The sequence below is a fragment of the Wohlfahrtiimonas populi genome, from assembly GCF_002006795.1.
GTDB lineage: Bacteria > Pseudomonadota > Gammaproteobacteria > Cardiobacteriales > Wohlfahrtiimonadaceae > Wohlfahrtiimonas > Wohlfahrtiimonas populi.
The window spans coordinates 230,686-288,356 of sequence record NZ_MVDN01000002.1; the positions used below are offsets into that span (position 1 = coordinate 230,686).

General features: G+C 36.9%; 54 protein-coding genes, 1 tRNA gene and 1 pseudogene (2 of these 56 only partly in view). 18 read left to right on the plus strand and 38 right to left on the minus strand.

Features of this window, described 5'->3' with window-relative positions; genetic code table 11:
- Positions 1–64, minus strand: the start of a protein-coding gene (locus tag BZK16_RS04035) for an MFS transporter (protein WP_077927612.1). 1,256 nt of this gene lie to the left of the window's left edge; only the first 64 of its 1,320 coding nucleotides appear in the window; the start codon lies at positions 62–64; its stop codon lies off the left edge, out of view.
- A 129-nt stretch (positions 65–193) separates the two neighbouring features.
- Between BZK16_RS04035 and BZK16_RS04040 the strand changes: the two genes are divergently transcribed.
- Positions 194–1,141, plus strand: a complete 948-nt coding sequence (locus BZK16_RS04040) for a LysR family transcriptional regulator (protein ID WP_077927613.1) — start codon at positions 194–196, stop codon at positions 1,139–1,141.
- Here the strand turns inward: BZK16_RS04040 and BZK16_RS14460 are convergent.
- Positions 1,138–1,293 carry a hypothetical protein gene (locus BZK16_RS14460; protein WP_198932432.1) on the minus strand — a complete coding sequence of 52 codons (156 nt, stop codon included), beginning with the start codon at positions 1,291–1,293 and terminating at the stop codon, positions 1,138–1,140. The genes BZK16_RS04040 and BZK16_RS14460 overlap by 4 nt on opposite strands.
- Before the next feature lie 476 nt (positions 1,294–1,769).
- On the opposite strand from BZK16_RS14460, the gene BZK16_RS04045 reads away from it, so the two are divergent.
- The 3 genes from BZK16_RS04045 (at position 1,770) to BZK16_RS04055 (ending at position 3,810) form a co-directional block, all read left to right on the plus strand.
- Positions 1,770–2,120, plus strand: coding sequence for a DUF485 domain-containing protein (locus tag BZK16_RS04045; RefSeq protein WP_077927614.1), 351 nt, complete (start codon positions 1,770–1,772; stop codon positions 2,118–2,120).
- Positions 2,117–3,655 (plus strand): solute symporter family protein, encoded by a 1,539-nt coding sequence (locus tag BZK16_RS04050; RefSeq protein WP_077927615.1) that lies wholly within the window; start codon positions 2,117–2,119, stop codon positions 3,653–3,655. Before BZK16_RS04045 ends, BZK16_RS04050 begins: the two co-directional genes overlap by 4 nt.
- A gap of 80 nt (positions 3,656–3,735) precedes the next feature.
- Positions 3,736–3,810: transfer RNA gene (locus tag BZK16_RS04055), tRNA-Gln, on the plus strand.
- 114 nt (positions 3,811–3,924) lie between these two features.
- On the opposite strand, the gene BZK16_RS04060 is transcribed toward BZK16_RS04055, so the two are convergent.
- From BZK16_RS04060 to BZK16_RS04070, 3 genes are all read right to left on the minus strand, one after another.
- Positions 3,925–5,208, minus strand: a complete 1,284-nt coding sequence (locus BZK16_RS04060; protein WP_077927616.1) for an arsenic transporter — start codon at positions 5,206–5,208, stop codon at positions 3,925–3,927.
- 177 nt (positions 5,209–5,385) lie between these two features.
- Positions 5,386–5,697 (minus strand): ArsR/SmtB family transcription factor, encoded by a 312-nt coding sequence (locus BZK16_RS04065; RefSeq protein WP_077927617.1) that lies wholly within the window; start codon positions 5,695–5,697, stop codon positions 5,386–5,388.
- Positions 5,698–5,762: 65 nt separating this feature from the next.
- Positions 5,763–6,647, minus strand: coding sequence for a LysR family transcriptional regulator (locus tag BZK16_RS04070; protein ID WP_077927618.1), 885 nt, complete (start codon positions 6,645–6,647; stop codon positions 5,763–5,765).
- Between the two features lie 150 nt (positions 6,648–6,797).
- On the opposite strand from BZK16_RS04070, the gene BZK16_RS04075 reads away from it, so the two are divergent.
- The gene (locus BZK16_RS04075; RefSeq protein ID WP_408645560.1) at positions 6,798–7,637 is read left to right on the plus strand and encodes an MBL fold metallo-hydrolase; all 840 of its coding nucleotides are present in this window, start codon (positions 6,798–6,800) and stop codon (positions 7,635–7,637) included.
- 75 nt (positions 7,638–7,712) lie between these two features.
- Here the strand turns inward: BZK16_RS04075 and BZK16_RS04080 are convergent, their stop codons facing one another.
- The 12 genes from BZK16_RS04080 to BZK16_RS04135 form a co-directional block, all read right to left on the minus strand.
- The gene (locus tag BZK16_RS04080; protein ID WP_233145185.1) at positions 7,713–8,597 is read right to left on the minus strand and encodes an efflux RND transporter periplasmic adaptor subunit; all 885 of its coding nucleotides are present in this window, start codon (positions 8,595–8,597) and stop codon (positions 7,713–7,715) included.
- Between the two features lie 14 nt (positions 8,598–8,611).
- Entirely contained in the window at positions 8,612–8,815 is a 204-nt protein-coding gene (locus BZK16_RS04085; protein ID WP_077927620.1) for a DUF1656 domain-containing protein, read from the minus strand.
- Positions 8,787–10,802 carry an FUSC family protein gene (locus tag BZK16_RS04090; protein ID WP_077927621.1) on the minus strand — a complete coding sequence of 672 codons (2,016 nt, stop codon included), beginning with the start codon at positions 10,800–10,802 and terminating at the stop codon, positions 8,787–8,789. Before BZK16_RS04090 ends, BZK16_RS04085 begins: the two co-directional genes overlap by 29 nt.
- A gap of 129 nt (positions 10,803–10,931) precedes the next feature.
- Positions 10,932–11,513, minus strand: a complete 582-nt coding sequence (locus tag BZK16_RS04095; protein ID WP_077927622.1) for a 2OG-Fe(II) oxygenase — start codon at positions 11,511–11,513, stop codon at positions 10,932–10,934.
- A gap of 131 nt (positions 11,514–11,644) precedes the next feature.
- Positions 11,645–12,703 carry a dipeptide epimerase gene (locus tag BZK16_RS04100; RefSeq protein ID WP_077927623.1) on the minus strand — a complete coding sequence of 353 codons (1,059 nt, stop codon included), beginning with the start codon at positions 12,701–12,703 and terminating at the stop codon, positions 11,645–11,647.
- 9 nt (positions 12,704–12,712) lie between these two features.
- Positions 12,713–13,873 carry a DUF819 family protein gene (locus BZK16_RS04105; protein ID WP_077927624.1) on the minus strand — a complete coding sequence of 387 codons (1,161 nt, stop codon included), beginning with the start codon at positions 13,871–13,873 and terminating at the stop codon, positions 12,713–12,715.
- A 132-nt stretch (positions 13,874–14,005) separates the two neighbouring features.
- Complete coding sequence (locus tag BZK16_RS04110) at positions 14,006–14,332, minus strand: DUF3870 domain-containing protein (RefSeq protein ID WP_077927686.1); 327 nt, start codon at positions 14,330–14,332, stop codon at positions 14,006–14,008.
- Positions 14,333–14,538: 206 nt separating this feature from the next.
- The gene (locus BZK16_RS04115; protein ID WP_077927625.1) at positions 14,539–15,288 is read right to left on the minus strand and encodes a phosphate ABC transporter ATP-binding protein; all 750 of its coding nucleotides are present in this window, start codon (positions 15,286–15,288) and stop codon (positions 14,539–14,541) included.
- Between the two features lie 14 nt (positions 15,289–15,302).
- The gene (locus BZK16_RS04120; RefSeq protein ID WP_077927626.1) at positions 15,303–16,196 is read right to left on the minus strand and encodes a PstA family ABC transporter permease; all 894 of its coding nucleotides are present in this window, start codon (positions 16,194–16,196) and stop codon (positions 15,303–15,305) included.
- Entirely contained in the window at positions 16,193–17,050 is an 858-nt protein-coding gene (locus BZK16_RS04125) for a PstC family ABC transporter permease (protein WP_077927627.1), read from the minus strand. The genes BZK16_RS04120 and BZK16_RS04125 overlap by 4 nt, the downstream gene beginning before the upstream one ends.
- Before the next feature lie 6 nt (positions 17,051–17,056).
- A complete protein-coding gene (locus BZK16_RS04130; RefSeq protein WP_077927628.1) occupies positions 17,057–17,878 on the minus strand; it encodes a phosphate ABC transporter substrate-binding protein in 822 nt (273 codons plus the stop codon).
- Positions 17,879–17,969: 91 nt separating this feature from the next.
- Complete coding sequence (locus BZK16_RS04135) at positions 17,970–18,713, minus strand: hypothetical protein (protein ID WP_077927629.1); 744 nt, start codon at positions 18,711–18,713, stop codon at positions 17,970–17,972.
- A gap of 158 nt (positions 18,714–18,871) precedes the next feature.
- On the opposite strand from BZK16_RS04135, the gene BZK16_RS04140 reads away from it, so the two are divergent.
- Positions 18,872–19,642 (plus strand): transporter substrate-binding domain-containing protein, encoded by a 771-nt coding sequence (locus BZK16_RS04140; protein ID WP_077927630.1) that lies wholly within the window; start codon positions 18,872–18,874, stop codon positions 19,640–19,642.
- Between the two features lie 84 nt (positions 19,643–19,726).
- Here BZK16_RS04140 and BZK16_RS04145 read toward each other — a convergent pair whose 3' ends face one another.
- From BZK16_RS04145 to BZK16_RS04185, 9 genes are all read right to left on the minus strand, one after another.
- Positions 19,727–20,368, minus strand: a complete 642-nt coding sequence (locus BZK16_RS04145; protein ID WP_077927631.1) for a carbonic anhydrase family protein — start codon at positions 20,366–20,368, stop codon at positions 19,727–19,729.
- A 124-nt stretch (positions 20,369–20,492) separates the two neighbouring features.
- On the minus strand, positions 20,493–20,711 hold the full coding sequence (locus tag BZK16_RS04150) for a DUF6500 family protein (protein WP_077927632.1): 219 nt from the start codon (positions 20,709–20,711) through the stop codon (positions 20,493–20,495).
- Complete coding sequence (locus BZK16_RS04155) at positions 20,711–23,794, minus strand: type I restriction endonuclease subunit R, EcoR124 family (protein ID WP_077927633.1); 3,084 nt, start codon at positions 23,792–23,794, stop codon at positions 20,711–20,713. The genes BZK16_RS04150 and BZK16_RS04155 overlap by 1 nt, the downstream gene beginning before the upstream one ends.
- A 16-nt stretch (positions 23,795–23,810) precedes the next feature.
- The gene (locus BZK16_RS04160) at positions 23,811–24,272 is read right to left on the minus strand and encodes a hypothetical protein (RefSeq protein WP_143691135.1); all 462 of its coding nucleotides are present in this window, start codon (positions 24,270–24,272) and stop codon (positions 23,811–23,813) included.
- Positions 24,273–24,541: 269 nt separating this feature from the next.
- The gene (locus tag BZK16_RS04165; protein ID WP_077927635.1) at positions 24,542–25,462 is read right to left on the minus strand and encodes a DUF5655 domain-containing protein; all 921 of its coding nucleotides are present in this window, start codon (positions 25,460–25,462) and stop codon (positions 24,542–24,544) included.
- 10 nt (positions 25,463–25,472) lie between these two features.
- Positions 25,473–26,723 (minus strand): restriction endonuclease subunit S, encoded by a 1,251-nt coding sequence (locus BZK16_RS04170; protein ID WP_233145186.1) that lies wholly within the window; start codon positions 26,721–26,723, stop codon positions 25,473–25,475.
- Positions 26,716–28,323, minus strand: a complete 1,608-nt coding sequence (locus tag BZK16_RS04175) for a type I restriction-modification system subunit M (protein WP_077927637.1) — start codon at positions 28,321–28,323, stop codon at positions 26,716–26,718. The genes BZK16_RS04170 and BZK16_RS04175 overlap by 8 nt, the downstream gene beginning before the upstream one ends.
- Before the next feature lie 123 nt (positions 28,324–28,446).
- On the minus strand, positions 28,447–29,979 hold the full coding sequence (locus tag BZK16_RS04180) for a pyridoxal phosphate-dependent decarboxylase family protein (protein WP_077927638.1): 1,533 nt from the start codon (positions 29,977–29,979) through the stop codon (positions 28,447–28,449).
- A 2-nt stretch (positions 29,980–29,981) separates the two neighbouring features.
- Positions 29,982–31,355, minus strand: a complete 1,374-nt coding sequence (locus BZK16_RS04185) for a diaminobutyrate--2-oxoglutarate transaminase (RefSeq protein ID WP_077927639.1) — start codon at positions 31,353–31,355, stop codon at positions 29,982–29,984.
- Positions 31,356–31,877: 522 nt separating this feature from the next.
- Here BZK16_RS04185 and BZK16_RS04190 point away from each other — a divergent pair.
- The 3 genes from BZK16_RS04190 to BZK16_RS04200 all read left to right on the plus strand — a co-directional run bounded on the left by BZK16_RS04190 (position 31,878) and on the right by BZK16_RS04200 (position 34,574).
- Positions 31,878–32,855: a DUF1852 domain-containing protein gene (locus BZK16_RS04190; protein WP_077927640.1), complete on the plus strand. Its 978-nt coding sequence runs from the start codon at positions 31,878–31,880 to the stop codon at positions 32,853–32,855.
- Between the two features lie 127 nt (positions 32,856–32,982).
- Positions 32,983–34,008: a methionine synthase gene (locus tag BZK16_RS04195; RefSeq protein ID WP_077927641.1), complete on the plus strand. Its 1,026-nt coding sequence runs from the start codon at positions 32,983–32,985 to the stop codon at positions 34,006–34,008.
- A 62-nt stretch (positions 34,009–34,070) separates the two neighbouring features.
- Entirely contained in the window at positions 34,071–34,574 is a 504-nt protein-coding gene (locus tag BZK16_RS04200; RefSeq protein ID WP_077927642.1) for a flavin reductase, read from the plus strand.
- A 96-nt stretch (positions 34,575–34,670) separates the two neighbouring features.
- Here BZK16_RS04200 and BZK16_RS04205 read toward each other — a convergent pair whose 3' ends face one another.
- On the minus strand, positions 34,671–36,098 hold the full coding sequence (locus BZK16_RS04205; RefSeq protein ID WP_077927643.1) for an amidase: 1,428 nt from the start codon (positions 36,096–36,098) through the stop codon (positions 34,671–34,673).
- A 21-nt stretch (positions 36,099–36,119) separates the two neighbouring features.
- On the minus strand, positions 36,120–37,397 hold the full coding sequence (locus BZK16_RS04210) for an MFS transporter (protein ID WP_077927644.1): 1,278 nt from the start codon (positions 37,395–37,397) through the stop codon (positions 36,120–36,122).
- Positions 37,398–37,490: 93 nt separating this feature from the next.
- Between BZK16_RS04210 and BZK16_RS04215 the strand changes: the two genes are divergently transcribed.
- On the plus strand, positions 37,491–38,405 hold the full coding sequence (locus BZK16_RS04215) for an Lrp/AsnC family transcriptional regulator (protein ID WP_077927645.1): 915 nt from the start codon (positions 37,491–37,493) through the stop codon (positions 38,403–38,405).
- Positions 38,406–38,680: 275 nt separating this feature from the next.
- On the opposite strand, the gene BZK16_RS04220 is transcribed toward BZK16_RS04215, so the two are convergent.
- The 5 genes from BZK16_RS04220 to BZK16_RS04240 all read right to left on the minus strand — a co-directional run bounded on the left by BZK16_RS04220 (position 38,681) and on the right by BZK16_RS04240 (position 43,909).
- Positions 38,681–39,439, minus strand: a complete 759-nt coding sequence (locus BZK16_RS04220; RefSeq protein ID WP_077927646.1) for a HEAT repeat domain-containing protein — start codon at positions 39,437–39,439, stop codon at positions 38,681–38,683.
- Between the two features lie 97 nt (positions 39,440–39,536).
- A complete protein-coding gene (gene gltS / locus BZK16_RS04225; protein WP_077927647.1) occupies positions 39,537–40,745 on the minus strand; it encodes a sodium/glutamate symporter in 1,209 nt (402 codons plus the stop codon).
- Complete coding sequence (gene hutG / locus BZK16_RS04230) at positions 40,742–41,692, minus strand: formimidoylglutamase (RefSeq protein ID WP_077927648.1); 951 nt, start codon at positions 41,690–41,692, stop codon at positions 40,742–40,744. Before hutG ends, gltS begins: the two co-directional genes overlap by 4 nt.
- A gap of 20 nt (positions 41,693–41,712) precedes the next feature.
- Positions 41,713–42,438: an IclR family transcriptional regulator gene (locus tag BZK16_RS04235; RefSeq protein ID WP_233145187.1), complete on the minus strand. Its 726-nt coding sequence runs from the start codon at positions 42,436–42,438 to the stop codon at positions 41,713–41,715.
- 217 nt (positions 42,439–42,655) lie between these two features.
- On the minus strand, positions 42,656–43,909 hold the full coding sequence (locus BZK16_RS04240) for a tetratricopeptide repeat protein (protein WP_158076803.1): 1,254 nt from the start codon (positions 43,907–43,909) through the stop codon (positions 42,656–42,658).
- Positions 43,910–44,296: 387 nt separating this feature from the next.
- Between BZK16_RS04240 and BZK16_RS04245 the strand changes: the two genes are divergently transcribed.
- The 7 genes and pseudogenes from BZK16_RS04245 (at position 44,297) to BZK16_RS04280 (ending at position 52,169) form a co-directional block, all read left to right on the plus strand.
- Entirely contained in the window at positions 44,297–45,427 is a 1,131-nt protein-coding gene (locus BZK16_RS04245) for an FRG domain-containing protein (RefSeq protein ID WP_077927650.1), read from the plus strand.
- A gap of 191 nt (positions 45,428–45,618) precedes the next feature.
- Positions 45,619–46,014 (plus strand): hypothetical protein, encoded by a 396-nt coding sequence (locus BZK16_RS04250; protein ID WP_077927651.1) that lies wholly within the window; start codon positions 45,619–45,621, stop codon positions 46,012–46,014.
- A gap of 15 nt (positions 46,015–46,029) precedes the next feature.
- Positions 46,030–46,878 (plus strand): AraC family transcriptional regulator, encoded by an 849-nt coding sequence (locus BZK16_RS04255; protein ID WP_077927652.1) that lies wholly within the window; start codon positions 46,030–46,032, stop codon positions 46,876–46,878.
- Positions 46,865–47,803, plus strand: coding sequence for an ABC transporter permease (locus BZK16_RS04260; protein ID WP_332881363.1), 939 nt, complete (start codon positions 46,865–46,867; stop codon positions 47,801–47,803). Before BZK16_RS04255 ends, BZK16_RS04260 begins: the two co-directional genes overlap by 14 nt.
- Complete coding sequence (locus tag BZK16_RS04265; protein WP_077927653.1) at positions 47,800–48,735, plus strand: iron chelate uptake ABC transporter family permease subunit; 936 nt, start codon at positions 47,800–47,802, stop codon at positions 48,733–48,735. The genes BZK16_RS04260 and BZK16_RS04265 overlap by 4 nt, the downstream gene beginning before the upstream one ends.
- Positions 48,736–48,959: 224 nt before the next feature.
- A pseudogene (locus tag BZK16_RS14960) lies at positions 48,960–49,975 on the plus strand (siderophore ABC transporter substrate-binding protein); the annotation flags it as partial.
- A 19-nt stretch (positions 49,976–49,994) separates the two neighbouring features.
- Complete coding sequence (locus tag BZK16_RS04280) at positions 49,995–52,169, plus strand: TonB-dependent receptor (protein ID WP_233145188.1); 2,175 nt, start codon at positions 49,995–49,997, stop codon at positions 52,167–52,169.
- 60 nt (positions 52,170–52,229) lie between these two features.
- On the opposite strand, the gene BZK16_RS04285 is transcribed toward BZK16_RS04280, so the two are convergent.
- Together BZK16_RS04285 and BZK16_RS14550 are read right to left on the minus strand one after the other, a co-directional pair.
- Positions 52,230–52,499 carry a hypothetical protein gene (locus tag BZK16_RS04285; protein ID WP_077927657.1) on the minus strand — a complete coding sequence of 90 codons (270 nt, stop codon included), beginning with the start codon at positions 52,497–52,499 and terminating at the stop codon, positions 52,230–52,232.
- Between the two features lie 183 nt (positions 52,500–52,682).
- Positions 52,683–52,862, minus strand: coding sequence for a Fic family protein (locus tag BZK16_RS14550; protein ID WP_269845020.1), 180 nt, complete (start codon positions 52,860–52,862; stop codon positions 52,683–52,685).
- Between the two features lie 457 nt (positions 52,863–53,319).
- Between BZK16_RS14550 and BZK16_RS04295 the strand changes: the two genes are divergently transcribed.
- Positions 53,320–53,970, plus strand: a complete 651-nt coding sequence (locus BZK16_RS04295; RefSeq protein ID WP_077927658.1) for a GIY-YIG nuclease family protein — start codon at positions 53,320–53,322, stop codon at positions 53,968–53,970.
- A gap of 317 nt (positions 53,971–54,287) precedes the next feature.
- On the opposite strand, the gene BZK16_RS04300 is transcribed toward BZK16_RS04295, so the two are convergent.
- The 3 genes from BZK16_RS04300 to BZK16_RS04310 all read right to left on the minus strand — a co-directional run.
- Positions 54,288–55,736: a basic amino acid/polyamine antiporter gene (locus tag BZK16_RS04300; RefSeq protein ID WP_077927659.1), complete on the minus strand. Its 1,449-nt coding sequence runs from the start codon at positions 55,734–55,736 to the stop codon at positions 54,288–54,290.
- Between the two features lie 82 nt (positions 55,737–55,818).
- The gene (locus tag BZK16_RS04305; RefSeq protein ID WP_077927660.1) at positions 55,819–57,321 is read right to left on the minus strand and encodes a basic amino acid/polyamine antiporter; all 1,503 of its coding nucleotides are present in this window, start codon (positions 57,319–57,321) and stop codon (positions 55,819–55,821) included.
- A 154-nt stretch (positions 57,322–57,475) separates the two neighbouring features.
- Positions 57,476–57,671, minus strand: the final stretch of a protein-coding gene (locus BZK16_RS04310) for a phosphatidylserine decarboxylase family protein (protein ID WP_077927661.1). Its footprint extends 1,166 nt past the window's final position; the window shows 196 of its 1,362 coding nt (coding positions 1,167–1,362); the start codon falls outside the window, past its right edge; the stop codon is at positions 57,476–57,478.

The following is a 57,671-nucleotide window of genomic DNA, read 5'->3' on the forward strand; positions in this document are numbered from 1 at the left end:
TTCTGTAGGTATTTTGTATATCTACTGTTTGGATCTGATCATTTCTAGCAGATACCGTTGTCATAAGCTCCTCCTAGATGCACCATTGCATCTTAAATGTAGTTTTCACGTAGTATATGCGTGAAAATTCTTGCCCTACAATGATATTTTTTGTAGATTAGTGATGACTTAAAAGCATCATTAAGGAGCATCAATGAGTACTCAATTATCTCTTTTAAATAACAATACTGGCTTAAATGAGAAACGAATTCGATATTTTTACGCCATTATGCAAGTGGGCTCCATGCGACAAGCAGCCGATCAATTGGATGTTGAACAATCCGTCATCAGTCGCCAAATTCAGCAATTAGAAATAGATCTTGGTGTAAGCCTATTTGAGCGAAAAGCCAACCGTTTAGTACCCACAGAAGCTGCCTGGCTAATGATGACGCATGTCAAAGAACGTTTCGCACAAGAGGAAGCACTAATCTATGCGTTATCTGAACTCAATGAAGCGCGCCGTGGTCGTGTGCATTTAGTTTCAGGCGAAGGCTTCGTGCCTTACTTAGTCAACAATGTTCTCACTAAATTCTATGCTCAACGCCCCAATGTTGATTTTGCTTTAATTCTCCTGAGCATGAATGAACTAGTGCGCCACATTGTGGAAGATAAAGCTCACATCGGTTTAGCTTACATCGCTAACTTACCACCAGAAATTGAAGTATTGGCAGAAAAGCATGAACCTGTTTGCGTGATTTGCGCTAAAGATCACCCTTTAGCCAATTTGCCACAACCCATTTCTTTAAGAGAAACTCTGCCTTATTCTGTCGCCATTATGCCTTCAGGCTACGGTTTTAGACAAATGGTAGATGCTGCCGAACTGCATGAAAAAATTAAATTCAAACGTGGCTTAATCACTAACTCAGTTCGTGCATTAAAACATTTCGCTGCAAGTGGTTTGGGGATCAGCTTCATGCGTCAAGATGATGCATTATCAGAGGAAATGGCAGATAAACTCGTAGCGCTCAGAACAACCTGCCCTATTTTAGAATCTGCTAAAGCTCAGCTCATTATTCATAAAGGAAGATTACTGCCTGCAGCTGCTTTAGAACTTATCGATGTATTGATTAATTCAAAAATATTTCAAAAAACTGAGGATTAGCCACCAAATCCAGCCCAAAGCCCCAACATTCTCGTCAGTTTTGCCAATATATACATAGATAATCCGCCACCTAAACATAAACCAATCAGCCATAACCATTGGCTTTTTTTGGATTGATTTTCTTGTGTTCTGTTTTCTTTTGCTTCACTCATGTAAATTTCACCATCTATTTCACATTACTCATAAATTATAAGTGATCTCACTTTTCAAATATAGACATAATTATTTATGTTGTTAAATTGTAGTTAAAAACAATTATTAAAGTTAGTAAAAATCACATTTACATGTTAAATATCTATGCATATACATTTAAATATCAAATTTAATATATAAAACATATTTTTAAAATATATCACAATTAATTTGATAAATTTTAACCAATTGAATTTAAATTATTTTTATACAATTCAATCACTTATTTTAAAAATAATTTGACAATTTCTTGGATTCATCGATACTACAAATTAGCTCCAATTTAAATAAAGCATTACAAATGCATTATTTATACAAATCACTATAAATCCAAGATGATTGGTGCTAAATAGATCAAAAACCAAAGGAATCCGGCTTTTTATTCAAAATAAACGGCCTAAGCATAATATTGATAAAAATTAATAGGAGGACATCTATGTCACATCACATAGATCAGAATTTACATGCGTATAGCAATGATCATTTGATCATCATTGAACAAATGCCCGCTTTTAATAAAGTCGTGCGAGAGAAGCATTTATTCCTTTTTTCCATCACAGCAAGCTTCTTATTCATTTATATTCTCTTGCCTATTTTAGCCTTTCAGCCCATTTTGCAAAAACCTCTGATTGGTGCAATTACAGGTGTTTGGTTCTATTCTGCAGGCCTCTTTTTAATGACCATTATTCTTTGCACGCTTTATATTCGCCAAGCTGCTAAATTTGACAAAAAAATTGCTGATGTGATTGCAGAATATCAACAAATGAAGTTGGAGGAAGCACCATGAGTTTTATTTCAGTAAGTTTCTTCTTAGCAATCGTTGGCTTAACTCTATTTGTGACATACATCGCAGCAAAACGCATGACATCTGCTAAAGATTTCTACACAGCTGGTGGCGGTTTAACAGGCTGGCAAAATGGCTTTGCCATCGCAGGCGATTATCTCTCTGCTGCCGCATTTTTAGGCGTTTCTGGTGCAATTGCTTTGACAGGATTTGATGGTTTCTTCTTCTCCGTTGGCTATGTTGTAGCAAACCTTGTATTGCTCTATGTGATCGCTGAACCTATGAGAAATCTTGGCAAATATACATTGGCAGATATGCTGATCTCACGTTTCAATGAAAAACGTGTGCGTGGCACAGCAGCAACTGGCACAATCATCATTGTGATTTTATATATGATTGCGCAATTAGTCGGCGCTGGTGCTTTGATCAAATTATTGTTTGGCATCGATTATTGGATAGCAGTATTGATTGTCGGCATTATGATGACAACGTATGTTTTGTTTGGTGGGATGACGGCAACTTCATGGGTTCAGATCATTAAAGCAGCACTTTTACTCTTTGGTACAGGTTTATTAGCAGGTTTGGTGTTCAGTAAATTTGGCTATTCCATCACACACATGTTCAATACAATTGCCCAAGATGATGGCGAAAAATTCTTAATCCCTGGCATAAAATATTCAAGCTCCATTGATTCAGTTTCCATGATGATGGCTTTAGTTTTAGGCACATCGGGTTTACCACATATTTTGATGCGATTCTTTACGGTAAAAGATGCTAAAACTGCACGCTCATCCATTTCATGGGCAACATGGATCACCACAATTTTCTTCTCCTTAACAATTTTCTTAGGCTTTGGTGCATTACAATTTGTCGGCATTGAAAATATTTTGGCTGAAAGTAAAGCCGGCAATACAGCGGCACCATTATTGGCAAAATATTTGGGTGGTGAAGTATTAATGTCATTCATCAGCGCTGTTGCGTTCGCAACAATCTTAGCTGTTGTTTCAGGCTTAGTATTAACAGGCGCATCTGCTATTTCCCATGATATTTATGGGCAAATCATTAAAGATGGCAAATTAAGCTCAGGGCAAGAAGTTGCAGCTGCTCGCTTAGGTTCCATTGGCATTGCAATTTTATCTATCATTTTGGCACTCTTTGCACAGAACTTAAATGTATCCTTTTTAGTATCATTTGCCTTCTGTATTGGCGCTTCTGCCAACTTGCCTGTAATTCTCTACACCATTTATTGGAAGAACTTTAACTCAACAGGTGCTGTTGCATCCATTGCAACGGGCGTGATTTCTTGCTTAATTTTTGGTGCAATGGGGCCAAATCTTTGGTCAGAAACTGGCAATGCTATTTTTGTTGGCAAACCTTTAGTTGACTTAGCTGTACCTGCCATCATCACAATTCCTTTAGGATTTTTAGCAGGTTACGTCGGATCAATGATCGGTGCGAAGAAACATAATACGGCTGAATCTGCTATTCTCTATCAAACGATACGAGTGAAAGCGAACACAGGATTAATGCTTGGCTAAAAATTAAACACATTAATGCTTGACGAACTCATTAATGTTGCCTATAATTCTCAGCTCTTACAGTCACTGACTTAAGTAATTGGGCTATAGCCAAGCGGTAAGGCAGCGGGTTTTGATCCCGCCATTCCTAGGTTCGATCCCTAGTAGCCCAGCCAAATTAAAAGCGATTAACATTGATTTGTTAATCGCTTTTTTCATATCTGTGATTTAAATATATCTAGGCATCACTTATTTGGAGTAATGCCAGTGATTTTTCTTAAATATCACAATTAAAATGACATTCTTATCGCTAAAGCAGCCAATGTGATCAATAAAATTGGCGTTGTGAGCACAATGCCCACTTTGAAATAATATCCCCACGTAATTTTTAAATTCTTCTGTGATAACACATGCAGCCATAACAACGTTGCTAAACTACCAATCGGTGTAATTTTTGGCCCTAAATCACTGCCAATCACATTCGCATAAACCATTGCCTCTTGCGTTACACCTGTTGCCGTACTTGCATCAATGGATAATACGCCTACTAAAACCGTTGGCATATTATTCATAATGGAGGATAAAAATGCCGCCAAAGCACCTGTGCCAAATGTTGCCGCCCAAATACCTTGATCCGCAAAGGCATTCAGTAAGCTTGTAATATAATCTGTTAACCCAGCATTGCGTAAGCCAAAGACTACTAAATACATGCCCAATGAGAAAATAACAATCTGCCACGGTGCACCGATCACAACTTTCTTTAAATCAACAACTTTTCCACGATGAGCAATCACCATTAAAATCAATGCGCCAATCCCTGCAATTAAACTTACTGGAATATTTAAAACATCCGATGCGAAAAAACCAATCAGTAAAAATAACAAAATAAGCCAACCTGCCATGAATGTCTTTTTATCTGCGATTGCACTCTTAGGCTGTGGCAAATCAGCTGGCAAATAATTCAATTGAATGTCTTTCCTAAAATAGAGATACAACACAGTCAATGTCGCTAAAATCGATACAATATTCACAGGCACCATAATGGATGCATAACGACCAAAGCTGATATCAAAATAATCAGCAGATACAATGTTCACTAAGTTTGAAACAATCAATGGCAAGCTTGCAGTATCTGCAATGGATCCTGCTGCCATCACAAATGCTAAGGTTGTTGCCCTGCTCGCACCTAATGATAAAAGCATCGCCATCACAATCGGCGTCATAATCAATGCGGCACCATCATTAGCGAAGAATGCCGCAACCAAAGCACCCAACAAAATCAAATAGACAAATAGTCTTTGGCTACTGCCATTACCAAATCGTGCAATATACAGTGCAGACCATTTAAAAAAACCTGCTTCATCTAAAATTAAACTGATGATAATAACCGCAATAAACGTCAAAGTTGCATTCCAAATGATTCCCCAAACGACAGGAATATCCTGTAACTGAATCACACCACAAATCAATGCAACAATTGCTCCCATTGAAGCACTCCAACCAATGCCTAAGCCTTTTGGTTGCCATATCACCAAGATCAGCGTTGCGATAAATATTAATAAAGCCAATAACATATTGTTTCCCTTTCTCCTATCTCTATTCAATCAACTTAATAAATCTCGCTCCCTGCGGGAGCGATAATTATATTTAAACCGTATATAGCTAAATCAATTCATTTTAATATTTCAACTAATATTGAAATATAAGTTATAAAAAATATTCACATAGATCCCTACATGAATATTCGCTAGCTAAGATTTTTTAAAGCACTGCTCAGGCTGCCCATCACAACATTCTGCCGTTAAAAAATTGATCAAAAACTGCATCTGATCAACTTTAGCTTTGTACCGTAAAAATCGCCCTTCTTGTGTCACATCGATCATATCTGCATGCACCAATGCTTTAAGATGAAATGATAAATTTGTATTAGGTAATTCCAGTGCTTCTGCGATTTCCCCTGCAACTAATCCTGAATCCGCGTACTTTATCAATAAGCGAAAGATATCCAACCTAATTTCAGAGGACAGTGATTCAAACATTTTAACCGCTAATTTCTTATCCATAATTCAATATTTCAATTAATCTTGAAATGATCATAAACCAGAAAAAGATTGAATACAATATGATCCTAAATATTCTTAAACCAATCAGATAAATGATCTAGCAAACAGCGCAATGCTTGTGGCATATGTTCTCGGCTACTATAAACCGCATAAATGGTTAAAGGTTTCGGTTGATAATCGGGCAACAACTGAATAAGAGAACCATCCTTTAATTGATTACGAACACTTGAATATGGCAACATCGCAATACCTGCGCCTTCTATCGTTGCTTGCGTTAAGAACGTGGATTCATTGGATTTTAATTGCCCTTTTACCGCAACAGAATAAACTTTGCCATCATGATCAAAGCACCATTCGTTTTGCCCAAAGTAACGATAAACTAAGCAATTGTGCAGTAACAAATCATCAGGCTCATTCGGCAAAGTTTGATTCTGCAAATATTTAGGCGATGCACAAATCACTGAATGGCAAATACCTAGGCGCTTTGCAATTAATTGCGGTTCCAATTCATCTGTAATACGAATCGCTAGATCAATACTATCTTCAATCAAATTTACCGTTTGATTGCTGATGCGCACATCAATCTCAATCTTGGGATATTGCGCTAAAAATGGCACCAATGCTTTTGCCAATTCATCATAAGCAATGGAATGTGGGCAACTTATCCTCAAACTTCCAAAAGGAGAATCGCTTTGATCTTGGCCTAACATTGGCAGGCGATTGGCGATATTATTCAACTTTTGTGCTTCCTGATAAATCATTTCACCTGCGGAAGTTAAGCTCAATCGCCGAGTTGTACGATGCAATAATTGCGCGCCTGCCCAATCTTCCATTTCAGCCAAATATCTCGTCACCATCGCACGCGACATATCTAATTTATCAGAGGCAGCACTCAAACTGCCCTGCTCTACAATCGTAATAAAAACTTCTGTCGCTTTAATTCTATCCATTGATTTGTCCGATTAATGCAATAGTTAATTGCTTTAAGTGCTATTTATCATCTCATTATTGCAGATTATTATACCAATCATCCAATCTATAGTAATTAACACAAAGGAAAAATTGTGAAACTTTCAAAACTTATTACCACGACATTATTGATGACAAGCTTGGTATTTTCAGCACAAGCAAACACACTCAACATTGAAACTTATAATCCTAAAACTACTAGTATTTTCCCTGTGACTTCAAGCTTAATTACTGGGGAAAATGAAGCAATCTTAGTGGATGCCCAATTTCACAAAAAAGATGCAGAAAAGTTAGTACAACTCATTCAAGATAGCCATAAAAAGCTCACAACGATCTACATTAGCCATTCTGACCCTGATTATTATTTTGGTTTAGAAACAATTGCCAAAGCTTTTCCTGAAGCTAAAATTGTCGCAACACAGGCAACCCTGAATGCAATTGAATCCACTAAAGATGGCAAATTAGCTTATTGGGGGCCAATCTTAAAAGAAGGTGCACCACAAACTGTGATTTTACCCAATGCATTGGCTGAGGATTCATTAACGTTAGAAGGTGAAATAATCCAAATCAAAGGATTGGATGGCAAAGCACCTGAGCGTTCCTTTTTATGGATTCCAAGCATTAAAACAGTGATGGGCGGTGTTGTTGTATCAGATAATATCCATGTTTGGATTGCAGATACACAAACAACAGAATCACAAGATGCTTGGCTGGAAACTTTAGACCTCATTCAATCATTACAGCCTGAAACTGTGATTCCTGGACATTTCGTTGGAGATTCAGCTTTGAACTTAGATTCTGTACGATTCACAGAACAATATCTTACAGATTTTAGAGCAGCTAGCGATACAACGAAAAACTCTCAAGAACTCATCGCTAAAATGAAAACACTCTATCCAAATCTAGCAGAAGAATCGAGCTTAGAAATGAGTGCACAAGTGATTAAAGGTGAAATGGCTTGGCCACAATAAATCACCTATAATTTCACTCATAAAAAAGCCATCAATGAATTAACTTGATGGTTTTTTGTTATTTAAAAATAGATACTAAAAACTTAATAAAGATGCAAAAGTGATGTTACCCATGCGAACACTTGCTGTCATTCCTGTTGCAATGTGCATATCTTTTGGCAAATCATTAATCTTAATGCGCACAGGAATGCGTTGTGCTAAGCGAACCCAGTTATAAGTTGGTGTGACATTCGCAAGGAGTTTTTCATCCGTTGTGGAGCTTTGATCTGTAATCCCGTAGCTGATGCTTTCAATGCTGCCTTCTAGTTCAACATCACCGCTCATGAGCTTAATAGCAACAGGCATTCCTACAGCAATTTTGGTTAATTTAGTTTCTTCTAAATATGCTTGAATATAAAAAGAATCATCCGCAATGATCGCTAAAATTGATTCACCCAAACGCACATAGTTCCCTTCTGTTAATTGTAAGTTAGAAACAATGCCAGATTTCGGTGCTCGGATAGCGCTACGCTCTAAGTCAATTTGGGCATGTTTTGCATTGGCTTTAGCCTCTTCCAATTCTGCACGCACAATCGCCATTTCACTTTTAATGTTCGAGCGCACTTCTTCACTGATAATATGCCCATCCAAAGACATTCTGCGCTGTGCTTCTTGCTCTTTTAGACTCAATTGTTCTTCTTTAATAGAAAGCTGTGCCAATGCTTTATCCAAAGCTGCTTGATAACGTTCAGGATTAATTTTCAGCAAAATGTCATCTTTCTCAACATGCTGATTATCCTTGATCAATAATTCTGTAATGTAGCCTGAAACATCCGTTGTTAATGTAATCACATTGGCACGAATGCGTGCATCACGCGTCCAAGGCGATAACATGTAATAATTCCATACAATTTTAAATAGCACCAAAGCGATGAATACAGTCAGTAATGTGACTGAATATTTCTGTAAAAAAGGTTTCACAATAATTCCTAGAGTTAAAGCGGGCTGAGCAAAGTGATGATTGAAAAAATAATGACATAAAGTGCAACAATGAAGAGCATTTCGTGCCAAATAAAACGGGATAATTTGTAGCGATGAATCATGTATCTCACGCCGTATGTGATTGGCAATGCAAACAGCGCATACAATAAAAGTGGACTGAGATACACACTAGCGATTGAAACTTCGTGAATTTCCATTCTTTCTCTCTTTTTCGTTGAGTTGGCACCAATTGCCCCAAATGTATTGAATTTGGCGTGTTGCGGATTGCAAAGTCATCACTTTTTTCGCGCTACTGATGTATAAAATTTGTCGATCCAATCGCTGTGTTGCCGCTTCTAAAGTATCGAAACTGCATCGCCTTGGTTGAGCTTTTAAAACTCTTGTCAGCGTTTCAAAATAGATAGAAGCTTCAACATTCAATTCAGGATAATGCTTTAACATGCTTCTTAAAAAGAAGATTTCATCACCCAAATCCAACGCAACGATCGCATTTTGCCAGCCATATTTCGTGTGCTTTTCGATCACATCTTTATGCTTAGCAAGCAGAATCAAACGATCCGCCATGCGTGCATTGAACCAAGTATCAGAGTTATTCAATGGGCGATAAATCAAGCGAATCAAATCCTGCTGAATTAGCTTCTTCATGATTTTGCCATGCCAATATGGTACATCAATCGTAATTAACTGCGTTGCCAATGCCGCAATCGCCGTACCCATTAATAAACCAATGGACTTATTTAACAGTAACTCTGCGGATTCTCGTACATAGTTATCGGGTTGCATGAACATGAAAAATACAATCGGCAATGCTGAATAACAAGAATATTTCGGTGCTAATGCCATCATGGAGAAAATAAATACAGGGACACTCATCACCAAAAATAACAACCAAACTTGGTTAGCATGCGGCAGAATATAGACACAAATAATCAAGCCCACAATTACTGCATAAATGGAGCCATAGAAGTACGTTTTCACCACAACATCTGCATTTTCTCGGTTAGCAAATAAGCTACAAATGATCGCACTGACTGCCAATGGAATCGTAGCTTGAGCAAGCGACCAATCGCACACAATCCAAAGCACAACTGTTGCGACAAATGCCAAAGATGCACGCAAGCCAAATAAAATACCCAAGGTATAATTTCGATGCTGAGATAATGATTTCTCATTCATCAATTTAATGGGCAAACCTTTTCGTGCGCTGTGCAAAAATCGGCGCGCACGTAAAGCATGTTTCAGCAATAACTGAATACGATGCAAAGTGATATTCACAGATTGCGAATAAGTAATAGTTTCATCCGCAATATACACATCCAATAATTTTAAAACTTTAGTTATATTTGCTCTTCGGCCATGCTCTAAAGCAATGATTGTTTCATCAATCCAAGGTGTGATAATGTCCCAATCTTTGGGCGTTAAACCTTGTTTATCACGATAAATACTGCGCGCTAAACTTAGCACACTTAAAATATGTTGGCTCATGCCCAAAATGGCATTCGCACTATTTTGCCCTTTATGCCCTTCAAACGCTGCATGTTCGCGCTGTGCATCCACCGCCATAATATTGGATAAGCTCTGCAAAAACGTATCATTGAACTGCTCACCACGCATACTTTTAATGGCCGTACTGAAACCTAAATGAATGGTTTGATCTGCATCTTGTATCAACACATCATGAGTATTAATCGGCCAAATGATGGCAAATACAATGGATGAAACCACAATGCCGATACAGCTTTCTATACAGCGGGATGATGCATAATCAAACACAGAAATGGGTGAGCCAATATTGGGCACTAAAATGATCGTGACTGTGATGCCAATCATCACAAAAGCATACGACCAAGGGCTTCGAATAATGGAAGCAAATGCTACAGAAGCCGTTAAAATTATGGCAATCACAGATAAAAATAGCAAAGGCACTTGCGATAATGTACCCATAATAATAATGGAAATCACCGTGCCAACTAAAGTACCAATTAAACGTGCAACGCCTTTACTCATCACCATGCCAGCTTGTGGTTGTGCCACAATTAATGCCGTCATCGCTGACCAATAAGGCTGATCTAAATCGAGTAAAAATGCAATATACAATGAGAAAAGCGCCGAAAATGTTGCCTTAGATGCAAATTTTAATGCTTTAACTGAAGGGAAATAACTATGCTGAAACAGCGTGTCCATGGGATATGGCTAGAGTAAAAAATGCTAATTCTATATTAAAATTTTCTGCCTTGTGGAATATTTTAAAGATAGAATAAAAATCAATGCACTGCATTGATTTTCAGACTTGATATTGATAATTTCGCAGTTTTACGCCGCAGAATTTAAAAACCAACCCGCAATACTTTCTCTCACTGTATTGGTTGGCAAAACTTCATGAGGAAATTGCTCTGACATAAAAAAGATCATGCGCCCTGCTTTCGGTGATAATTCCAATAATTTTGTATCTTCACGATCATAAACGACTAATTCACCACCATCACCCGCTTGCCAATCTTCATTCATATATAAAACCGTTGTCACTTTACGGCGACTTTTAGATTGCGGATTATCTAAATGCTTTTGATAAAAAGCCCCTGGCTTATAACGGCAAAAATGCGTTTCAAAATCACGCAAACCTAAATATAAACCTGCATTCAATTCCTGACGCACATCTTCCATTTTATCGAAATAATGTTTAACAGGATCATCCATCTCATAATCTAACCATAAAGTCACATCGCCACGCACATTAGCATTGAGTTGTAGCGATCCACCATTGCCAATTTTAGCTTCTTGCAATGTATCTGGAATGCAATCTTTAATGGAATGAATCTCTGAAGTATTTAAAAAATCATCCCAAACGTACCAGCCGGAAGTCGTCAAGGAATCTAAAAGGTTATTTATTGTCATTTTGGTAGAGATATCATATAGATGTGGATACCTTTTATACTAATAAAACGACGATAAATAAAATTTAAAACTTTAATTATATTCTCATAAAAAAAAGCGCCAAAATAAGCGCTTTTTTCGTTACATTCCCACTAGATTACGACGCCTAATCCCATTGTATCTGGAAGCTTAACATCCTCACCTTGATAAATAATTCCTCTCGGTGATTCTGTTAGCCACAAAGGTGCATCAAAGTCACAATACAGAACATTCGGATGGCTTGCCGCAAAGTGTGCTGCTGCGGTTACTGAAATAGATGATTCCATCATCGAACCAATCATACATTCCACACCATGCAATGCACCTAAATCAGCAATTTTAATCGCTTCACCAATGCCACCACATTTCAGCAATTTAATGTTCAATAGATCTACACAGCGATCCTTCAACAATGCAAATGCATCTTGTGGTGAAAATACGCTTTCATCCGCCATGATTTTCATGTTCACATGATCTGTCACATATTTCATGCCTTCGAAATCTTTCGCATGAACAGGCTGTTCCACCCAATCAATATTGAAAGCTAAGCGCTCCAACTCATGAATCACACGAATCGCATCTTTCGCTTTCCAACCTTGGTTGGCATCTAATCGCAAACGAATATGTGAAGGAATTGCATCCACAATCGTAGAAATGCGTTCGATATCTTTATCTGGTGCATTGCCCACTTTGATCTTTAATGCAGAAAAGCCTTGTGCCACAGCATCCATCGCCGCTTGCTTCATCACAATCGGATCATCCAAGCCAATTGTCATGCAAGTTGTGAGTGGCTTATTACCACCCAAAACTGCATACAATGGTTGATTGAGCCATTTGGCAAAGAGATCATGTAAAGCAATATCAATCGCCGCTTTTGCACTGCTATTATTGATGCAAGATTTCTGAACCTTTAACAACAATACATTCAAGTTACGCGCATCTTGATTCAATAAAGCATTCGTAATTGGCCCTTCCAATGCTGCGACAATACTTTCTTTGCTATCGCCAGTGATTACCCAAGTTGGCACAGTTGCACCGATGCCAATTAAACCATTATCTACATGAACTTTGACAAGGATATTTTCAATTTCATATGCCGTTCTCAACGCTGTTTTAAACGGCACACGCAATAGACATAACTCAGTGGCAACTTCAATTTTAACAATTTTCATAGCAAGCCTTTAGATCATCGACAACAATTGGCCAATCAATAAACCAAAGTATGTGCCTAAGAATGAGCCCATCAATGCCATTAAAATACCAATTGGGATTAATGATTTATGGTAGCTTGCTGCCAACATTGGCGCAGAAGCCATACCGCCGATGTTTGCTAAACTCGCAACACCTAAAGTAAATAAGTCATAACGGAAGATTTTGCCTAAAAGTACCATCACAACTAAATGAATCAATAGAATCAAGAAACCTGCCACTAAGTAGATTGGCGCTTGCGTTAAACTGCTGAAATCAGAGCGTGAAGCAATCAAAGCAATGATCACATACAACATTACATTGGAGATTTCCATTGAACCCGAGATTCTAGAAACTGGCGTTACAGCCAAAATCAAACCAATGAAAGATGCGATCATAATCGTCCAAGTCATGCCGTTAATCACATCACCAACCACTGGCAAAATGCGACCTAACCATAAACATACTGCTGAAACACTTAAGCCAATCGCCAATAGATATAAAATATTGTGGAATGTGATTGGTTTTTCTTTCTCTTCTTCTAACTCTAATTTTGCTGCTGAATCGCCCAAAACATCTGGTGCTTTTGTCCATTTATTGAATTTTGGTGCAAATGGAATCAACCAGAACATGAACATTACCCAAACTGCATAGTTGATTGTATCCATCATCAAGATATAGCCGAATAAGTTTTCAGGCACTTGTAAAATATCTTGCAATGCAACCATGTTGGCAGATCCGCCCGTCCAGCTACCTGCTAATGCACCAAATGCTCTCCATGTGCCATCAATGAAGAAACCTTGCAATGCCATATAAACAACAACAAATGCAACAAAAATACTCACAACTGCACACGAGAATGCTAACAACATGCGAGGGCCTAATTTGATGATGCTACGCACATCACACTTCAATAACATCAATACCAACATTGCTGGCAATAATGCACCACGCACAGATGAATAAGCACCACTGATTTCAGCATTATTGGCAAATAAACCTGCTGTGTTCATCATAGCTGCCACCACGTAAACTAAAACAATTGCAGGCACAAATGTTAGTATTTTACGTTGATGCGTAAACTGCTGTAACGCAGTCATTGCAGCGGCTAAACACACCAGAACTGCAACATAAGAAAAGCCATTTTCAATCATAATTTCCTCCTAATAACCTTTATTTTTTATAAAAAAAACGGCCAAAACCCAATGATTCAAATCAAAAAGACTTGAAACATCTGATTTTGGCCGGATTTTATTTATTCAGTATAAATAAAGCTGCTCAAAAAGTTACTTAGATTCGCTTTGCATTATTTGCTGGTATTTCTTTTGCGCATCTTTCAATGCAACACCAAATGCCTTTTGCGAGGATCCAAAATAACGTGTGTTAATGCAATCAATGACATCGGGGCTCAATACATTTTTACCAATCAATAGACTTTTGACAAAGCTATTGGTTAAACTTAAAGTTGCAGAGCATTCGACATCGACAATGATGGCAGTTTTTCTATCCACAACGATTCCGACAAAAAAGGCTTTGTACACTTCCATAATTGGGTTGTTCTGCGGTGATTTCGCATCCCCAACAATATAGATAGTTGTATCCTCAAAATGCATGATGAAGCCTTCTTGGTGAAATGTTGTATCCAATAATTAACTTATATCTAAGCTAATTTCCTTGGAATATAGCATTCAATGTTTTAATCAACAAGTAGTATTTACATTCAGATATCCATGAGTTTAATCAAAATATCATTAACTCATTGAAATAATAAAATGATTCATATCATAAAAACCTACAATGTAACAACAATCAAGCCTTTTTATGATTCAAAGAAGATAGAAGTTACGTCTGAATCTAAAACTGATGCATCAACTTGTTCTACAGATTGATCAGGTTTAAATAGATAAATTGCATCAGATAACCTAATCGCTTGCTCCAAACTATGAGAAACCATCACAATGGTATATCTATCTTTAATGGATACTAAAAGTTCTTCAATGTGTTGAGTTGCAACAAAATCTAATAAGCTTGTGGGTTCATCCAATAATAAAATTTCTGGTTTTAAAGCCAATATACGTGCTAAACATAAACGCTGTTGTTGCCCGCCTGATAAAGTATCTGCTGAATCTTTTAAGCGGCTTTTCACTTCACCCCACAAGCCAACTTCCTTTAATGCTCTTTCAACTTCATCTTGTATATTTGCCTTAGATAAATCTGTTAATAGCTTTAAAGGGTTAGCAATGTTTTTCTCAATGCTCATGGGCAAAATATGTGGTGTTTGAAATAACATCCCAACTTTCTGGCGCAATAAATTCACATCAGTGTTGAATTTAAAAATGGAGGATAATCCATAGCCATAATCAACTGTAATATCACCTTGAAGCTTAATTTCAGGATAGAGATCAATCAAACGATTCAATGATCGTAAAAATGTTGTTTTACCACAACCAGATCGACCAATAAACGTTGTAATTGAATGCTTAGGAATCGTGATAGATACATTATTAAAGATCTTACGACCTTCAATTGTTGCACTGAGATTATGTGTCATGATTTGTTGATTTTGCATGATGAAGTCAACCTTTATACATGTTTAGCACTCTGCCAATAACTGCGATACCACCATTCTATCAAGCTTGCGAGCACAAAAAGAAATACTGATAAAAGCAATAATACAATTGCTGCACCAAAACCTTGAGAAAGCTCTAGCTGGCTTTGGTACTCAGCAGAAACTATGTAAATATGAAATGGCAATGCTTCAAATTTATCAAAAACCGTTGCAGGCAACCCACTATTTGCGACAACACCTGTCAACATGATCACAGCAGTATCTTCAGCTGCTCTACCAATGGCTAAAATAATACCACTTAAAATGCTACGGCTGGCTAATGATAAATAAAATGATCTAATGATCTGATGTTGAGATAATCCTAATGATACCAAGGCAACTCGAATAGCATTAGGAATATTTTCAATCGCCTCTTGCGTACTGATAATGATCACTGGTAACACTAAAATTGCCAAACAACATGCTGATAAAATCAAGTTTGTATTAGCGTCAGGTGAAATCCATTGACGCATTAATAAAATAATTAAAAAACCAAATAATCCCATGACAATGGAAGGAATCCCTGCCAATACATTAATAATCGTCAATATATTTTTCTTAAAAGTTGGTGATGCATAACATGCCAAAAACAGGCCGCAACCAATACCCGGGATTGCAGCAATCAGCATAGTTAATATCACTAAACTCAATGTTCCCATCATTGCTGGCCAAATACCATCCCAAACTGGCATTTTATCAATGATGACTTCTTTCCATGTCAAATCACCAATGAACAATGAGCTGTTAAGCGCACCATAGCCACGATAAAATAGGTAGCCCAGTAAATATATAATGATGAATAAAAGCAGAATCACAATGCCATGGCAAATAAGTTCTAAGCTTTTTTGTTTAATTTTATGGTATTTCATCGTGATAAGTGGCTCAGTATTTTCTGTGAAATTAAACGAATGGAAACACTAATCAGCAATAACAACAATCCTGCCACAAACAATGAATTATATGCAGCACCGCCAACTTCGTTTGCCGTCACTAAAGCCATATGCGCTGTTAGAGTTCTCAAATTATCCGATAAACCTGATGGAATATGAATGGCATTACCAGCCAACATCAATGGCAATAATGTGTCTCCCATTGCGCGCCCCATTCCCAATAATATTGCAGCAATCATTGTTTGATAAGAAGTAGGTAAAACAAGATGACATAAAATTTCAAAGGGAGTTAAACCCAATGCTGTACCACATAATTGCATGCGCTTAAATTGTGCTTCAAATCCTGTTAGTAGGATAAATACCATCGTTGGTAAGATTAATAATGCAACCATAATAGAAGCTGTTAACCAACTTAATCCCGACCCACCTAAACCATTTCTAATGATTGGCGTTAATAGAAAAATGGCAATGAATCCATACACAACCGTAGGAATCGATGCCATAATTCTGATTAAATATAAAATAATTAAGCAAGGAAAACCTTTGCCTAACCCAACCAACCATAAAGTTGTAACTAAAGCGATGGGTGTTGCAAAAATCAATGCCAGAAATGATACCAAGCAAGTGCCAATGAATATTGCCAAAATACCATATTCATTATTCTTAGGATTCCACGCCAATTGCAAGGAATTCAATAAGCCATCATTGATTAATACAGGTACTGCAAAACCAATGATGGCAATAAAAAGTAATCCAATTGAAATAAGCACTAACAATGTAGAACTATAAATAATGCTTTTTGTTAGCCAATCGTAAAACTTTAAATGTTTCATAAAAAATTAAGGTTTTTGTGCCACAGGAATATAGCCTGCTGATTCAATAATTTTTGCACCATCTTCTGTAAAAATATAATCAATGAAAGATTTAACAATACCTTTTGGTTCACCCTTTGTATTCATATAGAGTAAACGCGTGATTTTATAATCGCCATTAGATGCATTCGCTTGTGATGGCACCATACCATCTAAAACAACCCCTTTAATTTCATCATTTAAGTGACCAATACCAATATAACCAATGCTATTCTGATCTTGTGCAATCGCTGATTTCATTGCACCATTTGAATTAATGATATTAGCTGATGCACTTGTTTCACCTTTATCAATCGCTAATTCTTCAAATGTATCGCGCGTACCACTGCCATCTTCACGTGCATAGATCGTAATTTTTGCATCACTACCACCCAATGTTTTCCAGTTATCAATTTCACCCGCGTAGATTTTCTTTAAATCAGCCGTTGAAATTTCAGCAACATTATTTTCTGGGTTCACAACAACGGCAACACCATCAATCGCAAAAGGAAAAGAAACTAAACCATACTTATCAACTTCGCTATCCTTCAATGCTCGACCAGTATTACCAATTTCAACTAAGCCCTCACCGACTTTTTGTACACCCACACCAGAGCCACCACCAGTTACAGTAATTTTTATCTTAGGATTAACTTTCATAATATTTTGGGCTGCCTGCTTCATCACAGGGATATGTGCTGTACCACCTGCAATATCTATTCTACCTGTTCCACTTTTAAACTCATCTAAATTGGCTGCTGATGCTGTAAAGCCCAACATTAATGCTGTTGATAGTAATAGTTTATTCATTGTTTTATCCTTTTATTAATGATCCATCCAACTGATTATAAACATTAACATAATCAAAATATTTAATAATGATATAAATTAATAACCTAATTTAAAATTCTGCTTTCAGTGGATAATCTTCAGGAATATTGTATTGCTGCATCTTTTCATCAAATGTCATGATGAAGGACTGATCTTTAAATTCAGTACCAATATAATGACCATTCAACGTGATTTTAATGTCATACATTTTTTGCTGATCATTTGTGATAAATTCATAGCTGCCTTCTATCATATCGCTGAGATCAGCATGATCTCCACCTGCGTAATGCTCACTATCATCATAGAAAGTTGGGATATATGAATCAAAAATTTTGCCATTATGATCACCCACAATCATGATGCCACCTTGAGAAACGCCTTGTGCTGTATCACCTGTTTCTGTCACAAAGCCATAACTATTGAACCCAATTTTACGAAATTGATAATCAACAGGTGCATAACCAGATGAACCTGCATCAATGAATAGTTCTTGTGCAATCACATTGCTCTCAAACCCTTCGCCATTATCTTCAATGATTAAGCCAATATTGCCCTGTAAGACATGTGCTTTTTCAAAGTTATCACCTACGGCTAAATAATAAGTTTTATAATGCCCTTCTTGCTCTTCATTTGGCACAGCTTCATTGGCATACAACGATACACAATATTGGCTTGTGCCATTTTCGGTCTCTTTGGTGGCAAAGTAACATAACTCAGATTCAGAATATTCTTTATAAGCCTCTTTCATCACATCTGTTTTGGCAGATGCTAGTGGTATTGCTAGCATTAATCCTAAAATTGCATATTTTTTCATTTTAACCATTCCAATAGAATTTCTATGTTATGTAATTGTATAGAATGGCAACTCAATTAACTACTAGTGCACAATACAAATAATGCTTGTGAGAACCCATGGATGCTGATATAGAGTTATAAGTTTCAAAAAAAATGTATAACTAATTGGGAGGAATCATGTTGGCGAAAAAAGTACTATTAGCCTCAATCATTACATTGAGTTTAACAACTGCAAATGCGCGTCCATTGAGTGAAATTGAAACATCTGGCATTTTAAAAGTTGGTGTTCCTGGTGATTATGCGCCGTTAGCTTTTTATAAAAATGACGTGCTTGTGGGCTACGATATTGATGTTGCAACAGCATTAGCCAAAGACTGGAATCTTAAACTAGAGTTTGTTGCAACTAGCTGGCCAACTTTATCTGAGGATTTAGAAGCAGATAAATTCGACATTGCCATGGGAGGAATATCCTTCACACAGGATCGTAATGATCGCTTCCTATTAACCAAACCACTCATTCCAGATGGCAAAGTTGCAATGACACAATGTGAGAAAGCACCAAATTTAAAAACTGTAGAAGCCATCAATCAGCCTTCTACAGTTGTTGCCGTCAATCCTGGTGGTACTAATGAGCGCTTTGTGAATGCTCATCTAGATAAAGCAACGATTGTACGCACACCAAATAACATCGAAAATATTCAAATGGTTCGTGAAAAGACGGCAGATATGATCATCACAGATATGATCGAGGGTAATTACTATCATCACAATGAACCTGCAAACTTCTGTGTTGCCAATGACAAGCCATTTGAAGGCACTGAAAACTCACAAATTTACATGAGCCAAAAATGTAATGTGGAATTAGTGGAGAAACTAAATGGTTGGTTAATCCTGAATAATTTAGCGAGCATTGCAGATCAATGGGGCATTCAGCTTAATAAAGAATAATGGCCTTATTCACGCCATAAAAACAAAACTTTGGTGCGAATGAAAACACCAAAGTTTTTATATTATATAAAGATTAATTAATCTTTATTTCTTCACAAACATCTCTTTCACAAAATCAACTTCGCCTGTTTCTACTTTATAGAAAGCACCCACGATACCGATTTCGCCACTTTCATACATATCTTTTAAAACTGGGCTTTTTTCTAAAATATGGTCAATTGTGTATTCAACGTTATGGAAAGCCACCATATCCACTGCTTCTTTAGATTTAATATCCAAGTCCTTATGATTTGCTTTCACATGATCAATGGATGGCTGAATTTTCGCTAAAAGGTTCGTTAAATGTCCTAATTCCTTACAATGGCAAGCGCCTGTAATCGCACCACAATGAGAATGGCCTAAAACCATAATCAGTTTAGAACCTGCTAATTTACATGCAAATTCCATCGAGCCAATGATATCTTCATTCAAAACATTACCTGCGATACGCGCACTGAAAATATCACCCAAGCCTTGGTCAAAGATCAATTCAGCAGAGGTTCGACTATCAATACAGCTCAAAATGATCGCAAAAGGAAACTGCCCTTCTTTCGTTTCATTCACTTGTTCAAGCAAGTTGCTATGTGCTTTTAAGTTTGCCACAAAGCGTTTATTGCCTTCTTTCAAAAATGACAGCGCCAATTCTGGTGTTAAAGACTTCTGATCTTCGATGTTATGTAATCTCATTGTTTAACTTCCAAATGATGGTAAAGAATTAGACAATTTACTCCGATTTTGCCAAAAATGGAGAGAATGAAAAATATTAATCCAAAAGCTGTATATACAGCTTGACGAAATTAACACTGATAAATTACATATCATTTAAGATCAATTGCTTGATTTTAACGGCTTTCTCAAAGTGATCGAGCTTGTGTGTTTTGATCCACCAAGTGGCAGCTTCCATCAATAATTCAGGATCATCATTTTTGTTTTTAAAAAATGCATAGAAAGACAAACCAACATTGTCGCCTTTCTTTTCAATTTTCTCATCACAACCTGCGATGAATCGTTGTTTTAGTGAATCTCTCATTAATTTTTTACTCTCAATGGCAATATATCTTCCACGATCATTTGCGTATAAGCCTCTTTCACTGCTTTATTGTATCTAAGCTTGCTCACAGGATTTTCAGTGCTGGATTTATATTGATCAAAATTGCTTGTTTTTCTTAAATCATCTTCACCAATTTGTGCTTCATCCATTTTGCTTGGATTGTAGTTATCTACAATAAATCTTAACTCATCCTCTTGAACAGCCCATTTTTGTGCAAAATTTTTCACTAAATGATCAATCGTACTCGTGATCATATCATTCAGTAATTCATTGATATTTTTACCACGATATGTATTAGGATTTTTTTGAATACCTTGCCACAATTGTGCCATTAATCCTGCAAGTTTTGCATTTTCTATGCGTAAACGATCAATATAATCTGTGACTTCTTGTGATTTCACACTGTTTTCAAATTGAAATTCTGCTGCTTTAGTTTCTAATGGCAAGAAGCGCTGAATCAAAGACAAAATATAGTGATAGTTAATTTCATCACTATGATGCGTTTGTAGATCATATTCAATATCTAACGGTTCAATTTCAGGATCATCATTGGCAACTGCACGTAGCTCTTCTAGTACATTTTTATACTTGCCGTGATATTCCTCCATTTCATCATTCTGAATACCAAAAACTTCTTCGAGCATTTCAGGCTGATATTCATAATAACTCTTAATTGCAGTCATCGCTTTATCCAATTCTTGAAAAGCTTTGGCAAACATGCGCTTTTCTTCCACCAATAATTCATCAATGACTTCAGAGGTTTCAGAAATATTCTTCAAGGCTGTGAATGCTTCTGCTAAATTTTCTGCGGCTTCCTCATAACTTGGTGCTAAGACATAATTTTCACCACCATTGGAATATAAAAAAAGTGCGTCATTCACTGCTTCTGTAAATAATAATGGCGTTTGGAATGTTACGATCTGCCCAAATTTTTTGCCTTGGTCAAATAAGCGATTGGTGCGCGAAAATGCTTGAATGATATTGGGTGCACTCATTGGCGGACGATCAATAAACAATGTCGAAATACATGGTGCATCAAACCCCGTTAATAATCGATCCACCACAATGATCAAATCAATTTGCTCTGCTCTACTCTGATAACGCTCACTTTTACGAGCCAAGCGAGCATTCACATTTTGATTATAAGCACGCATGTTTTCCAATGAATAACTTGTGCCATACATCGCATTATAATCTGCTATGGATTCTGCCATTTTAGTTTGATTATCGATGGAGCTTTCTTCATTCTCTGAAATGGAATAAGTAATGGCAACTTTTGGGAAATCAGGTAGGATTGCTTTTGTGCGCTCACTCACTGTGACCGATTTATTACCCGCAATCACACTTTTAAATAGATCATAATATTCTTGTGCGATGGCAATAGTTGGCACAGTCAATATTGCACCATATGCTTTACCCACACCGCTTTCTGTTGTAAATCCAAGCTTATTGCGCGACTGGTTGATAATAGAATCAATCACCTTTAAACGATGTTCTTTACTATCATAAACATCTTTAGGAATACATTTTTCTTTGTCGATTAATGATAGTCCTGCAATATTTTTAGTAGGATGATAATGACGAATGATGTCATCCATCATATCCTCTTGCAATGGGTTCTTATACTCAATTTGAAAGCCTAAAACTGCAGCATCATTGATGGCTTCTTTCACTGTATATTGATGCAAGCATGAACGATTTGGATTATCTTCTGTTGGACGATTTTGTGGGCTACTGTACATCATAGCCGTTGTTGTTGGCTTTTTTAATTCACCAAAAATTGGCGTGCCTGTAAAACCATACCACATTGCATAACGAAAAATTTGATCTAACTCTTTTTTCTTTTGTGGCGTAACAGCTCTATGGCATTCATCCACAATGAAGGCAACTTTCAGCTGTTTAATTTTTTCATACGTTTTAGTTAATCGTTCTGTCGCCTCTTCTGCCATGCGTTTCATCAAGTGATTCAACTTTTGGATCGTTGTTACAATCACTGTACGATCATCACTCGCTAAACGCTTCACCAAATCATTCACATTGTCCGTTTCATCAATGGAAATAGGATCAAACTCAGCATATGATGCAAATGAACTTGTGGTTTGCTGATCCAAATCCACACGATCCACAATGAAAATTGTTTTATCAATGGATGGAATCTGCAATAAATTACAGGCAACTTTATAGGAAGTTAACGTTTTCCCCGATCCCGTTGTATGCCAAACAAAACCTGACGATTGATACTTGGAAGCTTCTTTCACTGCTTCTATCGCATGGATCTGATAAGGGCGCAATAATATAAGTGCTTCTTTATCTCGATCTGTGATGGAATATTGGGTTACCATTCTATGGGCTTGTGGAATGGACAGAACATCTTTCGCAAAGGCTAGATAATCCGTGACAGGTTGATTCTTTGCATCCACCCATTTACTTAAAAACTTCTCGTTTAAATGTTTATGCCCGCTCGATGCAATATAACGTGTATCCGTTCCATTGCTTACCACAAACATCTGTGTGGATGAGAAAATGCCTTTGAATTTATCTTCTTTCAGGTATTTTTTAATCTGACGAAAACCATCCATATAAGGATGTTGGCGGTTCTTTAATTCCACGTGAATCATCGGCAAACCATTGATTAGCATTGTGACATCAAATCGTCTTTCTCTACTTTGTTCTTGTGAGCTTGTGAATTGATTAATTACCTGATAAACCGTTGTACCGCCTGCAATATCAGCACGATTGATTACATTTAAACGAATTGTACCCAAGCTTGCATCTTCTCTCTGTACTTGTACTTTGGCAATGCCATTTTCACCTGATAACCATTTGGCAGCTTCATAGAAATTTGGGAAAGTGAGCTGTGCTCTAACTTGGTTAAATTCTTGCGTTGTCAGCATTTTATCTTTCAACACTGCACGATTATTGCGCTCTAAAATAGTTTTGAGATTCGCCCATAAATCAGCTTCTGTACGTAAATCCTTACGGTAAATCCATTGAGATTCCCCAGAGATTAATTGATTAATCAAATCTTCTTCAAGTTTTGCTTCTTTCGTAAATTTAACCACAACTCACCTTTTAATATTAATAATGTGATCTATTATCTGCGTTTGCAAAAATTGTTAACATAAACATTATGGCAAAATAACACGCAACTAAAATCACTCCGAAATACGCAATAATAGAAAGAAGAGTAAACTGAACTAATGTACCAAAAAATCCATAAATCCAATTTGTCACAACAAAATTATATATCGCGACACCTAAATAAATTAAAAGTGCAATAATAACCAATACAATGCCATTTAAGGTTTCTGAGGTAAATATCACACCAAGCAATTCGTATCCTTTAGCATTCACAACGGCAGAGTTATACCAACTTACACCCCATATAAATAGAGCGCCTGCGATGCCAAGAATAATCAACATTGGTTTTGTAAAAAATGCATGATCAAATTTATCTTCACAATGTTCATTGAAAAACATAATAATACCTGTCAAAACCACCAATGCCACAATGATTCCGACAACAATCAATACTGTCACTTCCATACTCCTTTATATTTTCTATTTTAGATATACATTATTTTAATATTTTACAAACTAACTAGAACGATTGTGCCAACTAAACTATTAATCTAATTGGTTCTAATATAATTGAAAACTGCAATGCCCAGATACATAAGGATATAAGATATAAGATATAAGATATAAGATATAATCCAATCAAACCGATAATTGCGGTAATAATTGTTAACATAACCATTTAATTATTTTCCTACAAAATATCAGGTGCGTATCCACATAACTTATTTTTATCCAAGGTTTTGTTTAATAACACTTAAGATATATTCCAAGTGCTCAGTATCTTTTAGTGAAACCTCGTAATCACCATTCCCCCAATGTCCTTTAGAACTCATATCACGAAAAAGTCCTTTAGGATCATCTAATGTTCCCCAAGCAGCATTGATATACAGAATCAAAGATCCTTTTAACATTACAATATCAACAACATTACTTTTATTTTTTTTAAAAGCTGCGTACTGCTTGGTATATATCAAATCTATTTGATCATCTAAATTCAAAATAGCTTGTTTAAATCTCTCATAAAGCTCTATCGTTTTTTCAGAGCCTAATCGAAAAAATGTGTCCTCATCATAAATGATAATTTCTTTAGTAATATTAGCCACAACATTGATTTCGTTATCAGCAATATTAGAATGAGTGAGAGTAGGCGCATGTTTTGATCGTTCAATAAAATTCACGGTCAATAAATCTTTTTCATATCTCTTGAATTCAACCAATTCGATACCTAAATTTTTAAAATTTGTTGAGTTTTTTTGATAATCATTGAATGAATTTGCTACGAATAAGATTCGAGTCTGACTCCAATCAACATCGTTGCGCTTTAATGTTTTTCCTAAACTTTGTTCATTATATTCAAGAATTAAACTATCTTTGTAATCTAGCATAGCATTCAGATAAGAAACGCCCTGATCTACAACGCTTTGGCTACGATCTCGTTTATACTCAATAACAACAAAAGCTTTTCTCTCATTATCAAATGCTAAAGTATCAAACCTAAATTGCTTCAAAGTAAACTCAGATTTTACAAGAGTTAATCCTGTTAATATCGTTAAATTCTCTTCAAATAACTTTTGCATATCTTTTTCAAGCTTAAATGGCTGTTCTTTAATTAGATTTAAACTCTGAGCATTAATTTTATAAATATCCATATTAATCCTTCTATACAAAAATTCTTTGTAACATTGCTTTCTTCAATTGCTGATAGTTTTCTAACTTCTTCTCATGCTGCTCAATTTGCTTATCTAATTTCTGAAAAAACTCCCCAATCTTCTGCTGTTCTTCCAATGCAGGAAAATATAAAGTTAAACTTGCAAGATCATTTAAATAAACTCCTGATTGTGCTGATGTTGAAGCTGAACGCATTAATTGCCTAGAGATACTATTTGTATCCATAGAGCATAATAAAAATGTAGGATTAATGCTGTCATTACAGCGAATAATAGCTACAGATCTTTGAAAAGCTATTTTATTTTCAGAACCTTGATATAAAGCAGATTCTCCAATTGTTCCAACTATAGTAAAAAGTAAATCGTTAATTTTTATCGAATAATTTTTATAAATCAGTTCATAATCTTTTTGTGAAATTTGCCTATCTTTATTTTTATCCAATACAACTTTTTTATTTTTAATATTTTTTGCACTTAACAAATATGCGCCTACACCATCAGCATGACTTCCATGCGTACCATCTTTCAATAAAACAACTATATCTTTAAGTTTTTTCTCTTCCCAATCCCCACTAAATCCATCAAAGCGCACTTTTGGCATTTTCTCGCCTTTTTGTGGGAACATCTTTTGCAACATAGATTTTTTATAATCTTGCGCTGTTTCGAGTGCTTTTTGTTGCAACTCGATCACTTGGTCGATTTTTTGGAAAAAATCCCCAATTTTGGTTTGTTCTTTGAATTCAGGTATATCAATTGGCATTTTTTGGAAAGTTGCCATACCAATAGCAAAACGATCTGATCTTGCACCTTGATCACCATGCGTAAACATAAACTTATGCCAATTAGTTGTAGAAAAATAATGTTCTAAAAAGTCAAAGTTAATAATAGTTTGATTAGGGCGAAAAACAGAATATAACGGAGACATAACACCTGATCGTCCTAATTTATTACGTTTAATTGGTCCAACAGGAGCAAAATTTGATATTCTTGGGTTATATACAAAATCATCAGGCTGAACCACATAATAATTATCTAAATTTGCCTCATTAGAAATATCTTTATCAAAAAAATCTCTTTGACTAATAATTCCTCGCTCCGCAGAATTTGTAAATGTTTCAGTCACCTGATTATTCTTATTTTTTTCTTGTACACGAAAAGAAATTTCACTTAATTTCTTCTTTTGCCAAATATCAGAGAATCCAGCAAAGCGGAGCTTTGGGATATGGGATTCTATTTTAGCCATTGTGATCACCTTTAAGCATTGCTTTAAAGGCTTCGAGTTCATTGTTGGCTTTGTCCGTTGTACCAACCAATTCGCTAAGCATTGCAAACAACTCTTGTTCTGCTGTTTTCAACTCTGCATTAATGCTGATCATATTCGCTGAAATATCCGCCAAAGGAATTTCAGGTTCAGCTTCAAATGTATCAACATAGCGCGGAATATTGAGGTTAAACTCATTTTCCTCAATCTCTTCAAAGCTCGCCACATAGCTATATTTATCAATCGTTTTACGATGAATGTATGTATCCAAAATCTTCGCGATATTTTCTTCTGTCAAAATGTTCTGTGTGCGAACTTTCTCAAACTCACTAGAAGCATCAATAAAAAGCACATCTCGCTTGTCATGATTCTTTTTCAACACAATGATCGTTGTTGGGATGGATGTATTGAAGAAAATATTAGAAGGTAAACCAATCACCGCATGAATGTGCCCATTTTCCAAAAGCGTTTTACGAATTTTCTCTTCTGCACCGCCACGAAATAGAACACCATGCGGTAAAACAATCGCCATTGTGCCGTTGGATTTTAAATGATAAAAACCATGTAACAAAAATGCAAAGTCCGCTTTGGACTTCGGAGCCAACACGCCATAAGGTGAAAAACGTACATCATCCAAAAAGCCCTTTGCTGCACTCCAATCCGCTGAATATGGCGGATTCATTAAAACACCATCAAAGTTTGTTGGCTCTTCTGTTGGCCAGTCATCATCCAATGTATCCGCATTATTGAGATATTGATTCGCGATCGGCACACCATGCAACATTAAATTCATGCGCGCTAAATTATAAGTAGATGTATTGATCTCTTGCCCAAAATAGAGAACAGTATTGGGCTCTTTTGTTTCTTTTTTAATGTTCAACATTAATGATCCTGAGCCCATTGTTGGATCATACACGCTGAAGCCTTTCTGGTCTTTCTTACCATGAATCACGATTTTGGTCATCAATTCTGCAACAGGCTGTGGTGTATAGAACTCACCTGCTTTTTTACCTGAATCTGATGCAAACTGCCCAATCATATATTCATAAGCATCGCCCAAAATATCACCAGAATGACCTGCAAAATCTATCTCCGCCAATTCTTTCATAATGCCTGAAATGGTTTCATTCTGCTTTTGTGGCGTTGATCCAAGCTTACGAGAATAGAGATCAATATCTTGGAACAAATTCGCAAATGCATCCGATGATTGCTCTATGTTACGAAAACCCTGCTGTAAACTTTCTAATTGAAAAGATTGGCTGTGCACTTCATTGATCAAATGCGTGAATGTATATTCAGGTTCGATTACATAGGAAAACTCATCTTTTAAGGCATCTTTTAAATCTTCATGAATCTCGGGATCATGATAAGCCTTAGCATAAATATCCTGTGCATCTTTCAAAGTATCAGCTTTCTCTTCTAACTGATCCACCGCATAATGGAGCATTTTGTCAGAGAGATATTTATAAAAAATAATACCCAATAAATAGTTTTTATATTCGTTGGCATCCATTTTAGAACGCAAAATATCTGCCGAAGCCCAAAGTGCGCTGTATAAAGATTTAGAGTTTTGCTCTGACATAATCCATCCATCATTGTGTTCATTGATATATAGGGATGGATTCTAGCAGATACAGCAATATTGCGCCCTACAAAAAAGAGGATCAAAGATCCTCTTTTCAATACTCGCAATGATTAATCGAAATTAAGCAATTGGCGGAGTATATGTGCCGTTCGCGATGGAATCTTTAATGCGATCAGCTTCTCTTTGCACTTGCGACAAGAGATTTTGAACATTTTCCAAAGTTGCGATTGGGCTTAATGTTGTCATTTTAAGTGATTGAACATCACCCACTTTTGTTACACCGATATTTGCTTCACCACGTGCAAATAGTTCATCTGCTACGTTTTGATTCAAATTATCCACGAACTCAGTAGGATAACCGTGAGGCACAACGCGGAATAACACTGATGCAAATTGTGGTTCAACCAACAACTCTAAGCCATCTGTTGCTTTAATATAATCCGCAACATCTCGTGTTAATTTCACGCCATGATCAATCATCGAACCATACAACTCTTCACCCAATGCTTCCACTGTCATCCATAATTTCAACGCATCGAAACGGCGCGTTGTTTGTAAGGATTTAGACACAAGATTTGGCACGCCATGCTCTTCATCATAAGCTGAGTTTAAATATTCAGCCTCATAATGCATGTAACGATAGTTTGCTTCATCTTTTAGTAAGAAAGCACCACATGAAATGGTTTGGAAATAATGCTTATGGAAATCCAATGTCACAGAATCAGACAATTCCAAGCCATCCAACATTGCACGATATTCATTCGACAAAATCAAAGCGCCGCCCCAAGCTGCATCAATGTGCATCCAAGCACCATATTGATCAGCAATGTTTCGAATCTCTTTCATTGGGTCGATTGCACCCGCATCTGTTGTGCCTGCTGTTGCCACAATACATGCAACAATTTTGCCATCAGCTTTGAGATCAGCCATTGTTTTAGCTAATGAGACAGTATCGATCTGGGCATCGCTATTCACAGGAACCGTCACAACTGATTGAAAGCCCATGCCCATCATTGCTAGATTTTTCTGTACAGAAAAATGTGCATTTTCAGAACATACGAATTTCACATTGCGCATTGCATCTGACGGAATACCATCACGCTGAACAGACCAAGGTTGCCCGTTGTCATCTTTCCAGTTTTTAGCAATACAAGCATCACGTGCTAACAAAATACCCATCAAGTTGGATTGTGTGCCACCTGATGTGAATACGCCAGCTTGCCCTTCTCCATAACCAACTTTTTGACGAAGCCAATCAATTAATTGTACTTCCATCAATGATCCTGCTGGGCTTTGATCCCATGAATCCATTGATTGGTTAGTTGCGTTGATTAACACTTCAGCAATTTGGCTTGTGACCATTGTTGGACAATGTAAGTGCGCCAATGAATGAGGATGATGAACTTTTAAGCTTTTGTTTAAGAAAAGCTCCACCATACGATCCAATGACTTTTGTACGCCCATGCCTTCTTTAGAAGGTTGAAATGCGATCTCTTTGCGGAGCGCTTTAATACTGCCGCCCGTGTACATTTTTTCGTTTTGCAACCATGCAGAAACAGCTTCCACTGCTTCGCCCATCGCTGACTGATAGTCAGCGATGGATTGTGCATCATTGCAGAACAATGCTTGACGGTGTTCTGCAAAATCTGCCATATTTAAGCTCCTCTCACCATTGTTAATGCTTCCGCGACTGCTTTCTTAAAGCGAACAATCACTTCTTCACACTCAGCTTGAGTAATGATCAATGGGCACAATAAACGAATCACTGTACCGTTACGACCGCCTTTCTCTAATAATAATTTATTATTGAAACATGCCGTTTGGATCGCCGCTGACAATTTAGAATCGCCAGGGAACAATCCCATATGATCTGCTTTTTTGGTTTCATCTACAATTTCAATACCGATCATCAAACCTTTACCACGCACATTGCCAATGCATGGGAATTCTTTCGCTAAATTTTTTAATTCAGCCTGTAAGAAATCGCCACGTTCTTGGGAATTCTGTGCCAAGTTCTGTTCGTTGATCATTTTGATTGTTGCTAAACCTGTTGCCATAGCCAGTTGATTGCCACGGAAGGTTCCAGTGTGACCTGCTGGCTGCCAAGCATCAAACTTACGTTTAATACCTAAAACTGCCAAAGGTAAACTACCACCCACCGCTTTTGACATCACGATGATGTCAGGCTCAATACCTGCATGTTCAAAAGCAAACATCTTTCCAGAACGTCCAAAACCTGCTTGAACTTCATCTAGAATTAACACAATGTCATGCTTCTGAGTGACTTCACGGATTTTCTTTAACCATTTTACAGGTGCTGTTACAACGCCGCCTTCCCCTTGAATTGCTTCAAGAATTACAGCTGCTGGCTTTGTTACACCGCTTTCGACATCTTCAATGAAGTTTTCGAAATAATATGTCAAAGCATCAACACCAGCTTCCCCGCCTAAACCGAGCGGACAGCGATATTCATGCGGATATGGCATAAATTGCACACCTGGCATTAAACCATTGACTGCATTTTTTGCAGAAAGGTTGCCTGTTACGGATAAAGATCCATGAGTCATACCATGGAAACCACCTGAAAAACTGATAATAGAACTACGTCCTGTATAAGTTTTTGCAAGCTTCATTGCTGCTTCTGTTCCATCTGCACCAGACGGTCCACAAAACTGTAAGCAATACTCTTCTTTGCCTCCCGGCAATTGTTCAAGTAATGCTTCAGTAAAAGCATCCTTTAAAGGAGTTGTTAAATCTAAAGTATGTAGTGGCAAACCACTTGTTAAAGTATCTTGGATACTTTTAATAACCACAGGATGATTATGGCCTAATGCCAATGTTCCTGCCCCAGCTAAACAATCTAGGTACTTAGTACCTTCCACATCGGTAACCCAACAACCTAAAGCTTCCGCTATAACCAACGGCAATTTGCGTGGATAGCTACGAACATTCGATTCCATCTGACTTTGGCGAGCCAAATAGTATTCGTTGGAAGGATTAGTGGCAGGGTTTACAGAAAAAACGCTCATATCGAATTACCATCTCTGATAGGGTTTTGAAAGAAAATAAGTCTGGTGACTTGCGGTCCTTTGACTCGGTGCTTTATATAACTTGATGGATGACGTGTTTGTTCATCACAACCAAGAAAACGGATAATACAGACTTTTGAATGAAAAAAAATATTTTTCGGCCCTAGGGGCTCTAAAACCCATTTAAAAAATATATCGATAAAAAATAATGACTTAAATCAGCCTTTTACCTTTTCGATATCATTACTAATTTCCTACATTGTATACAAAATTATGCAAAGATTTCATGCCAAAATTTCATTATTCATCCATAGTATTTGTTATATATGATCATTTTTTATTCATTTTATATCTACATCATCAATCATACTTTTGGATCAATCACTACCCTACAGAAAACCTCAAAAAATCTATTCATGAATTCTACTCATGTTTATATGAAATCAAATCATTTCTATTCATAGACCGACTTATATATAAATACATATATGTTTTATGTTAATGAATTAAGGATCACACATCATGAGTCAGACTTTTCTCACATCTATTAAAAGTATTCCGTTTGATGAAAACTATCATCCCTCCGATAACACTCGCCTCACAACAAACTTTGCGAACTTAGCAAGAGGTGATAACAGACAAGAAAATTTACGCAATACATTGCAAATGATTAATAATCGTTTCAATTCATTGGCGACTTGGGATAATCCAAAAGGTGATCGTTATTCTATTGAAATATCTATCATCTCCGTAGATTTGGACGTTGAAGGCAATGGCAAAAGCTTCCCAACGATAGAAGTATTGCAAACAACAATTATTGATCATAAAACTGGTGAACGCATTGCTGGCATGCCTGGTCATAGCTTTTCATCGTATGTTCGTGACTATGATTTCAGCGTATTGCTACTGGATCATAATAAAGGTCAAGAGAGTTTCAGCGTGCCTGAAAATTTTGGTAACTTACACGGCAAGCTATTTAAGTCATTCATCAACTCAGATGATTACAAGACTAGATTCAATAAAGCACCTGCAATTTGTTTGAGTGTTGCAACCACTAGAACTTATCATAGGACAGCTAATAAACACCCAATTTTAGGCTTTGAATATCAACAAAATGACTATTCATTAACGGATGAATATTTCAAAAAAATGGGCTTAAAAGTTCGCTATTTTATGCCTGAAAACAGCACAGCGCCTTTGGCTTTCTATTTTTCAGGTGATTTATTGAGTGATTACACAGATCTTGAGTTGATCAGCTTAATCAGCACGATGGAAACCTTCCAAAAGATCTATCGCCCTGAAATTTACAATACGAATTCAGTGGCAGGTCAATGCTACCAACCCAGCTTGAACTACCAAGATTATTCACTCACTCAAATTATCTATGATCGTGATGAACGTAATCAATTAGCAGTGAAACAAGGGAAATTTACTGAAGAGCACTTCATCAAACCCTACAAAAATATTTTGGAACAATGGGCAGCAAGTTACGCGCTTTAATTATAGTCAAATCACTTTTAAACACATCTAACAATTGATCCTCTCGCCGTAGGCGAGAAGATCAGAGAATATTAGCTACTATTTTATTCAATCCATTTCACTATAATTGAAACAAAGGTTATTGATTATGAAAATTTTATTACCAACATCCACTGCTGGCAGTTTACCTAAACCTTCTTGGTTAGCAGAGCCTGAAAAATTATGGTCACCTTGGAAATTAGAAGGTGAAGCATTATTAGAAGCAAAACAAGATGCTTTGCTCGTTTCTCTGCAAGATCAATTACACGCTGGCATTGATATCGTGAGCGATGGCGAACAAACTCGCCAACATTTTGTGACAACATTCATTGAACATCTCAGCGGTGTTGATTTTGAAAAGCGTGAAACAGTCCGCATTCGTAATCGCTATGATGCAAGCGTGCCAACAGTTGTGAGCGCTGTAGAACGTCAAAAACCAGTATTTGTGGAAGATGCTAAATTCCTACGCAAACATACAGATAAACCCATCAAATGGGCTTTACCTGGCCCAATGACAATGATCGATACGCTCTATGATGCACATTACAAAAGCCGTGAAAAATTGGCGTGGGAATTTGCCAAAATCCTCAACCAAGAAGCATTGGAGCTAGAAGCTACGGGCGTTGATATCATCCAATTTGATGAACCAGCATTCAACGTATTCTTTGATGAAGTGAATGATTGGGGTGTTGCAGCACTAGAACGTGCAATCGAAGGCTTAAAATGCGAAACAGCTGTACATATTTGCTATGGTTATGGCATCAAAGCCAATACAGATTGGAAAAAAACATTGGGTTCAGAGTGGCGCCAATACGAAGAAGCATTCCCAAAATTGCAAAAATCCAACATTGATATTGTGTCACTTGAATGCCAAAATTCTCATGTACCGATGGATTTGATTGAGTTGATTCGTGGTAAAAAAGTTATGGTGGGCGCGATTGATGTAGCAACCGATGCAATTGAAACAGCAGATGAAGTTGCAGCCACATTACGCAAAGCACTACAATTCGTGGATGCAGATAAGTTGTACCCTTCTACAAACTGTGGCATGGCACCATTATCTCGCAGCGTTGCCCGTGGTAAACTTAAGGCACTCAGCAAAGGTGCAGCAATTGTACGCCAAGAACTCATTTGATGGATTCACATGCTATAGTTAATCAGTAAGGGCAAAACTATGGATCAATTTAGGAAAAAACAATGATTGAAGTAGCAGACTTTAGAAATGCGATGTCTTTGTTAACAGGCGCAGTTAATGTCGTCACAACAGCAGGAGAATCAGGTCGTCATGGCTTTACTGCATCCGCTGTATGTAGTGTCACAGATACTCCGCCAACGTTGTTAGTCTGCATGAATAGAGCATCCAGTTCACATGATCATTTTATTGATAATAAAATTTTAACTGTGAATGTATTAGGCTCTCATCATCAAGAAATTTCTAAAGTTTTTTCTTCTAAAATGTCTCCAGAAGAACGTTTTGAACATGGCAATTGGATTGAATTAGAAACAGGTGCACCTGTATTAGAAGATGCCCTTGTGAGCTTCGATTGTGAAATCGACCAAATTCAAGAGATTGGCACACATACCATTTTTATTTGTCGCATTGTGGCGATTCAACAAAGCCAACATAACCAAGGCTTAGTCTATTTTAATCGTGCTTATCATCATGTGGGTGAGTCAAAAATTTCTCTTCCTGAATGTTAGTCTAACCTTAAGATTACAATGCTTTCTATAGAAACAAAAAACCGCTAATCGTTAATCATTAGCGGTTTTCTTTATTTTAATGGATTAATGAATACATTAATTCAAATTGGGCACTTGCCTTGTATTACCCAATGCTGTTTCTACTTCTTTTGCGACTGATAATAAAACATGATCATTAGCAGTATGAGCGATCAATTGAATGGACAATGGCATGTGTTCACTATCAAATCCTGAAGGCAATGTGATTGCTGGTGCATCAATGAAGTTAGCAGGTCGTAAAAATGCCCCCAACCCCGTATGCTTAACATCTTCAAAATCTAATGTTTGAGCAGCTTGATCCATAGCTGGCAATAGTAATACTGCATTTTCTGGCAATTCTTTTCTAAAGGCTTCTTGATATGCCTTACGATCTTCTAAAGTTTTCTCATAGTCAGCAATAGAGATATTTTTACCATTCAAAATACGATTTCTAACTGTTAACCATACATCCGCAGTTGGATCTTCTACTAAATCACCATAATGCTGATAAGCTTCGTAAGCTAAAACTACGGAGTTATCATCACCAATTTGCTTGAAGAAACCTAAGTCACTCGGTTGCCAATCGATGATTTCATAACCCTGCTCTTTTAAACCTCCAATTGTCTCATGCCAATACACAGAATAATCAGCATTTACAGAATATGGCCATGCGGCTTCATTTAAGCAATAGAGTTTCTTTGAAGCAGTCGATTCATCATTTGAATCAGCCATAAAATTACGCTGAGCTTCTAAGCCAAATGTAGACAATGTTGCATCATCATTTAAATCAGGGCCAGACAATAATCTTGTCATGATTTCTGAATCTTCAACTGTACGTGACACAATGCCAACTACATCCAATGTTGGTGATAATGGCATCGCATCCGCGCGTGAAATCATGCCGCTGCTCGGCTTAAATCCAATAGTGTAAGTATGTGCTGCTGGTGCACGAACTGAACCACCTGTATCACCGCCCAAAGAAATTGGGCATAAACCTAATGCTAATGCAGCACCAGCACCTGCAGAAGAACCTCCTGGAGATCTCAATGTTTTTAAATCCCAAGGATTATGCGCTGTTCCCACTGTAGGGTTCTGCCCTGCCAAACCAAATGCAAATTCAGTCATGGATGTTTTACCTAAAATCACCATGCCCAAAGCAATCAATTTATCAACGACAGCACTATTTTTTTCACTCACACAATTTAAACGAGCATTAGAACCATAATGTGCAACAGAACCTTTATAATCAAAGTGTTCTTTGATGCTCACAGGCACACCATGAAATGGGCTCAAAATAATCCCTGCCTTTCTTAACCTGTCTGCATTTTCAGCCAACGCTAACGCTTGCTCTTCAAATACTGATGTATAAATACAATACTTGCCATTGTATTCAGCAATCCTATTTAAAAAATGTCGTGTAATCTCAACAGAAGATAATTCCTGTTGTGCCATTTTATTTGCCAATTCCTGTGCACTTAAATAATGCATAGCAATCCAGTCATTCATTTTATATCCCTACAATTAATATTACTTTAATTCACTACCTGCCGTTTCAGGCATTTTGATAAATGTGATTAACGAAATCAATGCACTCAAAAGCACTACGAAATAAAAGATTTTTTCCATTTGAATGCTCTGTAACCAAGTCAATAAGTAAGGCGTTGTTCCACCTAAAATGGCAACCATTAAGTTATAAGGGGTACCAATACCAACTGCTCGGATATTTGCTGGGAATTGCTCAGCCATGATTGCTGGTGCAATGGATGAATACATTGCATACAATGTTAAACCGAATAGCTCAATTAATAATAATGTTGTAAATGATGCATTTACAAACTGAATCACAAAATAGAAGAATAATAAGTTGCCGAGTGCAAATGTGATCAATTGTGGTTTACGACCAATTTTATCGGATAAATAACCAAATAAAGGCTGCATAAACATAAAGGCAACAATTGCAATTGTGTTTGCACCGAATGCAATCTTAGGATCAGCACCACCTTGGCGAATTGCGTAAGTTGGTAAATAAGCCATGAATACATAGAACGCATAAGTTGATAATGTAGAGAAACCAATGATTCTCAATGTTTCTACAGGATAATCACGCAAAAGAGTTCTCAATGGTTGTTTTACCGCTTTTTGAGTATGAGCTTCGCTTTCATCATCTGCTTTAATGCTGTAACGCAACCAAATGCCAATCACGCCACCTAAAGCGCCAATGATGAATGGAATTCTCCATCCCCAAGCATTCATATCAGCTTTTGATAAAGTTGTTGTCAAAACCCAACCTAAACCAGATGCTAAAAGGATACCCATTGCCGCACTCATGAATAAGAAGCTTGAGTAGAAGCCACGCTGTTTTATTGGTGCCATTTCAGTTAAATATGTAGATGCAGATGCATATTCACCACCCAAGGACAAACCTTGAATCAATCTTGCTACCACTAACAATAAAGGTGCTGCAATGCCGATGCTCTCATATGTTGGTGTGATACCAATGATCAATGAACCTGCTGCCATCATCACAATGGTCAATGACAATGCATTTCTACGGCCAAATCTATCTGAAAATAAACCGATCAAAAAGCCACCCAATGGTCGCATGAAAAAACCAACAGCAAAAATTGCAAATGTTGCTAATAATGCAGCCGTTTCATTTGTGGATGGGAAAAACTGGTTGCTGAAAAAAATGGCAAATGCTGCGTAAATTGTCCAGTCAAACCATTCAACTAAGTTACCAACACTACCTATTAATATTTTTTTGTATTTAATAGGTTCAGCTGTTGTTGTGTTACTTGCTATCATATATCTCTCCTCGATTCTTTATTATGATACATTCACGACAAATTATCATAAAAAAGACATTATTCAATTCTTTTTTTCAAAAAAAGGACATTCATGTATAAAAAAATTGATGATACAGACAAAGAATGCATCGATTATTTAGTTAAACAGCCATTATCGACATGGAAAGAAATCGCAGAACATCTGGATGTCACCGAAAGAACGATCGCCAGACGAATGCAACGCCTTTTAAATGAAAATATCTTTAGAGTCTTAGGAGAAGTTGATCCTTTAATTTTAAAAAAAGGTGGCGTTCACCATATTTGGATCAAATGCCAACTGGGGTTGATCAACGAAGTTTCCACCAGTTTAAAGAACATGCCAAACTGCAAATTATTACTGAGTTTAACAGGCTCACATGATTTGATGGCTGAATTTCATTTTGATAGTTATGAAGAAATGTTGGAATATACCTTTAACATTATTCCTGCCATCCATGGCATTCATTCATACGAAAACAATGCTGTGCTTAGATATTTCAAACGCGCCAGCAATAGATATTATCATCAAGAAAAAACATTGAGTGAAGATGAAACGAACTTAATTGAACTCTTACTCAAAAATGGTCGCTCAACCATTACTGAGTTGTCATCATCCTTAAACCTCAGCACACCAACCATTAAAGGGATGATTGATCACCTTGTTGAAGAGAAATTTTTGAGTTATAAAATTGACATTGAACCAAATTTGATTGGTTATGCGACTGAAGCCATCATTTGCTTAGAAATCACGCCAAATGAAATGCTAGAAGTTATTAATGTGTTACAAGAGTCACCGTTCACTCGCTGTTTATTAGGCACTAGCGGTAAATCCCAAGTGTTTTGGCATGTGGTGCATTATGACAACCATTCTTTGTGGAACCTTGTAACAGAATTACTGAAAGATTTTAAAAATATTAACCACATGGATTTAAACATTGCGATTCATGCTTATAAACGCAGCGGCCATATCCGACCTGATCTTGCATAATAAAAAAGCCCCAAAAGGGGCTTTTTTTATTCTATTTAGAAATCTGAATGTTGCTTTGGCAATTGCTTAATTTGCTGCTGCAACCAACCTTTGAACAATACGTTTTTATTGTATTTATGCAAATCNTGGAACCTTGTAACAGAATTACTGAAAGATTTTAAAAATATTAACCACATGGATTTAAACATTGCGATTCATGCTTATAAACGCAGCGGCCATATCCGACCTGATCTTGCATAATAAAAAAGCCCCAAAAGGGGCTTTTTTTATTCTATTTAGAAATCTGAATGTTGCTTTGGCAATTGCTTAATTTGCTGCTGCAACCAACCTTTGAACAATACGTTTTTATTGTATTTATGCAAATCATACTCTTCAGGGTAAATCGCTTGAAACTTCGATGCAAAGCGATCATAAGAGAAATCTGCATGCAATGAATTTGCAACTTCTATTAACTTCTCTTTCAAATCTTTATCCACATACATCGGCGCTTTTCTTGGTTTAGAAATATCATAGCCAAATACGATCAAACATGAATATGCAGCGTTTCTTACATCTGTCACAGGATCTGTTTTCATGATCGCCAAAAATTCATCAATCACTTCTTTACACTTGTATTTACCTAGCTTTTTAATGGCATCAATACGCTTTTCGTAACTGCCTTTATCGTGCAATTTCTTCAATAAAGCTTCTAAATCTTGTGGAATGCCTTCAATAAATTTTGGCTTTGGCGCATTCATTGTTTTCAAAACTTCAGCCAAATCTTCACCTTTTTTATAACGTGCACGAATGTTTTGACCTGCATTCAACACATATTGATAAGGCTTTGCCATGGGAGGAATGTTACCTTTTTTAGCCAAGCTTTCGTATTCGTTATAACGAGCTTCGACTCTTTTCCAATCTTCTGGGTATTTTTGTCTAAAGGCAATCACAAACTCATCATCTGAAGCGTCCTTATTCAAGCCTAATAAAACCTCCACAACTTTTTTATCTTTGTCTGGGATGATTACGCCTTTGGATAATCGCTTCTTACTCATACTAACCTCTTAAATTTACGACAAAATGAAACGCCCCAAAAGCTTATGCTAAACATTTGGGGCTTTGTTTCAAAACATTATATATCTTATGGGGATATTATGAGAAATAGTTAATTAACCATGTGTGATATGGGATAGAAACTAAGTCAATCAAAACAGCACCACTGATTGGAACGATCATTAAAGCACGTGTTGATACCATTTTATATCTATCACATACTGATGTCATATTCGCCATTGCATTTGGCGTTGCACCCAAGCCATGTCCCAATAAACCTGCGCACATAACCGCAGCATCGTAATTCTTACCCAATAAGCGGAATACAATGAAAATTGTGAAGACTAAAATCGCAATGGTTTGTAGTACTAAAATAGTTAACAATGGCAATGCAACTTCGCTTAATTCCCAAATTTTCAATGACATCATTGCCATCGTTAAGAACAATCCCAATGACACACCTGATACTAAGTCTATAGATTTTTGATGAACCTTCACCACTGTAAAGTAATCATTCACATTACGCACAATGATTGCAATCAACATAGCACCCACATAGCTTGGCAATGAAAAACCTGTCATCGCTGTAAACTCTTCAGATGCCCAACGACCAACCACCATAACGCCCAAAATTACAGCAAGCATTTTTAAGAAACTATTCACATCCACTGCTTTCACTGCATTTGTTAATGTTTCTGGCGCACCTGGTAAATTTTCACCATTGCCCACCGCCTCAATTTTTACATTATGGCGCTTAATTAGGAAACTAGCCACAGGGCCACCCAAAATGCTACCCGCAATTAAACCAAATGTTGCTGAAGCAATCGCCGCAACCAACATTGATTGATGTCCTAATTCTTCTGCCATTGTACCGAATGCAGCTGCACCACCATGGCCACCTGTTAGCGATACTGCACCAGCCATCACACCCATCACAGGATCAACGCCCAATGCCATTGCTAAACCTGCACCAAATGTATTTTGGAAAATTGCTAAGAACCAGCAAATGCCTAAATAAATGAATAATAATTTACCACCACTTTTAAGCACGCGAAAACTACCATCAATACCCACTGTGGTAAAAAATGCCACCATTAAGAAACTTTGTAAGCTAGTATCAAATTGGAACGTTGCAACATCAGTGCTTTTTAAAATCCATATTAAAATACTGATTAAAAAACCACCCACTACAGGTGCTGGGATACAAAATCTCTCAAAAAAGCTAATACGTTTTTTTAAATATATACCCAATAATAAGCATAATACTGTTAAAAATAGTGTACTCATGGCATCTAATTGAAAATTCATATTGAGTCCTTCGTGATGATTTGTTGTATAAATTGATACGCGATATAAGCAGCTAACTTGCTTGTGTGATTATCAATATCAAATTCAGGGTTGCATTCCACGATATCGAGTAGACGAACCTTTTGGCTTTGGATGATTGGATTAAAAAGCTGTTCAAAAGTTGTGATGGAGATTCCGCGAACAGCAGGCGCGCTCACACCTGGTGCGATATGGGCAGAAAATACATCTAAATCAATCGTAATATAGATATGATCTACTTGATCAATGAATGCTTTAATCTGTGCCAATGAATCTGACATTGAACCATACAGCAAAGCATTATCTTCTAAATAAGTCACATTTAGCGTATCCGCCGTTTGAAACAATACTTTTGTATTGGCATGCTTTGCGATCCCTAAACATAAATAATGAAATGTTTGGTTGTGATCTTTAAGCAAATTAGCAGAATTTAAAAATGGTGTACCTGATGTTGGTACTTCCGCATCTCTTAGATCAAAATGCGCATCGAAATTGATGATCCCGATGGATTCACCTTTATGTTGATTTTGCACATGTTGAAAAATGCCCTGAAAGCTCCCAAAAGCAGTTTCATGCCCGCCACCTAAAACGATTGGTGTTGTACCTTGATCTAATAATGCAGTAATTTTTTTACTCAGGTTTTGTTGAGCAGTTTCCAACTCACCATTTTCGCAAACAACATTACCCATATCTTGAATGGTTACAGGAGTATGAATCGGCAAGCTTGCCATTTGACTACGAATCAAATTTGGTGCATTACGTGCACCTAATCGCCCTTTATTGCGTCGAACGCCTTCATCACAACAAAAACCAATTAAGCCAAAAGTTGGTATTTGATCCACAGCTTCTTCCGCAATCACCTGAAAGAAGCGACGATGGATGGCTTCATCACCATCAAAGCGTCCTGACCAATGAAATTCTTCTGACATATTATTTCCCTTATTGAATCCTAATCTATGTTAATTAATGCTGATATTTCTTGTGATGTTTCTAAAACATCTTCTATCCACTGCTGCTCTTTATGCTCACTTCTAAAAAATGGTGCCATAAGCGTCACAACTGCAATGGTATTTTGATTACGTTTAATGGGTGCTGAAATCCCTAAAACGCCTGGATCAATTTCTCCCATCGTTCTGCCATAACCACGTGATTGAATTAAATCAAGCTCTTCGGTAAATGCTACGGGATCTAAATCTGTATCTGGCAGTGATAAATCAATGATCATATCTCTGATTTCAGGGGCTTTATGTGCCAACAATGTTTTACCACTAGCTCCATAAATCAAGCGATTCACTCGCCCTGGTACAAAGGAACAGCGCAAAGCCTGATGACTTTCTGCCATCGTGATACAAATGGTTTCATAATAATCTGCAACCACAATGGCTGCTGATTCGCCTGTCTTTCGGGCTAAATCAGATAATAGTTGATCCACTTCATCACCAAAGAGCGAGTACTTTTGGTGAAGTGTCTTCCCTTTCAAACTTTGTGCACCTAATGTGTATGCACCATAGCGCTTGGATAACGCAATAAATTCCCACAGCATGAGAATATTTAAATTACGATAAACTGTTGATAATGGAATTTTTAGATCTTCAGCAATGCTTTTAGGAAAAACAGGACAATCAGATGATGATATATATGACAATATATTTAACAATCTATCTGTACTTTTCATATTTCCTCCAAGTTTCAACGTCACAATAATCAAACAACAAATCAACTACAAATAATATTCTCAAATTGCGAGAATAAAAATAAAATATCAATTAGTTAAAATATAAACAATATCATTCCATCATGATTCATATTCTTTACCATTAAATAACCAACATAAAAAAGCCCCCGAATATTCGAGGGCTTTTTACAATACTATGATTAATTTATGGCAATATTTACTGTTTAACTGCTTCCCACAATTCGCATGCTTTTTTTGAATCCAAGTAACAAGCCTTTTCCAACCAAGGTTCAGCGGCTTTAGGATCTTTTTCGCCCAATAATCCTTCTGAATATATTCTGCCAATATTAATCATGGCTTGAATACTTAAATCATGCGTGCCTGTCATTCCTGCATCATGCATTGGGTGGCTTGCTTTTTTGAACCATGATAATGCTGCTGGATAATTCTGTCCTACGCCTAAACCTTCTGTGTACATTAATCCCAAATAGAATTCTGCAACAAGATTACCTTGCTGAGCCGCTTCATTAAAAATCGCCAAAGCTTGGTCGTAATCCTTCATTTCAGCATCTTCAAAATAGATTTGCCCGATTTTAGCAACCGCATTGCTATTACCAGCTTCCACTGATTGATTCAGCCATTTCAGTGCTTCTTCCCTATTTTCAGCTGTGCCTTGCCCATGATAATTCATGATCCCTAAATAATAATCAGCACCTTTTTCTTTGTATTCTGCAGCTTGCAAGAATGATTGATAAGCTTCTGAATAGTTCGCATTCATATATTGCTGTAAACCTTCTAAATAAAAGCTAATGGTAAACTCAATTGGCTCTGCATCCATCAATACACCATCTTTAACAACTGGCTGAAATTTACGATCTTCCTCTGCTTCTCTTTCCGCTCGTGCTTTTTCTAAGGCAATCGCTTCCGCTGTGCCATAAGCCGGCAATACTTCAATTTTATGTGAATCATCACAATATCTAAATTGCCATTCTGATGGTTTAAAATGAGCTTCAGCACCATCTTTAGCTTTCCACCAATATTCATCATCTGTATTAAAACTTAGGCCAGATGGCTTTTCAAACAACGCAACAGACCCTTTTCGGCAGAAAATTGTTGGCGTTGTGCGATCAACCATCCAACCGCCATATTCACCAAACTTTGAAGAGTAAAAATGTACTGGGCCAATTGCTTGATCTTCTGCCAATTCAACCCAACTGCCATCAGTCGCTGAAGCCATGACGCCTGCAATTTTTACAGGCTCTGCAAATCGTGCTTGGTTAAAGCCACTTAAAATCAAAGGGTAAGTTTCTTCGCCATCATCACTCGGGTCATAACGATTGATCAACGTGCCTTTTGGAAAGATGAATTCACCATATTGATGATCATGCTTTAGCACAAAGTTTCTACGCATTTGCTGATTGCGATATTTTTCACCATAGCTTTCTGATAATTGATTCAGTTCTTTTTTCATGCTCAAAGTCTCACATGCAATGACTGATAATATGCCCGTTAATATGAATATTATGATTGAAATCACTGCGAGAATTTTTCGCTTAAAAAATTGCTGCCAAACGGATATTTTTGCCTTGCGAGCCACATAAACAACTCTCACGATGATTAATAATGTGATGAGAATAAAAAATGGCGTGACCCATAAAAGCAGTTCTGCTATATAGAAATACAAAAAAACATTGGGATTAAATGGGATCATAATGAGATTTTTAAATAGTAGTTAGATAATCCTACCTGAGAATTTGAATAATAATCAAGATATAAAAATTCCTAAAGATTCTAAACTTGCAACCATTATGATTCATTTATAAGCTAACTCATCAATAATCAAAGAATAAGGTTTTATATGATTACTAGTGTCACAACATATTTAGAAAAGTTACAAAAAATTCAAAAGTCTATTGAGAACTCAAAAAAATACTCTTTATTTTATAGGGGCGTGTCCAATACAGAATATGCTAAACATGAGAATGATAAGCCTAGTATATATAGAAATACAAAACATATTGAGAATGAACACAATATGTATTACGAACTAATCTCCAAATGCGCAGACGATTTCAAAGATTGTGATAATACCTTTGAACACTTAGTTAAAATGCAACACTATGGTTTTCCAACTAGATTATTAGATATAACATCAAATGCGCTAGTCGCATTATATTTTGCATGTAGTGATGCAAATACAGTAGAGCAAAATAACCTCCCAAATGGGCAAATTATTATTTATAAAATTCTATCCACAGAAATACGAAACTATGAAAGCGATAGAGTTTCATTACTAAGTAATCTAACAAAAGCGCACCCTTATTGTTTATATATAAATTTTATATTAAACGAGCTCACAAAAAACTTAAAACAATTACAAAACTCATTGACGGAATTCAGGCAAGAAATAGCAAATGATAGAGAAATAGAATATGTGGCAAATGATTATTTAAATGAACAAAATATATCCATGCTTACAGACGAATTAAAAGCTAGCAATAGTAAAGATATAGGTGGGGTGAACACATTATTAAGTGATTTAATTCTATTTAATAATAACCCTGTAAATCTAAAGCTATTACAACAATCTCTTAGATCTATCAAAAATTGTCAAAAACATCTTGGAGAGTACTTTTCAAGATATTGTTATTCTCTCAAAAATGAAAAAAATGGTTTTAATAGTGATCTAATTATTGCTAATGACCTTAAAACAGTACAATTTGTAAGACCTAAGCTCACTAATCCAAGGATCATTGCTCAAAGTGGTTTTTTTATCCTATTTGGTCTAAATCCTTTAGTAAGGGATAAATCTGCTCCAACAATTGATGATAATTTTTATGTAGATAAAAGTCATCATATAATCATTGATGCCAATGCAAAAATAAACATACTCAATGAATTAAAATCTTTAGGGATTACTAATGCTACATTATTTCCAGAAATTTCAGATTCAGCAAAAGAAATAGCACAAAAATATGCAGGTTTATAATCTGAAAAATGACTTACTTTCTTGCCCTCATTAATCGATTCCTAATCTAGAAATTTAGTGAGGGTTAAAAATAATCCACCAATTCACTTTTGGCTCGATCACAAAATTTTTTGTCCACTCATCAAAACATATTTCATCTTAATTGCGTATAATAATCATTCTTATTTGTGAATGATTTTTTGGTGAGCAACATGCGGATGGATATTGCGGACTTTCCCATTGTGAAAATGGATTATAGTGCGCCTTATAGAGTTGATTTTAGAGAGATTTTGGATGGCTTGGATGAGCTATTTGCCAAACAAAAACCCTTCGTTATCATTGGCGAGGGCGAATCTTCTCAGGAAGAAGCTGACCAATCCAAAGCCAAAGAAGTTCGCGTGGAAATCGCAGATTGGGCGAACCAACGCAAAGCACTGCTTAATCGTTGGGTTTTATCTTCTTTTATGATCATTTCTGACCCGAAAAAGCTCGAAGATATGCAATTATATGCACCAATTTTTGAGAAGTTTTGGGAATATCCCTTCGTCATGGTTGCATCTAAAGAAGAAGCTTATCAAAAAGCATCCGCTTTGTTGGCTGCTGAATAAACACGGAGCTTCACGATGTTTATTAATCATTTCAAAATCTCGTTGGATTATCCTGATCAAATTGATCGAAAAGTCTTTGTGATTGGCATTGGCTTGATCAGTGAAAGCTGGGAATTGATTCCACATGCCCATAAAAAAGGACAGCTGATTTTTGTCGAAAAAGGCGTCACAAGCTTAGAAACTAAAGGCGGAATATGGAACGTGCCATTCCAAGGCGCTGTGTGGATTCCACCTAATGTAGAGCATCGATCCATCATTAGTGATCATTCCAAGGGACTAATTCTATTCATTGATCCGAATGCTTGCAAACAGCTACCAAAAGAATGTTGCACACTCAGCATTTCTGCCCTTTTGAGAGAAATATTACAAAAAGTTGCCACTTTCCCAGTAGATTATGATGAAGCTGGCTACGAAGGTCAGCTCATTGAAATCTTATTGAATGAATTGAGAACAGCACCTTTGGGTGAGTTGAATTTACCTTTGCCAAGTGATCCACGCTTAAAGAAGCTCACAGATCAGATCATTAAAACGCCGATTGTGAGGGAATCACTCGAAACCTGGGCAAAATCCATCAATATGAGCTCCCGTAATATGTCACGTTTATTCTTAGAAGAAACAGGCATGAGCGTGAATCAATGGCGTAGGCAGTTCCATGTTGTGAATGCCATTTTCATGCTAGGCGAAGGTCAATCGTTGCAGGACATTGCAGAGCAATTGGGTTATACAAGCGCGAGTAGCTTCATCACAATGTTCCGTAAAATTGCAGGCACTTCCCCCAAGCGATTCATGGCTGAACGCCGTGAACGTGAACGCAATCAGAAACACTTCAATATTCCCGCAGGTGGCTTTTATGAATATGAATAAAAGCACCCTGCTCCAAGCTAGTTTATTTGGTGGTTTCTTCCTCGTACTTTGTGTAATTTCCCTATTAATCGGCGCGCAGGATATGTCATGGCTAACGCTGACGGCAAGCCGTTTTCCACGTTTAGCCACACTTGTTTTAACGGGCGTTGGTTTATCTGTTTGTGGGGTGATTCTACAACACATTGTGCGTAATAAATTTGTTGAGCCTGCAACATCAGGTGGATTAGATGCGGCAAAGCTTGGCATTTTAGTTGCACTCACGATGATTCCAACATCCAGTAACGTCGTTCGCATGATCTTTGCTCTACTCTTCTGCTTTGCTTCTAGCTTAATTTTTGTAGGAATGGTGAGCAGAATTCACCTAAAAAGCACGGTTCTCATTCCTGTGATTGGCTTAATGTATGGCGGTGTACTCAGCGCCATTGCAGAGTATTATGCTTATCACAATAATATTTTACAAAGCATGCAAGGCTGGATGTTGGGTGATTTCTCAAAAATCGTGCAAGGCAACTATGAAATCATTTATCTCATTTTGCCGATTGTGGCTCTGACTTATTTATATGCTCAGCGCTTCACAATGCTTGGCATGGGCGAAGGCATCGCCAAAAGTTTAGGGCTAAATTATACAGCCACAGTTGTGCTAGGTTTAATCCTTGTGGCTATTACAGTTGCATCCACTGTAATCACTGTTGGTGCAATTCCCTTTGTGGGCTTAGTCATTCCCAATTTAGTTGCTATGCATTATGGCGATAATCTTGGGCGCACTTTACCGCTTGTGGCTTTGGGCGGTGCATCACTGTTATTGATCTGCGACATCATTGGGCGGTTATTGATTCATCCTTTTGAAGTACCCATTGGCTTAACAGCTGGCAGTATTGGTGGTGTGTTGTTCTTCATACTGATTTTATGGAGAAACCGTACATGAATTCTCGTATTTGGATCATTGTATTTGCATTGGCAATGACATTTCTATTCATCCGCTCAGGATTTGATTTCAATTATCTCATTCCTAAGCGCATCAATCGATTAGCAACTATGATCATTGGTGGCATTTGCATTGCTTGGTCATCCATTATTTTCCAAAGCATCACAAGTAACCGCATTTTAACGCCTGCAATCATGGGTTATGAATCTGTTTATTTGCTGTTTCAATCATTATTGATTCTATTCATGGGCGCACAAAGCTTAGTGATCATCGGCGCGAACACGAACTTTTTATTATCCATTATGCTCATGTTGGGCTATTCGTGGATCATTCACCGTTTCCTGTTCCGCAATGCTCAAAATGATGTGTACGTTCTATTAATGCTGGGCTTAGTTTTAACCATCATCATCAATACATTTACACAATTCATTCAGCTTAAAGTCAGCCCAGGAGAATTCTCAATTTTACTAGGATTCAGCCAAGCTTCCTTTGGCAAAGCTGAACCACAGCAATTGATGATTTCAGCGGTGATTCTAGCTTTTGTGTGCATTGTAGGTTTTAAGCATCTGCCTAAATTGGATGTATTGTCATTAGGGCGCGATCAAGCCATATCACTTGGTGTGGATTACCAACGCACCGTGCGATTGTATCTATTATTGATCGCAATATTGGTAGCAATTTCAACGAGCTTACTTGGGCCAACTGCTTTTATGGGAATTTTCGTTGCCAATATGACTTATGCATTGACGCGCTCATTTAGGCACACAGCCACATTATCAACAGGAGCAGCCATTGCCATTGCAATGTTTATATTGGCGCAACTTGCAGTAGAACATATCTTCAAATACCGAACTACCGTCAGTATTTTGGTGAATTTAGTGTGCGGCACTTGGTTTTTACTATTGATGCTACGCACACGCGGATCAACCTAAACACACTCAACTGGTAACGGCCAATTGAACCATTCAGGCTGTCTTTTAAGACCTAGCCCTAGCTAAACTTTGCCGTAAAAAATGTCAAAAGGAGAATGAACATGATCTTTAACTCAAAGCACAAGTTTGGTGCGATCACTTTATTACTCGCAACTGCTGTTGCCTTGCAAGGTTGTGATCCTAAAACAGCCACAGCTAATATATCTACACAAGCAGATTATGAGCCTATAGCGATTCAGCATCATTTAGGCACAACTGACATCCAACAAATGCCACAAACTGTTGCCGCATTGGATATGAATGAAGTGGACTTCCTAGATCAATTGAACATTCCTGTTGCGGGCATGCCAAAAGATTTTGTGCCACATTTCCTAGCCAAATATAAAACAGCACCGAATATTCAAGATACTGGTGCAATTGTACAACCCAATATGGAAAAGGTTTATGCAACGCACCCTGACTTAATTCTAATCACTTCTCTACAAGCGAATCACTACAAAGAGTTGAGCCAAATCGCGCCAACCATTCATTTTGATGTGGATTATAAAGATAGCCAATCTCAACACATCGAAGTGATCAAAAAACATCTCATGGATTTAGGCAAAATTTTCAAAAAGGAAGATGTAGCGCAACAGAAAGTTGACGAGATCAATGAAAAAGTTAAAGAAACTTTAAATATCACACAAAATCGCCCTGAAAGAGCACTCATCGTTTTACATAACAATGGTTCATACAGTTCATTTGGCTTGAAATCTCGCTATGGTTTTGTGTTCAATGATTTGGGTGTCAAACCTGCAAGCCCTGAAATTGACACAGCATTGCANAAGAAACTTTAAATATCACACAAAATCGCCCTGAAAGAGCACTCATCGTTTTACATAACAATGGTTCATACAGTTCATTTGGCTTGAAATCTCGCTATGGTTTTGTGTTCAATGATTTGGGTGTCAAACCTGCAAGCCCTGAAATTGACACAGCATTGCATGGCCAACCAATCTCTAGCGAATTTATCCTCAAAACGAATCCTGACATTATCTACATTGTGGATCGTACTGCTGTAATGGAAAGTCGACCAACCATCAATGCAGAAAGCTTGAGTAATCCTCTCTTAAAAGAAACCAATGCTTGGAAGAATGGCAAAGTGATTTTTGCCGATGCTGAAGCTTGGTATGTCACAGCAGCAAGCCCTACTTCCCTCAAATTAATCATCGACGATGTTCTCAAAGGCTATCGTGACTAAATCACACAAGGAAATCAATATGCAAATCCCCTATCATCAAAAATCATTGGTTCTAACAGGCTTAACATTCAGCTTGCTTGTGAGTATCACCCCCACATTGGCAGAAGAGAAAACAACAGAAGAAGCAGACAACATTGTCACATTGGCTGGCGTTGAAGTTTATGGTGGCTTAGCGTCCGCAAGCACGCCTTATTCAGGCGGACAAGTGACAACAGGTAGCCGAATCGGTTTATTGGGCAATAAAGACTTTATGGAAACGCCCTTCAATAGCATCAGCTATACAGAAAAATTCATGGAGGATCAGCAAGTTTCAGATATTCAGCAAGTGATTGCTAAAACTGACTCAACAGTATTTTCCAGTGGAATTCCTGGTGAAAGCAACGAAGGCTATTCTATTCGTGGATTCAGCTCAGCTTCTGGCGATGTGACATTGAATGGCTTACCTGGCGTTGCAGGTTATTATCGTAACCTACCTGAAATGTTTGAACGTGTAGAAGTATTGAAAGGCCCTTCTGCATTATTGAATGGCATGCCACCCAAAGGTTCTGTCGGTGGCTCAGTCAACTTAGTGACAAAACGCGCAGGCGATGATCCTTTAACACGCATCACGGCAAATTATATGTCTAAATCTCATTTTGGTGGGCACATCGATTTAGGTCGCCGTTTTGGTCAAGATAAACAATTTGGTGTTCGTTTCAATGGCGTTTATAAAGATGGTGAAACTACCGTTAAAAACCAAGATAAAAAAGCTTCTTTAGGTTCATTAGGCTTAGATTTCCGTGGAGAGCATATTCGTTTATCTGCGGATGTCTATCATAGTAAAGATCGTGTGGATGGTTTAACACGCGGAATCAGTTTAGCACCCGGTGTAGCTGTGCCAAAGCCACCGAAAAAAGGTAACTTATCTTGGAATCCACCATGGGCATTTTATGAGACAACAGATAAAGGCATGATGCTCCGTGCTGAGTTGGATTTAACAGATCAGTTAATGGTTTATGCAACAGGCGGCATTAGCAAAACTGATTTCAATAGCCACATGGCAGCACCTTTAGTCTTTAATTCTGCGGGTGATTTCCGCACGAACTTCAGCGGTGTATCTGATAGCTGGACGCGTAAATCTATGGAATTGGGATTACAGGGTAAAGCAAGTACGGGTTCAATTAATCATCAGTTTGCCATTAACTTCACTCATTACAATGAAGATTATCGTTTAAATGGCTATAGAAGCCTTGGATCTAGCGGTGATTGGGTTAGCAATATTTATAACCCTGTTTGGGGACTAAAACTTCCTCAACCATCGCCAATTCCTGCCATCAGCAAAACTAAAATGCGTTTAACAAGCTTTGGCATCGCAGATACTTTGTCAGCTTTTGATGACAAAGTGCAATTAACATTGGGGATTCGCCACCAACAAGTGATGAATGAAAGCTTCAATGCTATGACAGGCGCGCGCATGGGTGAACGCTACAAAGAAAGTGCAATAACGCCAGCTGCTGCTTTGATTTTTCAAGCAACTGATAAAATTGCATTCTATGCAAACTATACTGAAGGCTTGAATCAAGGCTCTATTGCACCTGCAACAGCCGCTAATGCAGGTGAAGTTTTTGCACCGTATAAAACGAAGCAGAAAGAATTGGGCATTAAATTCGACTTTGGTGATTTTGCACAAACGATCAGCTTATACGAAATCAAACGCCCAAGCAGTTACACAGATCCATCCACTAATATTTTCTCATTTGGTGGCGAACAACGTAATCGCGGTGTGGAATGGAGCTTCTTTGGATCACCATTAGAAGGCGTACGTTTAATGGGCGGTGTTGCTTATTCTGATCCAAAAATCACGAAAACAGCGAATCCTGCTAACAAAGGTAAATTAGCAACTGGCTTACCAAAATGGCAAGGGAAATTGGGTGCAGAATGGGATATTCCACAGTTGCAGGGTATGACTTTGACAGCGAATGTTACAATGATGTCCAAGCAATACATCAATGCGGATAACTCATTGTCTATTCCTGGTCATACTGTATTTGACTTAGGTGCACGATACACAAGCAAAGTTGCCGGCAATCCTATCACTGTTCGTGCTGCTGTAACAAATGTGGGCAATAAAGCTTATTGGTCAAAAGCTAATTTCACAAATTTAGGTATGGGCGCACCGCGCACATTTAACTTATCTGTTACGATGGATTTTTAGGTTAGATTAAATTCATACAATGTAAATGGTAGGGCAAATCACAATAGCTCTACCATAATTTTATTCAAAGGAACCTTCATATTTAGAACATGAAAGTTCCCATGGTTTATTTCTTTTACCATCGACAGCTTTCATAATACCTTCAAGTCTCAATTTCTGAGCTGCCCATCGTAGATCATATTGCCATGTATACAATACATCGCCAGAATTCTCCAAATCTTTTCTATATTTTTCCCATATATACCTAGCAACATCTTTTGGCCAAGCCTTTCCATCAGTTGCTTCTAATGCTTCAATTATCCATGGTTTCATAGCTTCAAGTGTAATCATACATATCTCACTTTATTCCAAAAACTATAATACAATTCATCTTTCACTTTCATAATCACTCTTATAAAGCAATATCAAAAATATTCTAATACTTTATAACTATCCTACGATATCCCAATATCTTTCCAAAGATCTCCATTCTTCCTGTATAAAAAGCTTATTCACCATAGAATGGTTTTTATCTCAACATGATAAACCTAAAACATCATAATAAACCAAACGATTTTCAGCACGAATGATGACAGGTAAATAGTCTACTTGCATTAGGATCAAATTACTCAATAAATGTCCTATACAGCTACTACCATCACTGAATGGATAGATCTTCACAAATTTATTATGGAACATAGCTGCACGAATCACAGGGTGATATTAGTTAAATTCTTCACCATTAAACCATTGAATCAATTCTACCATAGCAATATATAAGATTGGTATGGCACCCTAAAACCAAGCACTTTTTATAAGGTCAGAGCATTTTTGTATTCCATAGAAGCCTGGTGCCTATTTTTTACTCCGTAAACTTTGAATATCAAATACCTGTAAACAATCATCGAGTAATTGATTATCAAATTATTTGCCTTTATTAGAATAAAAAATATCGATCTCAAAAAGATTCATCAGACTTTAGCTAATAGCTGTCATAACAAACTCAACATTCTTATTTGTACCAACACTGTGACTGACAATGGTTCATATAGATGAGTCCAAACATGACACAAATATGATGCCATTTCCCATAGTAATCCCCCTATTAATAATTAAAATTCTATTTTTTATTTTGATAAGATGACATATTGCTAGAAAAAGGAGAGAATCTATGACTGTAGGTTATGTGTATATTTTGGTCAACTCGAGCATGCCTGGATTGATTAAGATCGGTCGAACACTACGTGACTCCCGCGTGCGGGCACGAGAACTCTCCTCAACAGGCGTACCTACATCATTCCAAGTAGCCTTCGAACTGTTTACAGAACATCATGAAGATTTAGAATCGAAAATGCATTATGAGTTGAAAGATTATCGCGTTAATCCTGTGCGTGAGTTTTTTCGCTATCCACTTGATAAAGCTATTGCACTTCTAATCAAATTATCTAAACCAAGTCAAAATCATACAGAACAGTATATGGCTGAAGATATAACGCAACGACTTCAAGAAAAATACCCTACATACATATGTCCTAAGATTGTTGCAGTTAGAATCATTCAAATACCGGAGCGTGTCTGGTTAGAAATTACAACGGAAAAAGAAATTGCCGGATATCTCGTAGATCAAACAATTCAACGTACAGATTTAACCTTCATTACAAATTCAGATGAGATTTTTTTTCGACCAGAAGATGATATCCGCTTGAATGCCGATAAACTGGTGAATAATTACGATGTATATTCCATTGTGATGACTACTGATCTTTTTCATGATGAGGCGTGTCAACACATAGCACGTATACATAAACATTTATTTGAATGATAATAATTCAATTAGCTATATAGCAAAGCAGACCGCTTCTTATGCAGTATATTTTTATTAACCATTTCGGTGGACAGAAAAGTGGACAGACATAAAAAAGCTAATTCAAGCGATTGAAATAGCGTGATTTTTTACTAGATATTTGGTGGAGGCGGGGGGTATTACACTGTCACAAAACGATCAATAATTGCATTATGCATTGTTTATCAAAACATACTAAATTAGCCTAAAACATGAAAATGTACGTGATTGGATCTTTTGTGGTATAAGCTATTTGTATATTATAAAAAAGAACATAACTAACCTTTAAAATTGAATTAAAAAAATACATATATTAATGAAAATATAATCATTAAAGAAAGTAATATTGCCATATAGTTTTTTTCTGTTCTTGATAACGAAATCGTATTATTTATAGAATTTTCTTTAACAGCCCACAGATAAACAGGGATTCCTAGAGAAAGAATTAAAGGAACCATCAAAACATTTTTGATCCCACTTGCATAAATCATAAAGCAACAAAAAATAATTCCAATTACAGAGCTAAGCATTGCAAATATTTTTCCTTTTTTTGCATATTGCTCATAACTATTATTTAGACATATTTTAAATAAAAATGCTGTTGAACCAATATATGCAGGTAAAACAGTTACGGCAGAAATATCAAGCATAGTTCTCCATGCATTATTTGAAAAATAAACTAAAAAGACAACTAATTGCATAATTATACTACTAGACCAAAGTGATGCTGAAGCAGCTCCTTTATAATTTCTCTTTTGAAAAAATTTTGGAAAAGTACCATTTTGGGATGCCACCATAGGAATTTCAGCACAAAGCATTGTCCAAGCAAGCCAACCAACAAGCACAGATATTAAAACACCTATATTCATAATATCTTTACCTAAATCTCCAACTGCTATTCCTAAAACACCCGCTGTTGATGGGGTAGGTATTTGGCTCAATTCATGTTGTGACATAATTCCAAACGGTAAAATGGATATTAATATACAAATAAAAAGAGATATAACAAAGCCAATCATTGTTGCCTTACCGATATCTTTTTTATTTTTTGCCCTATCAGAAAGAGCAACAGCTCCTTCTATACCAATAAAGCTCCACAACACAACACTCATGGGGGCGATAATTTGCTCTATTATTGATCCTAGCGGTTTAACATTATCAATCTTTTCAACACCCCAAATATTACTAAATAATTGATGTTTAGTTATAAAATACCCAACACATACAACAAAAATAATGAGAGGAATTAATTTACCAATAGTTCCAATTGTATTTAAAATACTTGCATTTTTAGTACCAGATAAAACAAGAAAATTAAATCCCCAAATTAATATGGAAGCGCAAATGATTGAAGTAATGTTATTCCCACCTGTAAAATTTCCAGGGAAAAAATAATTCAAAGAATCCATAACCATTACAGCAAAAGCAACATTGCCAAATATTGTCATTAGCCAATAGCCCCAAGCGACAATAAACCCAATAAATGCACCAAATCCTTCGCGTGAATACATATAAACACCTGATTGTAAATCGGGTCTAATATCAGATAAAATCCTAAATGTATTAGCTATAAAGAACATTCCAAAACCCCCAATAAGCCATGCTAAAATTACAGGGCCTAGTGCTGATTGAAGCGCCATACTTTTAGGTAAGCTATCTACCCCGCCACCAATCATAGAACTAACAACAATAGCAATTAATGCAATCAATCCTAGTTTTTGAGCGTTATCTTTATTGCTACTCATAAAAAATTTATTCCTTATTATCAAGTCACCCTATTTTATATTAAGAAAATAGGGTGACCATTATCATGTATGATGCATCACACTATAGTGTTACAACTCCATTCATAAAAAGTATGATAATTAAAATATCTACCGCAATTAAAACACCTAAGTAAATATATTCAAACTTTTCAAAGATAGGACCATTATCTTTTTTTTCTTTTTGTGCCCAAATGAATACTGGTAGACCAATAGTTAAAAGCAATGGGATTAACATCACATATTGTATTTCACTTGCATATAAGATAAATAAACAGAATAATGCACCAAGAATCCCACCAATAACAGCCAGTGTTTTACCAGTTTTAGCATATTTACTGTATTCATTTGTCAAACATAACTTAGAAATGTAGAGCGTAGTCGTAATATATGCAGGCACTACCATCAATGCACTAATGTTATACATTGTGTTCCATGCATTATTAGAGAAATATACCAACAACATTGCCGCTTGCATTACAGCACTACTAATCCAAAGCGAAACGCTCGCTGATTGATTCTTATTAGTTTTAGCAAATGCTTTTGGAAATGCACCTTTTTCCCCTGCAACCATTGGAATTTCAGCACACACCATCGTCCAAGCTAACCAACCAGCAAGAACAGAGATGATCAAACCAACGCTCATTAACCAATTACCCCATTCACCCACAACTTTTTGTAAAACACCTGCTGTTGAAGGGTTTGCAACTGCTGCTAGCTCAGTTTGAGTCATCGCACCAAAAGGCAATACTGAAAGCAAAATATAGATCACTAATGCAACGATGAATCCTAGCAATGTTGCTTTACCAACATCTTTTTTATTCTTAGCACGACCCGAAAGTACAACAGCGCCTTCAACACCAATGAATGCCCAAAGTGTTACAGTCATAGGTGATAAAATTTGTGACAATAAAGACACTGGTTCTGACTTCGTACCTACTTCTGTCACGATCTGTGGATCCATACCCCAAAAGTTACTAAATAACTGTGAATAATCAATCAGCACACCCAAAATTAGTACAAATAATACAAGAGGGACCAATTTAGCAATCGTGCCTAATGTATTAATGAATCCTGCAACTTTTGTTCCTGATAGAACGAGGAAATTGTAACCCCAGATTAAAATAGAACCACAAATGATTGAATTTAAATTGTTACCATTCGTAAATACGCCAGGGAAAAACTCATCGAATGCATCCATTAAAATAACAGCAAATGCAACATTCCCGAATGCTGTCATTAACCAGTAACCCCATGCAACATTAAAGCCTATGAAAGAGCCAAAGCCTTCTTGTGCATACATGTAAACACCAGCTTGTAAATCTGGTCGTATATCAGAAAGAATACGAAACGAGTTAGCAATAAAATAAATCCCTATTCCTGCAATCACCCATGCAATAAGAACAGGGCCCACAGCAGAACTTGCAGCAGTATTTTGTGGCAAACTAAAAACACCACCACCTAGCATTGAACCGACAACAATAGCTATTAAGGCGAGAAGACCAAGCTTAGCTCCACGACTATCTGCAGATACTTGACCACTAGTAGTTTGATTTTGAGTGCTCATATAATTGACCTTTCTTTAAAATTATAATTAACAGATAGATATCAACCACATTCATCATGCTTTTATAATCGCTATTTCCAAAAAGAAACAGCGATTAATATTATTGAATTACCTAATCGTATTTAGACAGGTTTTTAACATATAAATTAATATATTAAACAACATCAATCCATTTACCAATTTGTGCACCAATATTGATCGTAATACCACCGACACTTGCACTACCTTCAGGTAGAATTGGTTCTTTAGGAATCAAGTTACCTTCTGCATCGATGAAAATGAGCTTTTTGTTTGGTATTTTTTGGTAAATCATCACAAAAGAAGATCCACCATAATTAAATGCCCCCATC

What these genes read in the sequence shown, in the direction of transcription:
- BZK16_RS04085 (WP_077927620.1), bottom strand. Translation starts at nt 8,815, where the DNA reads ATGGAAATTCACGAAGTTTCAATCGCTAGTGTGTATCTCAGTCCACTT.
- BZK16_RS04250 (WP_077927651.1), top strand. Translation starts at nt 45,619, where the DNA reads ATGCGGATGGATATTGCGGACTTTCCCATTGTGAAAATGGATTATAGT.
- BZK16_RS04090 (WP_077927621.1), bottom strand. Translation starts at nt 10,802, where the DNA reads ATGGACACGCTGTTTCAGCATAGTTATTTCCCTTCAGTTAAAGCATTA.
- BZK16_RS04285 (WP_077927657.1), bottom strand. Translation starts at nt 52,499, where the DNA reads ATGATTACACTTGAAGCTATGAAACCATGGATAATTGAAGCATTAGAA.
- BZK16_RS04300 (WP_077927659.1), bottom strand. Translation starts at nt 55,736, where the DNA reads ATGAGTAGCAATAAAGATAACGCTCAAAAACTAGGATTGATTGCATTA.
- BZK16_RS04125 (WP_077927627.1), bottom strand. Translation starts at nt 17,050, where the DNA reads ATGAAACATTTAAAGTTTTACGATTGGCTAACAAAAAGCATTATTTAT.
- BZK16_RS04265 (WP_077927653.1), top strand. Translation starts at nt 47,800, where the DNA reads ATGAATTCTCGTATTTGGATCATTGTATTTGCATTGGCAATGACATTT.
- BZK16_RS04200 (WP_077927642.1), top strand. Translation starts at nt 34,071, where the DNA reads ATGATTGAAGTAGCAGACTTTAGAAATGCGATGTCTTTGTTAACAGGC.
- BZK16_RS04110 (WP_077927686.1), bottom strand. Translation starts at nt 14,332, where the DNA reads ATGCATTTTGAGGATACAACTATCTATATTGTTGGGGATGCGAAATCA.
- BZK16_RS04220 (WP_077927646.1), bottom strand. Translation starts at nt 39,439, where the DNA reads ATGAGTAAGAAGCGATTATCCAAAGGCGTAATCATCCCAGACAAAGAT.
- BZK16_RS04070 (WP_077927618.1), bottom strand. Translation starts at nt 6,647, where the DNA reads ATGGATAGAATTAAAGCGACAGAAGTTTTTATTACGATTGTAGAGCAG.
- BZK16_RS04130 (WP_077927628.1), bottom strand. Translation starts at nt 17,878, where the DNA reads ATGAATAAACTATTACTATCAACAGCATTAATGTTGGGCTTTACAGCA.
- BZK16_RS04050 (WP_077927615.1), top strand. Translation starts at nt 2,117, where the DNA reads ATGAGTTTTATTTCAGTAAGTTTCTTCTTAGCAATCGTTGGCTTAACT.
- BZK16_RS04195 (WP_077927641.1), top strand. Translation starts at nt 32,983, where the DNA reads ATGAAAATTTTATTACCAACATCCACTGCTGGCAGTTTACCTAAACCT.
- BZK16_RS04100 (WP_077927623.1), bottom strand. Translation starts at nt 12,703, where the DNA reads ATGAAAATTGTTAAAATTGAAGTTGCCACTGAGTTATGTCTATTGCGT.
- BZK16_RS04245 (WP_077927650.1), top strand. Translation starts at nt 44,297, where the DNA reads ATGATTACTAGTGTCACAACATATTTAGAAAAGTTACAAAAAATTCAA.
- BZK16_RS04190 (WP_077927640.1), top strand. Translation starts at nt 31,878, where the DNA reads ATGAGTCAGACTTTTCTCACATCTATTAAAAGTATTCCGTTTGATGAA.
- BZK16_RS04095 (WP_077927622.1), bottom strand. Translation starts at nt 11,513, where the DNA reads ATGACAATAAATAACCTTTTAGATTCCTTGACGACTTCCGGCTGGTAC.
- BZK16_RS04295 (WP_077927658.1), top strand. Translation starts at nt 53,320, where the DNA reads ATGACTGTAGGTTATGTGTATATTTTGGTCAACTCGAGCATGCCTGGA.
- hutG (WP_077927648.1), bottom strand. Translation starts at nt 41,692, where the DNA reads ATGTCAGAAGAATTTCATTGGTCAGGACGCTTTGATGGTGATGAAGCC.
- BZK16_RS04305 (WP_077927660.1), bottom strand. Translation starts at nt 57,321, where the DNA reads ATGAGCACTCAAAATCAAACTACTAGTGGTCAAGTATCTGCAGATAGT.
- BZK16_RS04040 (WP_077927613.1), top strand. Translation starts at nt 194, where the DNA reads ATGAGTACTCAATTATCTCTTTTAAATAACAATACTGGCTTAAATGAG.
- BZK16_RS04260 (WP_332881363.1), top strand. Translation starts at nt 46,865, where the DNA reads ATGAATATGAATAAAAGCACCCTGCTCCAAGCTAGTTTATTTGGTGGT.
- BZK16_RS04240 (WP_158076803.1), bottom strand. Translation starts at nt 43,909, where the DNA reads ATGAAAAAAGAACTGAATCAATTATCAGAAAGCTATGGTGAAAAATAT.
- BZK16_RS04065 (WP_077927617.1), bottom strand. Translation starts at nt 5,697, where the DNA reads ATGGATAAGAAATTAGCGGTTAAAATGTTTGAATCACTGTCCTCTGAA.
- BZK16_RS04140 (WP_077927630.1), top strand. Translation starts at nt 18,872, where the DNA reads ATGTTGGCGAAAAAAGTACTATTAGCCTCAATCATTACATTGAGTTTA.
- BZK16_RS04075 (WP_408645560.1), top strand. Translation starts at nt 6,798, where the DNA reads ATGACAAGCTTGGTATTTTCAGCACAAGCAAACACACTCAACATTGAA.
- BZK16_RS04175 (WP_077927637.1), bottom strand. Translation starts at nt 28,323, where the DNA reads ATGTCAGAGCAAAACTCTAAATCTTTATACAGCGCACTTTGGGCTTCG.
- BZK16_RS04105 (WP_077927624.1), bottom strand. Translation starts at nt 13,873, where the DNA reads ATGATTGAAAATGGCTTTTCTTATGTTGCAGTTCTGGTGTGTTTAGCC.
- BZK16_RS04135 (WP_077927629.1), bottom strand. Translation starts at nt 18,713, where the DNA reads ATGAAAAAATATGCAATTTTAGGATTAATGCTAGCAATACCACTAGCA.
- BZK16_RS04205 (WP_077927643.1), bottom strand. Translation starts at nt 36,098, where the DNA reads ATGAATGACTGGATTGCTATGCATTATTTAAGTGCACAGGAATTGGCA.
- BZK16_RS04165 (WP_077927635.1), bottom strand. Translation starts at nt 25,462, where the DNA reads ATGGATATTTATAAAATTAATGCTCAGAGTTTAAATCTAATTAAAGAA.
- BZK16_RS04255 (WP_077927652.1), top strand. Translation starts at nt 46,030, where the DNA reads ATGTTTATTAATCATTTCAAAATCTCGTTGGATTATCCTGATCAAATT.
- BZK16_RS04045 (WP_077927614.1), top strand. Translation starts at nt 1,770, where the DNA reads ATGTCACATCACATAGATCAGAATTTACATGCGTATAGCAATGATCAT.
- BZK16_RS04215 (WP_077927645.1), top strand. Translation starts at nt 37,491, where the DNA reads ATGTATAAAAAAATTGATGATACAGACAAAGAATGCATCGATTATTTA.
- BZK16_RS04060 (WP_077927616.1), bottom strand. Translation starts at nt 5,208, where the DNA reads ATGTTATTGGCTTTATTAATATTTATCGCAACGCTGATCTTGGTGATA.
- BZK16_RS04150 (WP_077927632.1), bottom strand. Translation starts at nt 20,711, where the DNA reads ATGAGAGATTCACTAAAACAACGATTCATCGCAGGTTGTGATGAGAAA.
- BZK16_RS04280 (WP_233145188.1), top strand. Translation starts at nt 49,995, where the DNA reads ATGCAAATCCCCTATCATCAAAAATCATTGGTTCTAACAGGCTTAACA.
- gltS (WP_077927647.1), bottom strand. Translation starts at nt 40,745, where the DNA reads ATGAATTTTCAATTAGATGCCATGAGTACACTATTTTTAACAGTATTA.
- BZK16_RS04115 (WP_077927625.1), bottom strand. Translation starts at nt 15,288, where the DNA reads ATGCAAAATCAACAAATCATGACACATAATCTCAGTGCAACAATTGAA.
- BZK16_RS04120 (WP_077927626.1), bottom strand. Translation starts at nt 16,196, where the DNA reads ATGAAATACCATAAAATTAAACAAAAAAGCTTAGAACTTATTTGCCAT.
- BZK16_RS04235 (WP_233145187.1), bottom strand. Translation starts at nt 42,438, where the DNA reads ATGAAAAGTACAGATAGATTGTTAAATATATTGTCATATATATCATCA.
- BZK16_RS04145 (WP_077927631.1), bottom strand. Translation starts at nt 20,368, where the DNA reads ATGAGATTACATAACATCGAAGATCAGAAGTCTTTAACACCAGAATTG.
- BZK16_RS04170 (WP_233145186.1), bottom strand. Translation starts at nt 26,723, where the DNA reads ATGGCTAAAATAGAATCCCATATCCCAAAGCTCCGCTTTGCTGGATTC.
- BZK16_RS04210 (WP_077927644.1), bottom strand. Translation starts at nt 37,397, where the DNA reads ATGATAGCAAGTAACACAACAACAGCTGAACCTATTAAATACAAAAAA.
- BZK16_RS14460 (WP_198932432.1), bottom strand. Translation starts at nt 1,293, where the DNA reads ATGAGTGAAGCAAAAGAAAACAGAACACAAGAAAATCAATCCAAAAAA.
- BZK16_RS04185 (WP_077927639.1), bottom strand. Translation starts at nt 31,355, where the DNA reads ATGAGCGTTTTTTCTGTAAACCCTGCCACTAATCCTTCCAACGAATAC.
- BZK16_RS04180 (WP_077927638.1), bottom strand. Translation starts at nt 29,979, where the DNA reads ATGGCAGATTTTGCAGAACACCGTCAAGCATTGTTCTGCAATGATGCA.